Source organism: Streptomyces sp. NPDC041135, assembly GCF_055592085.1.
On sequence record NZ_JBVIYZ010000008.1, the window covers coordinates 280,500 to 330,238 of the forward strand.

49 protein-coding genes, 1 tRNA gene and 1 riboswitch (1 of these 51 only partly in view) are annotated in these 49,739 nt (G+C 73.2%); of the genes, 14 read left to right on the top strand and 36 right to left on the bottom strand.

Annotated features, from left to right (window positions below):
- The 6 genes from ACZ6CZ_RS21180 to ACZ6CZ_RS21205 all read right to left on the bottom strand — a co-directional run.
- Nucleotides 1-29, bottom strand: partial view of a hypothetical protein gene (locus tag ACZ6CZ_RS21180; protein ID WP_469023257.1) — the start only. It extends 715 nt beyond the left edge of the window; the window shows 29 of its 744 coding nt (coding positions 1-29); its start codon is at nt 27-29; the stop codon falls past the left edge of the window.
- Nucleotides 30-76: 47 nt separating this feature from the next.
- Nucleotides 77-1,105, bottom strand: a complete 1,029-nt coding sequence (locus tag ACZ6CZ_RS21185) for a hypothetical protein (RefSeq protein WP_469023259.1) — start codon at nt 1,103-1,105, stop codon at nt 77-79.
- A 10-nt stretch (nt 1,106-1,115) separates the two neighbouring features.
- Nucleotides 1,116-2,594: a phage portal protein gene (locus ACZ6CZ_RS21190; protein WP_469023262.1), complete on the bottom strand. Its 1,479-nt coding sequence runs from the start codon at nt 2,592-2,594 to the stop codon at nt 1,116-1,118.
- A gap of 19 nt (nt 2,595-2,613) precedes the next feature.
- Nucleotides 2,614-4,227 carry a terminase TerL endonuclease subunit gene (locus ACZ6CZ_RS21195; RefSeq protein ID WP_469023264.1) on the bottom strand — a complete coding sequence of 538 codons (1,614 nt, stop codon included), beginning with the start codon at nt 4,225-4,227 and terminating at the stop codon, nt 2,614-2,616.
- Complete coding sequence (locus ACZ6CZ_RS21200; RefSeq protein WP_469023267.1) at nt 4,227-4,673, bottom strand: phage terminase small subunit; 447 nt, start codon at nt 4,671-4,673, stop codon at nt 4,227-4,229. The genes ACZ6CZ_RS21195 and ACZ6CZ_RS21200 overlap by 1 nt, the downstream gene beginning before the upstream one ends.
- A gap of 149 nt (nt 4,674-4,822) precedes the next feature.
- Nucleotides 4,823-5,155: a hypothetical protein gene (locus tag ACZ6CZ_RS21205; RefSeq protein WP_469023268.1), complete on the bottom strand. Its 333-nt coding sequence runs from the start codon at nt 5,153-5,155 to the stop codon at nt 4,823-4,825.
- Between the two features lie 194 nt (nt 5,156-5,349).
- Here ACZ6CZ_RS21205 and ACZ6CZ_RS21210 point away from each other — a divergent pair, with 194 nt between their 5' ends.
- The gene (locus ACZ6CZ_RS21210; protein WP_469023271.1) at nt 5,350-5,805 is read left to right on the top strand and encodes a hypothetical protein; all 456 of its coding nucleotides are present in this window, start codon (nt 5,350-5,352) and stop codon (nt 5,803-5,805) included.
- On the opposite strand, the gene ACZ6CZ_RS21215 is transcribed toward ACZ6CZ_RS21210, so the two are convergent.
- The 23 genes from ACZ6CZ_RS21215 to ACZ6CZ_RS21325 all read right to left on the bottom strand — a co-directional run bounded on the left by ACZ6CZ_RS21215 (nt 5,806) and on the right by ACZ6CZ_RS21325 (nt 20,857).
- The gene (locus tag ACZ6CZ_RS21215) at nt 5,806-5,964 is read right to left on the bottom strand and encodes a hypothetical protein (RefSeq protein ID WP_469023273.1); all 159 of its coding nucleotides are present in this window, start codon (nt 5,962-5,964) and stop codon (nt 5,806-5,808) included.
- Between the two features lie 113 nt (nt 5,965-6,077).
- Nucleotides 6,078-6,278, bottom strand: a complete 201-nt coding sequence (locus tag ACZ6CZ_RS21220) for a hypothetical protein (RefSeq protein WP_469023276.1) — start codon at nt 6,276-6,278, stop codon at nt 6,078-6,080.
- Between the two features lie 187 nt (nt 6,279-6,465).
- Nucleotides 6,466-8,592 carry an FtsK/SpoIIIE domain-containing protein gene (locus tag ACZ6CZ_RS21225; protein ID WP_469023277.1) on the bottom strand — a complete coding sequence of 709 codons (2,127 nt, stop codon included), beginning with the start codon at nt 8,590-8,592 and terminating at the stop codon, nt 6,466-6,468.
- Between the two features lie 96 nt (nt 8,593-8,688).
- Nucleotides 8,689-8,871, bottom strand: coding sequence for a hypothetical protein (locus ACZ6CZ_RS21230; RefSeq protein WP_469023280.1), 183 nt, complete (start codon nt 8,869-8,871; stop codon nt 8,689-8,691).
- A gap of 1 nt (nt 8,872) precedes the next feature.
- The gene (locus ACZ6CZ_RS21235) at nt 8,873-9,082 is read right to left on the bottom strand and encodes a hypothetical protein (protein ID WP_469023282.1); all 210 of its coding nucleotides are present in this window, start codon (nt 9,080-9,082) and stop codon (nt 8,873-8,875) included.
- Nucleotides 9,083-9,109: 27 nt separating this feature from the next.
- On the bottom strand, nt 9,110-9,292 hold the full coding sequence (locus ACZ6CZ_RS21240; RefSeq protein ID WP_469023285.1) for a hypothetical protein: 183 nt from the start codon (nt 9,290-9,292) through the stop codon (nt 9,110-9,112).
- An 84-nt stretch (nt 9,293-9,376) separates the two neighbouring features.
- Nucleotides 9,377-9,679, bottom strand: coding sequence for a hypothetical protein (locus tag ACZ6CZ_RS21245; protein WP_469023288.1), 303 nt, complete (start codon nt 9,677-9,679; stop codon nt 9,377-9,379).
- Nucleotides 9,676-9,849 carry a hypothetical protein gene (locus tag ACZ6CZ_RS21250; RefSeq protein WP_469023291.1) on the bottom strand — a complete coding sequence of 58 codons (174 nt, stop codon included), beginning with the start codon at nt 9,847-9,849 and terminating at the stop codon, nt 9,676-9,678. Before ACZ6CZ_RS21250 ends, ACZ6CZ_RS21245 begins: the two co-directional genes overlap by 4 nt.
- Complete coding sequence (locus tag ACZ6CZ_RS21255; protein WP_469023295.1) at nt 9,849-10,961, bottom strand: hypothetical protein; 1,113 nt, start codon at nt 10,959-10,961, stop codon at nt 9,849-9,851. The genes ACZ6CZ_RS21250 and ACZ6CZ_RS21255 overlap by 1 nt, the downstream gene beginning before the upstream one ends.
- Entirely contained in the window at nt 10,958-11,287 is a 330-nt protein-coding gene (locus ACZ6CZ_RS21260; protein WP_469023298.1) for a hypothetical protein, read from the bottom strand. Before ACZ6CZ_RS21260 ends, ACZ6CZ_RS21255 begins: the two co-directional genes overlap by 4 nt.
- Nucleotides 11,284-11,466, bottom strand: a complete 183-nt coding sequence (locus ACZ6CZ_RS21265; RefSeq protein WP_469023300.1) for a hypothetical protein — start codon at nt 11,464-11,466, stop codon at nt 11,284-11,286. The genes ACZ6CZ_RS21260 and ACZ6CZ_RS21265 overlap by 4 nt, the downstream gene beginning before the upstream one ends.
- A gap of 125 nt (nt 11,467-11,591) precedes the next feature.
- Entirely contained in the window at nt 11,592-11,768 is a 177-nt protein-coding gene (locus tag ACZ6CZ_RS21270; RefSeq protein ID WP_469023303.1) for a hypothetical protein, read from the bottom strand.
- Nucleotides 11,769-11,851: 83 nt separating this feature from the next.
- Nucleotides 11,852-12,469 carry a hypothetical protein gene (locus ACZ6CZ_RS21275; RefSeq protein WP_469023305.1) on the bottom strand — a complete coding sequence of 206 codons (618 nt, stop codon included), beginning with the start codon at nt 12,467-12,469 and terminating at the stop codon, nt 11,852-11,854.
- Nucleotides 12,466-12,867: a hypothetical protein gene (locus ACZ6CZ_RS21280; RefSeq protein WP_469023307.1), complete on the bottom strand. Its 402-nt coding sequence runs from the start codon at nt 12,865-12,867 to the stop codon at nt 12,466-12,468. The genes ACZ6CZ_RS21275 and ACZ6CZ_RS21280 overlap by 4 nt, the downstream gene beginning before the upstream one ends.
- On the bottom strand, nt 12,864-13,124 hold the full coding sequence (locus ACZ6CZ_RS21285) for a hypothetical protein (RefSeq protein WP_469023310.1): 261 nt from the start codon (nt 13,122-13,124) through the stop codon (nt 12,864-12,866). Before ACZ6CZ_RS21285 ends, ACZ6CZ_RS21280 begins: the two co-directional genes overlap by 4 nt.
- 323 nt (nt 13,125-13,447) lie before the next feature.
- Nucleotides 13,448-13,978 (bottom strand): hypothetical protein, encoded by a 531-nt coding sequence (locus ACZ6CZ_RS21290; protein ID WP_469023313.1) that lies wholly within the window; start codon nt 13,976-13,978, stop codon nt 13,448-13,450.
- Entirely contained in the window at nt 13,975-14,679 is a 705-nt protein-coding gene (locus ACZ6CZ_RS21295; RefSeq protein WP_469023315.1) for a hypothetical protein, read from the bottom strand. The genes ACZ6CZ_RS21290 and ACZ6CZ_RS21295 overlap by 4 nt, the downstream gene beginning before the upstream one ends.
- 59 nt (nt 14,680-14,738) lie before the next feature.
- Nucleotides 14,739-16,367, bottom strand: coding sequence for a DEAD/DEAH box helicase (locus ACZ6CZ_RS21300; protein WP_469023318.1), 1,629 nt, complete (start codon nt 16,365-16,367; stop codon nt 14,739-14,741).
- Nucleotides 16,368-16,688: 321 nt separating this feature from the next.
- The gene (locus ACZ6CZ_RS21305) at nt 16,689-19,547 is read right to left on the bottom strand and encodes a DUF927 domain-containing protein (RefSeq protein ID WP_469023321.1); all 2,859 of its coding nucleotides are present in this window, start codon (nt 19,545-19,547) and stop codon (nt 16,689-16,691) included.
- Nucleotides 19,544-19,774 carry a hypothetical protein gene (locus ACZ6CZ_RS21310; protein WP_469023323.1) on the bottom strand — a complete coding sequence of 77 codons (231 nt, stop codon included), beginning with the start codon at nt 19,772-19,774 and terminating at the stop codon, nt 19,544-19,546. Before ACZ6CZ_RS21310 ends, ACZ6CZ_RS21305 begins: the two co-directional genes overlap by 4 nt.
- Nucleotides 19,771-20,250 (bottom strand): hypothetical protein, encoded by a 480-nt coding sequence (locus ACZ6CZ_RS21315; protein ID WP_469023326.1) that lies wholly within the window; start codon nt 20,248-20,250, stop codon nt 19,771-19,773. Before ACZ6CZ_RS21315 ends, ACZ6CZ_RS21310 begins: the two co-directional genes overlap by 4 nt.
- A gap of 14 nt (nt 20,251-20,264) precedes the next feature.
- Nucleotides 20,265-20,588: an integrase gene (locus ACZ6CZ_RS21320; RefSeq protein ID WP_469023328.1), complete on the bottom strand. Its 324-nt coding sequence runs from the start codon at nt 20,586-20,588 to the stop codon at nt 20,265-20,267.
- Nucleotides 20,585-20,857, bottom strand: a complete 273-nt coding sequence (locus tag ACZ6CZ_RS21325; protein WP_469023330.1) for a helix-turn-helix domain-containing protein — start codon at nt 20,855-20,857, stop codon at nt 20,585-20,587. Before ACZ6CZ_RS21325 ends, ACZ6CZ_RS21320 begins: the two co-directional genes overlap by 4 nt.
- Before the next feature lie 298 nt (nt 20,858-21,155).
- On the opposite strand from ACZ6CZ_RS21325, the gene ACZ6CZ_RS21330 reads away from it, so the two are divergent.
- From ACZ6CZ_RS21330 to ACZ6CZ_RS21365, 8 genes are all read left to right on the top strand, one after another.
- Entirely contained in the window at nt 21,156-21,599 is a 444-nt protein-coding gene (locus ACZ6CZ_RS21330) for a helix-turn-helix domain-containing protein (protein WP_469023332.1), read from the top strand.
- Between the two features lie 138 nt (nt 21,600-21,737).
- On the top strand, nt 21,738-21,983 hold the full coding sequence (locus ACZ6CZ_RS21335; protein ID WP_469023334.1) for a hypothetical protein: 246 nt from the start codon (nt 21,738-21,740) through the stop codon (nt 21,981-21,983).
- Nucleotides 21,984-21,988: 5 nt separating this feature from the next.
- Nucleotides 21,989-23,635 (top strand): site-specific integrase, encoded by a 1,647-nt coding sequence (locus ACZ6CZ_RS21340; protein ID WP_469023336.1) that lies wholly within the window; start codon nt 21,989-21,991, stop codon nt 23,633-23,635.
- A gap of 352 nt (nt 23,636-23,987) precedes the next feature.
- Entirely contained in the window at nt 23,988-25,151 is a 1,164-nt protein-coding gene (locus ACZ6CZ_RS21345) for a dihydrofolate reductase family protein (RefSeq protein ID WP_469023339.1), read from the top strand.
- Between the two features lie 100 nt (nt 25,152-25,251).
- A tRNA-Met gene (locus ACZ6CZ_RS21350) sits at nt 25,252-25,325 on the top strand.
- Nucleotides 25,326-25,519: 194 nt separating this feature from the next.
- Nucleotides 25,520-26,704 carry a PP2C family protein-serine/threonine phosphatase gene (locus ACZ6CZ_RS21355; protein ID WP_469023341.1) on the top strand — a complete coding sequence of 395 codons (1,185 nt, stop codon included), beginning with the start codon at nt 25,520-25,522 and terminating at the stop codon, nt 26,702-26,704.
- Nucleotides 26,705-26,953: 249 nt separating this feature from the next.
- A riboswitch (cyclic di-AMP (ydaO/yuaA leader) is annotated at nt 26,954-27,131 on the top strand.
- Between the two features lie 9 nt (nt 27,132-27,140).
- On the top strand, nt 27,141-28,178 hold the full coding sequence (locus ACZ6CZ_RS21360; protein ID WP_469023344.1) for a M23 family metallopeptidase: 1,038 nt from the start codon (nt 27,141-27,143) through the stop codon (nt 28,176-28,178).
- Nucleotides 28,179-28,308: 130 nt separating this feature from the next.
- Nucleotides 28,309-29,253 carry an aldo/keto reductase gene (locus ACZ6CZ_RS21365; RefSeq protein WP_469023348.1) on the top strand — a complete coding sequence of 315 codons (945 nt, stop codon included), beginning with the start codon at nt 28,309-28,311 and terminating at the stop codon, nt 29,251-29,253.
- Nucleotides 29,254-29,275: 22 nt separating this feature from the next.
- On the opposite strand, the gene ACZ6CZ_RS21370 is transcribed toward ACZ6CZ_RS21365, so the two are convergent.
- The 4 genes from ACZ6CZ_RS21370 to ACZ6CZ_RS21385 form a co-directional block, all read right to left on the bottom strand.
- Nucleotides 29,276-30,622 carry a PrsW family intramembrane metalloprotease gene (locus ACZ6CZ_RS21370; protein WP_469023351.1) on the bottom strand — a complete coding sequence of 449 codons (1,347 nt, stop codon included), beginning with the start codon at nt 30,620-30,622 and terminating at the stop codon, nt 29,276-29,278.
- 45 nt (nt 30,623-30,667) lie between these two features.
- On the bottom strand, nt 30,668-31,543 hold the full coding sequence (trmB, locus tag ACZ6CZ_RS21375; protein ID WP_469023353.1) for a tRNA (guanosine(46)-N7)-methyltransferase TrmB: 876 nt from the start codon (nt 31,541-31,543) through the stop codon (nt 30,668-30,670).
- 90 nt (nt 31,544-31,633) lie between these two features.
- Nucleotides 31,634-32,851, bottom strand: a complete 1,218-nt coding sequence (gene lhgO / locus ACZ6CZ_RS21380; RefSeq protein WP_469023409.1) for an L-2-hydroxyglutarate oxidase — start codon at nt 32,849-32,851, stop codon at nt 31,634-31,636.
- 91 nt (nt 32,852-32,942) lie between these two features.
- Nucleotides 32,943-34,367: an MFS transporter gene (locus ACZ6CZ_RS21385; RefSeq protein WP_469023355.1), complete on the bottom strand. Its 1,425-nt coding sequence runs from the start codon at nt 34,365-34,367 to the stop codon at nt 32,943-32,945.
- Nucleotides 34,368-35,069: 702 nt separating this feature from the next.
- Between ACZ6CZ_RS21385 and ACZ6CZ_RS21390 the strand changes: the two genes are divergently transcribed.
- Together ACZ6CZ_RS21390 and ACZ6CZ_RS21395 are read left to right on the top strand one after the other, a co-directional pair.
- Complete coding sequence (locus ACZ6CZ_RS21390) at nt 35,070-37,148, top strand: asparagine synthase-related protein (RefSeq protein ID WP_469023357.1); 2,079 nt, start codon at nt 35,070-35,072, stop codon at nt 37,146-37,148.
- A gap of 113 nt (nt 37,149-37,261) precedes the next feature.
- Entirely contained in the window at nt 37,262-40,672 is a 3,411-nt protein-coding gene (locus ACZ6CZ_RS21395; protein ID WP_469023360.1) for an AfsR/SARP family transcriptional regulator, read from the top strand.
- Here the strand turns inward: ACZ6CZ_RS21395 and ACZ6CZ_RS21400 are convergent.
- Nucleotides 40,659-42,620, bottom strand: coding sequence for a sigma-70 family RNA polymerase sigma factor (locus tag ACZ6CZ_RS21400; protein WP_469023362.1), 1,962 nt, complete (start codon nt 42,618-42,620; stop codon nt 40,659-40,661). The two genes, ACZ6CZ_RS21395 and ACZ6CZ_RS21400, sit on opposite strands and share 14 nt — an antisense overlap.
- A 286-nt stretch (nt 42,621-42,906) precedes the next feature.
- Nucleotides 42,907-43,665 (bottom strand): TetR/AcrR family transcriptional regulator, encoded by a 759-nt coding sequence (locus ACZ6CZ_RS21405; protein ID WP_469023364.1) that lies wholly within the window; start codon nt 43,663-43,665, stop codon nt 42,907-42,909.
- A 383-nt stretch (nt 43,666-44,048) separates the two neighbouring features.
- Here ACZ6CZ_RS21405 and ACZ6CZ_RS21410 point away from each other — a divergent pair, with 383 nt between their 5' ends.
- Both ACZ6CZ_RS21410 and ACZ6CZ_RS21415 read left to right on the top strand, forming a co-directional pair.
- A complete protein-coding gene (locus ACZ6CZ_RS21410) occupies nt 44,049-45,422 on the top strand; it encodes an NAD(P)/FAD-dependent oxidoreductase (protein ID WP_469023366.1) in 1,374 nt (457 codons plus the stop codon).
- A 212-nt stretch (nt 45,423-45,634) separates the two neighbouring features.
- Nucleotides 45,635-47,308: an ATP-binding SpoIIE family protein phosphatase gene (locus ACZ6CZ_RS21415; RefSeq protein WP_469023368.1), complete on the top strand. Its 1,674-nt coding sequence runs from the start codon at nt 45,635-45,637 to the stop codon at nt 47,306-47,308.
- Nucleotides 47,309-47,374: 66 nt separating this feature from the next.
- On the opposite strand, the gene ACZ6CZ_RS21420 is transcribed toward ACZ6CZ_RS21415, so the two are convergent.
- Complete coding sequence (locus tag ACZ6CZ_RS21420; RefSeq protein ID WP_469023411.1) at nt 47,375-48,637, bottom strand: MFS transporter; 1,263 nt, start codon at nt 48,635-48,637, stop codon at nt 47,375-47,377.
- Nucleotides 48,638-48,772: 135 nt separating this feature from the next.
- On the opposite strand from ACZ6CZ_RS21420, the gene ACZ6CZ_RS21425 reads away from it, so the two are divergent.
- Complete coding sequence (locus ACZ6CZ_RS21425; protein ID WP_469023370.1) at nt 48,773-49,333, top strand: MarR family winged helix-turn-helix transcriptional regulator; 561 nt, start codon at nt 48,773-48,775, stop codon at nt 49,331-49,333.
- Nucleotides 49,334-49,739 lie beyond the last annotated feature (406 nt).

Consider the following 49,739-nt stretch of genomic DNA (forward strand, 5'->3'; position numbering starts at 1 on the left):
AGCGTGCGGGTACGGGTGTGAGTGAGCATCGCGCTCTCCAGGGGTCGGTGGGCGGCGTCGCGCCGCCCGTATCCGGTCAGGTCAGGTAGCCGAAGCGGCGCAACATGGCCACCGCCTCGTCCCGGCTCTCGGCGAGCCGGTAGATCTCCTCCGGCATCAGCCGGGGCGTGCGCAGCTCGAAGCGGGGCAGGCCCTGCCGCGCCTCGATGCGGTCCCGGGCGAACCGGGTCCCGGTCCGGGCCTCCGTGCGGGACCGCTCCAGGCGGTAGAAGGCGCCGCGGCGGGTCGCGCCCTCGGTGGTCGCCTGCACGCTGCGGCCGTAGGCGGTCATCGTCGTCATACCGCGTCGTGCGTTGACGACGGCCGCCATGTCCGCGCCCTCGCGGATCGCGCGGGCGCCGGCCTCGCCGAAGACCCGGGACTGCTCGGCCGCCGACAGGCTGTTGAAGTAGTCGCGCGGGTCGGCCCACCCGCGGTGCTGGTTCCTGGCGATCAGCGTCGTCGGCAGGTGGACGCAGTCGCAGCGCGGGTGCCGTTGGAACCCCTTGTTCCAGCCGTATTCGCGCCCGGCCAAGATCACGCACCGGGCACAGGCGGGCGGCTGGACCACCCGCACGTAGCCCTGGATCGTCCGACGGCCCGCCATCGCCGCCCCGGTGGCGCCCCGGCCCGCATCCGCGACCTGAGTGGCCGTGATCCGCAGTGCGCTTGCCAGCGATCCCCGGAACGCGTCGTCCATGCTCTGTCCGGCCAGCATCCGCACTTTCCAGTCGATGACTGGCTGGTACAGCAGGGACAGCAGCGGCCGCCCGTCCGAAGCGATCCCGGCGAACGCGCCCGGGTTGATGCGGCCGGCCGCCGTCGGGTCGGCGTCCTGAGCCTCCACGGCCGCCGCCACGTAGGGGTCGGCCAGCGCCGCGGCCTCGCGCTGCGCCTCGGTGACGGCCGCCACCAGCAGCGGCGCGAGCTGCTGCCACGAGCCGGAGATCCGCCGGTGGTCGATACGCCACCACAGGTCCCGGACCCGGGCCGCGGCGCGCACCGCAGCGGCCTGCTGCTGCGCGTAGTGGGCCAGCGCGAGCGCCCGGACCTCGCCGGTCACCATCGGACGCCCCTCACGCCCCGGCCCCCGCGGGCTCCAGCTCCCCGTCCAGCGCGCCACCGACGCCGTCCAGACCTGCCCCCGCGTCATCCTCCGGCGCCTTGAAGGCGAGCGCACGGGCGGCCCGCTCGGCGTCCTGCTCCAGCATCCGCTCCATGCGGTCGATCTGCGTGGGCGTGTAGCCGGCATCCTCCATCAGCTGCCGCCACGGCACCCCGAGCGCCTTCTTCTTCAGCACCGCGTCGATGTGCTGAGCCTCCGTGCGGTACTCCACGTCCCGCCAGATCGTCTCCGCCAGCGGGTTGGTACCGCGCTTCTCATCGCCCTTGACCAGGAAGGCGAGGCGCATCGCCTCCTCCCAGTCCTCGCCGAAGAACATGGTCTTGTCGCGGCACTTGCTCGCCAGGCCCGCCTCGGCCGCCGTGAGCGCGTCCGCTGAGACGTTCTGCACCTTGCCCATGAAGTACGTGGGCGGGGTGCGGGACAGGGCACTGATGTGCTCGGTCAGCAGGCTGATCCCGGCGACGAAGTTGGACAGGTCGGCCGCCGCGAAGTTCCCGAACTTCGCTGATGGGTTGGACGCACGCAGCATCTTGTTGACCGCCAGGCGCCACAGCTCCGGGTCATCGATCTCCTGGCCCGTGAGCGGGTCCTTCGGCAGGTCGATGCCGGTACCCCAGCGGGCCGGGAACGCACCCGCCTCGCTCGCGGTGAGCATGTCGGCGATCAGCTTGTTCAGAGCGCCCTGAATCGGGATGACCTGCCGGTGCTCGGGCGTCGGATCGTCCGTCAGTCGGGGGCGGTTGCGCAGCTCCACCAGCGGCACCCGGCCCAGCGGATTGTCGATGCGCTGCTCCTCGGGGGCGTCCCCGCGCGGCAGCCACCGCACCAGGCCGAACGAGGACGGCAGAACGAGGCCCGATCGGGACACCGGACGCCGCCACTTCCACAACTCGTCCGGCAGGTAGAGGGTCGCGTACTCGAAGCCGTCCTCTCCGTCGAACCGCTTCAGCGCCGCCTTTCGCCGACGCCGCGAGCCTGGCTCGTAGGCCACGATGCACTGGGTCGCGTCCTCAACCGTGATCTCCGGCTCGACCTCGTCGGCGGCCGGGTCGGCCGCCCACACCAGTACGAACGCGCGCGCCTTCACCGAGGCTTCGGTGTGTGCCACCCGCGACCAGGCGTCCATGTTCGAGGACTGCCAGATGCGCTGAGCGTCCTTGTCGGCAGCCGGCGGGTTGGCTTCGTCACCGGTACCGAAGCGGAAACCAACCGGCGTGAGGCGCTCGGATGGGGCGTCGCACACCACCTCGCACCAGTTGTCCGCGAACCTCTCGAAGAGGCCGCCGAAGGCCTGCCGGAACCGGTCGCTGGCGAAGCCGAGGTTGTGGTCGCCCTTGTAGTAGTTGTTCCACAGGTTGATGGTCGTCTGCCGGCGGTCCAGCTCCTGCTCCAGCATGGCGGTGATCCGGAGAGCCTCCTGCGCGGACACAGGCACGGGGTACCTCCGATCAGTAGGCAGAGAAGGAGTTGCTGGTCGCGGTGGCGGCGAGCTTCAGCACGTCCGCGCGGGCCTCGTAGGCGAGTGCGGCGGTCACCGCGCTGTCGATCTTTCGGTCCTGGCTCGGCTTCGTGATGGCGATGCCTGAAGGCCTGCGTTCAGGCTTGGCGTTGCCGACGTGCTCGGCCATCGTCGCGTTGCCGTCGTTGGTCAGTTCGCCGGACAGCGTGGCCGTCTTCAGCCGGTCCAGGGCCGGACACATGCGGGTGGCGATCCGGGTCTCGAAGATCAGGAACGTCTCCTCCCCGAACTCCTCGGCCCAGGCGTCGCACTCGTCGCGCCAGTCCGGCGGGTCGCCGTAGGCCCGCTCGACCTTGTACGTGGCGAAGACGTGACTCATGCCAGCGCGAACCTCGGCGCGCGGCACCCGCCAGTTGTCCGGGTCGCCGTCGTCCCACTTCGTCCAGATCATCGGCCGGCCGTCCGGGAACGTCGGCGTGAACACGTACCCGTCGCTGAGTCGGCAGCAGGTGATCGCCGTGCAGTCGTCGTGGTCCGAGCCGTCGAAACCGACCGTCACCCGCTCCCCGGGCGCCACCGCTTGCGGCAGCGCGCACCGCTCCCACAGGTGCCGGGACAGCCACGTCTCGCTCAGGCTGACCGGCAGGTTCAGGAAGTACCTGCGGAACTTCGCCCGGTCCTGGGTCGGCTTGTGCGCCAACGTCACCATGCGGTCCAGGTCCATGTGTGCCGCGAACGGCCCGTAGGCCTGCATCAGGCCGCGCTTCAGCTCCGCCGGGTCCTCGTAGGCCTCGTCCTCCAGCAGCCGCGCCGGCGCCTGGACGTGGTCGAAATACAGCCGCGGGGCCTTCTTGGCCTTGAAGTTGCGGTGCGTGCGCTCGGCGATGGAGTCCTCGCCGATCGCGTACATGGTCGACGTCTGCAGGAACCACGGCTCGGCGCCCTTCCGCTTCATCGTGTTCCGTTCGACCGTCTCGTACATGTCCCGCAGCTCGGGTAGCACGTACAGGTGGGTCTCGTCCGCGACCGAGAACGACTCCTTGCCGCCGTCCTTCGACGCGCTGGACGCGGTAGAGGGCCGGATCTCGCCGCCGTCCGGCAGGAACACCCGGGTCGAGGACTGCCAGTCGTTGCCGATGTCCACGCCCGGGTAGTCCTCGGCCAGGCGCTCGCTGTGGCTGATCATGTAGGTGACGTTGGCGTAGGTGTTCCCGGCCTGCGTCTCCTCGGTGGCCAGGCATCGGATGAACGGGTACGTCACCGGTGCACCGACGGGCTCGCCGAGTTCGTACTCGTACCCCCAGTCCGAGACCTCCCCCGGCTCCGCCCAGTGGTCGAACCGCACTGGCGCAAGAGCCTCGGCGACCACCAGGCACCCGGCGATTTCGCTCTTGGCCCGGCCCTTCGCCCGGGACAGCAGCACCTCGTCGAAGCGCCGCCGGCCCTGCCCGTCGATCGCGTAGCAGCAGACGATGAACCGCAGGATCTCGGCATCCAGCTCGATCGCCTGGCCCTGTACGTCGCCCGGGCCGTGCGGCAGGTACCACTCGATCCAGTCGGCCAGGGCGTACCCGAGCGACCGACGGACGCCCGGGGTGCGCACTACTCCTCACCGACCGCCCGGAGCCGGCGCCGCGGGTCGTCGCCGCGGCGCGCTGCCGCCCGCTCGGCGGCCCGGGCCGCGCCCTTGCCGACTTCCGCCTGCCCGAGTGACCAGCGCAGCCGCAGGCGGTCCGCCGCCGTGCCGCCGATCGAGGCCTCATTCAGCCGGATCTCGCTGAGCAGCTCCTTCTTCGGCTCCTGCCAGTACAGCTCGACCAGCTGCGCGAGCATGTGCAGCCGCTGCCAGTCCGTGGCCAGGAACGTGGCGGCCTGCGGGGACGTCCTCCAGGTCTCGTACCAGCCCAGAGTGCGGGTGTCGTAGTCGTGGCCGCCCGGCAGGTCCGGGGACGGCCCGGTGAAGCCGTCCGCCGGCAGCACCGTGCCTGCCACGGGGTCCGCGTTGCGGCGCCGGCGCTCGCCGCTCGGCACCGGTCCTACACCAGCCATGGGGTACCTCCCGGTCGCGCCGTCGCGGCGCCTCAGGCCCGGCCGTCGCGGCATCGGGCACGGTTACAAGCGGTGACCGCCGGGCGCCCGGCGGGGCCTCCCAGACCCGTACACACAGCGAGCCACCTCCCCGGCGGTCCGGCAGATGATCATGGAGGGGGGCTCCCCCCGGGGGTCTGGTCACTCTTGGTCATTGGGCTGGCGTGGTCGAGGTCCGGCAGCGGAACCCGCAGGCGGGTAGCCCGTCGTACTGCCAGCGCCTGGGTGTAGTCGCCTGGCGCGCGCAGGATCTGGCCGTCGGCTCCGCGCTGGTACTGCCGGTACACGATCATGGTGCGGCGGCCGATCTGCTCCACGGTCAGGCCCGGCTCGGCGGCCACGTCGTGCGGCTCGATGCCGTTGGCCCTTGCCCAGTCGCACAGAGCATCGCGGTGCCGTGCCATGTCCGCTGCGCTGATCGTTGCCAGTACGCGGCTGCTCACTGGTTCCATCCTCCTGGCTGGTGGCGTGCGGTCTCGCTGGAGTGGCACGGTCCGCACAGGCCGCGTCCGTTGGCTGGGTCGTCAGGGTCCAGGCCCCGGTCGACCAGCTCGCGTCTGCTCAGTGGCCAGTGGTCGGCGTGCACGCTGGCTCTGACGCAGCGGCCATGGCCTGCACGCGCGCAGCTCGTACACCCGTGGCAGGTGCAGGTGGGATCACGGGTGAGGACGCCGGGCCGGAACCGCTGCTCGTGCTGCTGTCCGTAGCCGCGCTGCCGTGCGCTGCCGCGCTGCTGCTCGGCCTGCTGACGGTGCTGGGGGCAGCGGCCGGCGGGGGTGAGGCGGGGGCAGTCGGGGACGGAGCAGACGGTGAGGGCTCGGCGTCTGGCCACGGTCACCTCCTGATCGGTAGCGTGCGCGGCTTGGGGGTGGTGGGCATGCAGGCGAGCGGAGCGCTCGGTGTGTTCGTGGTGGGCCTGGCCGTGTTCATGGTCGGGGTGGCCCGGGAGTTCGCGGTGGTCTGGCTGGTGGTCGGTGGCCTGCTGATGCTGGGCGCTGTGGCGGCGACCGCCGGGCGCCGGCGGACTGGTCCGGACCCGGAGGTGACGGTGCGTCCGGGTGGTGACGGCCGACCGTGGCGGCGCCGACGGTAGCTACTCGGACGGAGCCGGAGGCAGCACGGGCAGCAGGTTGCACGTGCCCTTGAGGCAGGCGCCCTGGCTCTCGCTGACGATGTGGACGTGCTTGCCCTGCTGGGCGAGCTGATGGGCCGCCTCGACTGCGGTGCGGGGCGCCTCGGTCGTGGCGGGCATGGCGGCCTCCGGGTACGACAAAGGCCCCGCTGGTGGGCGGGGCCTCGGGTGTCTGTGGTGCTGTCTGTGGGCACAGCTGTACGCGGAGATCGTGACAGGTCGCTGACCTGCGGTCAAGCAGCGTTGCGGGTGGCGCGCTTGGCGGCGAGGGCGGCGACGGCGGCGGCGGGGTACCAGGGCTGTCGGGGGGTGCCGCCGGAGCGGTGCAGCTGGCCGCGGCGGACGAGCTGGCGGACGGCGTCCAGGCCGATGCCGAGGGCGTGGGCGGTCTGGTGGGCGGTGAGGTGGCCGGGCCGGATGATCTGCGACTCCATGGCTCCATGATGCCGCCTGAACGGGGTCTGTGCGGCTCTCTCTTGCTCCCCTCTACGGCCACTACTTCGCAGGTCAGCGGCCTCTACACCCCCCTATACGCGGATAGCGGCCCCCCTCTAGATCCACCGGAGTGGATAGAGGGGGGCCGCGGGGTGTTCCGGGCGCCGGTTGTAGAGGGGGCGGGGTCTACCGGGCGTTGAGCAGCTCGGGCGGTACGGCCGCTTCGAGGTCTTCGCGGCGGTAGCCGGCGAGGTTCTTTCCGCCGATGTTGACCTGCTTCGTGGTCCGCTTCACCCCGGCCGCCTCGAGTTCGCGGGCGAGGCGTTCGGCGTCCCAGTCGCCGTAGTCCTCGTCGAGGTTCTCCAGCCGCTGCAGCAGGTCGACGGTGTGCATGCGGGCTGCGTGCCGCATCACGGTGAGGCAGTCGGACAGGACGGGGGCGATGGTGATGCCGGTCTGGTCGGCGGCCGCGGTGACGTCCTGGGCGGCGTCCCCGGTGAGCTGGTCGTGCTTCTGCCGCAGGGCGCGGCCGCGCTGGCACAGCTCGGCGAACGCGGGGCCGTCGAGGAAGTCGGCTCGCACGGTGACGAAGGAGGCGGGGCCGGTCACCAGCACGCCGGTACCGCGGTGGTCCTCGGAGAGGACGGAGGCGTCGGCTCCCTGAGCGGCCTTGCCCTTGCCCAGCACCATGTCCGAGGACGTCTGGTCGACGACCTGTGTGCAGTACCGCAGGGTGATGATCTCCCGCAGCTTCGTCGGCACGCTGTCGGCGTCGGGCCGCTGGGAGGCGAAGTTGCTGATGAACCCAGCGGCCGGCCCGCGGCGGGCGATGCGGCACAGGTCGTTGATGACCTGCTCCCGGTCGTCGCGCTCCATCGCGGTGAAGTACTCCTGGAGTTCGTCGATGGTGACGAAGATGACCGGCAGGTTGTACTTCTCGACGATGCCCGGGGTCAGCTTGCCCTCGGGGCAGACGGAGACGGGCAGGCCGCGCAGCAGCACGAACCGGCGCTCCATCTCCGCGAGCAGTTCCTTCAGCATCGCCTTCAGGGCTTCCACGGCGTCATCCTCGGCGCCCATCACCAGCCGGTGGGCGACCGCCTTCATCGGCATCCAGTCGGCGCCGCCCTTGCCATCGGCGACGTAGTGCCTGACGAAAGGGTCCAGCAGCCCGGCCGCGGTCATCAGCCGCTGCGTGAACGTCTTCCCGCGGCGGGGCAGGCCGCCGAAGAACAGCGACTGCCACATGACGGGCACGGTGATCCGGGTACCGCGGGCGTCCTGCCCGAACGGGATCGGGTCCCACACGGAGAACGTCTCCGCCTTGACCAGCGGCGACGGGTTCGGCAAACCGAGGTAGGGGTCATCGTCGGCCACCCACATGCTGACGCGGCCCGCGTTGCCGCCGGCCGCCGCACGGACCCGGGAGGCGATGACCTGGATCTCGTCCACGCCCAGCTCGGCGGCGATGGCCGTCCGCTTCGCCAGCACGTCGGCCGCGGTCTTCCCGCCACCCTTGGGGAGGTCGAAGATGACGGCCCAGCCGCGCCCGTCACGGACCGGGCCCATGACACAGGTGACCCGGGGTCCTTCGTCGTCGCCGCGCCCGGGCTTGAGCAGGCCTGCGGCCCGCAACGCGTCGTTGAGCTGCTGCGCTGACATGTCGACCCGCAGCGGCGGGGTGGGGTTGTCGAGCAGCTGCACATCCTCGCCGCGTCCGAGGTAGGCCAGCGGCAGCGCGGCGGCCGCGACCATCCCGGCCTGCAGCAGCGGGGGCGCCAGGTACCAGCCAGCCGCCGCGGCGGCGACGGCGACGCCTGCCGCGCTCCAGCGCCAGCGGCGGGCCACCGTCCGCTCTCGGTGCGCCAGGACGAACTGAGCGGCGACCACCACGTCGTCGGGCTTCACTTTCACCTGCGCGCGAAGCGCCTTCACCCCGGCACTGTGCTCCGAGGCGGCCAGCGTGGGCCACAGACCCCGCGCGCCCCGCCACGCGCCCTTGAGGGCCAGCCACGCCATACGGAACGCGTACTTCGGCGTGCGCAGCAGGTGGTACCGGGAGTGCCACAGGCACAGCCTGCCCACAGCCGCGGCGTTCGCCTTCAGCGCGGCCGCGGAGCGCGCCCATACGGGCAGGACCGGCATGTCGGGCACGGTGAGCCAGTCGGCGAGCGGGTTCTCCGGGCGGTCGACAGCCTCGACCACCGGCGCGTCATCCTCGACGACGGCCGGCGGTTCGGGGGCGAACTTGAGCAAGGACACGTTCGGTTCGGCGTGCCCGTTGATTACGGGCCGCGGCAGGGTGTCCGTCATGCTGGTGCCTCCGGATTTCGTTACGCATTGCGTTTCGGGATCGGGCCCGGGGCGGCCGGCTGTCCTTGGCCGGGTGACGGCCGCCCCGGGGTGGAGCTACTTGCGGGCGGCGCGGGCGGCGGCCTCGCGCTTCTCGGCCTTCTCGCGGATGCGGTCGGCCTGCCGCTCGAGGGCCGCTACCGACTTGCCCTTGCCCTGCTTGCGGGCGACGCGGATGCCGAGGGCGATGACCTGGAGGGTCTCGCGCAGGTTGTAGGGGTCGTCGCTGGTCAGCGCCATGTCAGCCCCTCGCCTTCAGGTACTCGTCGCGGACGGCGCGTCGGGCCTCGCGGGCCGTCTCGCGGGCGGCGGCGACCTTGCGGGCGGACGCCGCCAGCTCCGGCGCGGACCGCGCGGCGCGGTACTGCTGCTCGGCGTTGTGCAGGGCGGTCTCCGCGGTCTGGCTGGCGGTGATGGCGGCCTCACGGGCCGGGTCCGGGGTGAACCTCATGTCGGTCCTCTCAGGGGTGGTCGGTGGTCAGCGGCGGCCGAGCGCCCAGGAGATGAGGCCGCTGACCTGGTCGGTGACGTCGGTGACGCGGCCGGCCTCCAGGTCGTCGGCCCGGTCCTCCAGGCGCTGGGCGGCGGCGTCCTTGCCGCGGGCGCGGAGGGTGCGGGCGGCCTCGCGGTTGTCGGCGGCCTGCTTCTTCATGCGGGACATGGGGTTCCTCTCTGTTACGGGCGAGCCGGGCTGTCCGGCCCTACCGCACCCCTGCGGACGAGCCGCAGAGGACGGAAGGGCAGGTCAGCGGCCCTTCTGGAAGTCGCGCCACATGGCGCGCAGGACCAGGGCGAGGATCGCCACGGACACCGCGCCGATCGCGATGGCCACTGCGAACAGGGAGGCCACCAGACCGCCGGCGATCCCGAGGCCGCCGATGGTCAACCACTTCCTGGCGTCGAACTCCTGCCGGGCCGGGGCGGCCGGGGCCGGCGTCTGCTGCTGCAGCTGCTGGGCGGCGAGGAGCGCGGCGACGATCCGGGTGACGTCCGTGTTGGCGGCGGCCTCCTGGGCGGCGGCCTCTGCCTTCTCCAGGGCGTCGCTCATCGCGCCCACCTCCGCAGCTGGGGCAGGTGCGGGCGGACGATGGCGCCCAGGACGAATGCGACGAGCACGGGCTTGCCGAGGAGCCAGGCGGCCACCGTGCCGACGAGGAGCAGGACGGACGGGATGAGGAGGAGGACGCCGAGGAGGGCGCCGAGGAGGAGCCAGCGCATCACGCGTACCCGCCTTCCATCGGCTCGGCCGGGGCCTGCTGCTCGGTCTTCTTGGCGGACCGGGACAGGGCGGTGCGGACGTAGGGCTCGGTAACGATCAGGCGCCGGTGACGCTCGACGTGCTCCACGATGTCCTTGGCCTTGGCGTCCGGGCCGAGGGTGGATGCGGCCTCGACGACGGCGCCCTCCATCGTGACCGGGTCCAGGGCCCTGACCTGCTGATGCGCGAGCGCATCAGGTCGATGCACCTCGTACTGCGGGGGCTGCTGGCCGAGCACCAGGGCGACGGCGACGGCGTCCACGTGCACCCCGTAGGTGGCCAGCACGGTGGCGAGTTCGGCCGGGGGCGCATCCGGGCGCGCATCCGCTGCGAGCCGGATCGCATCCGCCGGGTGCATCTCCGCGAACCGTTGGCGCAGCGCCTCGGTCGCGGTGGCGAGCCGGGGCCGCGCGGTCGGCGGTTCGACGGCGGCCGGGGCGCCGTACATGGCGCCCAGGGCGGCGTCGGCTCCGCCTGTGATGCGACCGCGCTGCACGTCGACCAGGGCGGCGCCCAGGACCTGGTCGCCGACACCGACCCGCTTGGCCAGCTTCCAGGACTTCCGCAGCGCCTCGGCGCGGGTGTCCTCGTCGGGGTGCCGTTCGGCGGCGGCCTGGTGGTAGGCCAGCTGCTGCACGGCGTGGGCGTTGCGGCGCTGCGCTTCGGCGTCCACGCCGGTGCTGTAGATGACGATGCGGCGGGCGATGAGGCCGAGACCTTCGGCGGCGCCGGACATGCCGAGCGGCATGACGCCGTAGACGACGGCCTCGGTGGGGGCATCGGCGAGGGACAGGCCAGTGCCGCAGGCGGCGAGCGGGGCCAGCCACAGGCCGGCACGGACCCAGGCAGGGGCGGACTGACCGAGCAGGGTCAGGCCAACCATGGTCAGCGCGAGGATGAGGGTGAGGCCCTCGCCCGCGGCGACGACGCCGGCGGCGGTGGCCTGGCGGCCGACCTCGGCGAGCGCGTTGCTGTAGGTACCGACGGCGCCGGTCACGCCAACGGCGACCATCACGCCGGCCGCCGTGCCGAGGACAATCCGCTGCCCGCGGGTAAGGGTCCGGGCGTTCACTGGTCCTCCCCGGTGGAGAGGGTGACGGCCTCGGACCAGGGCTTGCCCGCGTCGAGGGCGGCGTGCGCCTGGGTGGCGGTGACGTACCCGGCGACGGGGTGCTCGGCGAGCCGCTTCCGCAGGTACTGGGCGTTCCAGGACGGGCCGAGGTCGGGCCCGTCGTCGAGGACGTTACGCAGGGCGATGCGGGCGTGGAGGGCGCGGGTGGCGAGCAGCCGGTCGTGGACCTCGCTGCCGCCGAAGGTGGCGGGGGCGGGCAGGTCGAGCGCTTCGAGGACGGCCGCGAGCAGGTCGCGGACAGGCTGGGGCAGGTTGGTGCTGCTCATCGGCGGCCACCGCTTTCGGCGGCGTGCGCGCGGGCCAAGGCGAGCTGGTCGCGGGCGGCGCCGGCGGCGGCCGAGCGGGTGCCGGCGGCGCTGGCGTAGTCGGCGCGGCACTGCTGGTGCAGCTCGGCTACGCGGTCGGGGGCGCCCTGAGCGGGGGCGCTAGAGTTCCGCTGGGTCATGACGAGGTCCGATCTCGTTGTGATCAAGTGCCGACGCGTTGCTGCGCGTCGGTGCGTAGAGGGTCGGGCGGCGCGCGCGCCTCCAGGTGTTCCAGCACCCGGAGAGCTGCTGTCCGGCCCTCGTCCTATTCGGTTGTGTACTTCTTGATCGCGTGAGCGATAGCCGTCCAGCTCATGCCTAGATCCTTCGCCAGCGCGTAGACGCTGCCGAGTTCACCGGCGCCTTCCTTCAGGGCTGTCGCTCGTCGTCTGCGGGCGGTCTCTACCTGGGCTTCGAGCTGTTCCAGCAGCTCGTCCTCCACGCGAAGACGCTCCCGCCAAGGGGGTGTTTCCACCTCTGCGAGACTATCACTAACCCCCCTTTGCGCAAGGGGCATAGCGATAGTCATGCCGGTTCCGTCGGCTGATAGTGCTGCAACAGCAGGAGATCCGTCTCCGTTCGGTACTCCGTTCCGCACCAGCTGCACCGCACCAGCTCACCCGGGAGTCGGGTAAGGACCGCCCCGCACACCGTCCCCTGGTCATCTGTCACGGCCACGCAGAGCCCGAGTCGTTGCGGTCGGGGCCTCGGGTCACCGACAACAGAGCGCGCCTGCGTCTCCAGCGCCCACACCTCGCGCGCCAGATCGCCGGCCGCCGGGTAGGCCGTCGCTATCCAGTCCAGCTGGTGGACCAGCCATCCGCAGTCGGCGGCCAGGTCGCCAGCAGGCGGCGCGCCTCGGTGCGGCCAGCGGACGCGGCGGACGTCCAGTCGCCAGGAACGCAGAACCTCGGCCGCGCGACCCCAGTTCACGGTGTCGATGACGTCCTCGTTGACCGGGGACTGGGGGCCGGCTGCGCTCTTGGTGGCGATGATCTCGCCCCAGCTGGCGCGGCGCGGCACAAGGCATTCACCGACCTCGGCGTACAGGTCGGGCAGTTCTCGCAGCCCCCCAGCCAGCTGCTCCCTGTGCCGGGTGCACAGGTAGCCGCTGGCCGAGTTGCCGCACAGTTCACAGGTCACGGGGTGGTGCTCTCCTCGGGCTGCTCGGTGCTGTCCAGGGCGGCGCGCAGCTCGGTGGCCGCGCTGCCGTAGGCGCGGAGGACGACCCACCGGGAGGCCAGGGCGCGCACCCGTTCGATCACGGCCTCGGCCTGCTCGGCGCGCTCCCTGCTCTCCCGAGCACCGCGGTTGACCATGCGGTTGGTGCGCTTCATCCGCTCGATGGTGGCGCGCGCGATGTCGGCCTCACGGATCTCGGCCTCCACCTGCTGGCGCAGCAGGGCGTCCTCGTCGGGGGTGAGGCCGGCGGCGGCCCGGACAAGCAGGATGCGGACGCTGCCGCGGCGGGTGGCGCGGCGGGCGTCCTCGTTGAGCGGCGGGAACGGCTGGTCCGGGTAGCCGCCGGTGGGGTGCGTCATCGGTGGGTGTCCTTCCGGGTGCAGGTAGTCGGGTCGTGGTCGGCGCCGCGCGACTCCCAGCCGGTGAGGCAGCACGCCTCGGCCAGGCGCTGCCAGCCGTCGGCGATCTCCTCGGCGACCTCGGCCGCGCTCGGCTGGCGAGGCCGGGCAGCGCGCTCCGCCTGCGCGCTGGCGGCGCGCTGGCTGGCGATGGCCCAGCGGACGAGGGCGAGGGCGGCGAGGACGTACAGGGCGGCGATGAACTGGGCGAGCCTCACCGGTTCCTCCAGGGTGGGTAGAGCCAGTGCGCGCAGAGCACACCTGAGGTGGTGACGACGAGGAGCACGAAGGCGATGACGGCGGTCACAGGTAATCCCCGGTGACGTGGACGGTGCGGAGGCGGGCTCCCGGGCGGAGGCCTTGGCCCCACAGGTCGGCGTCCCAGCGGACGATGAGGCGCTGGCACAAACAGCTGCCGGCGGCGGGCAGGAAGGGCCTCGGGGGCAGCGCGGGCGGGCGGTGCGGATCTTCACTGGTCCCTCCGTGGTGTGATGGGCGGAAGGCCGCCCCTGATTGGTGCAGGGGCGGCCGTTACGTGTGGTCATCCGGCCTGCGGTCGCGCGGCGCGCCAGGCGTCCAGGACGCGCTTCGGGATCTGGCCGACGCGCGGGCAGTACACGCTGTTGGCGGCGGCCCAGGCGCGGACCTCGCGGGTGTCGTAGTCCCGGACCGCAGCGGCGCGCTTCTTCTTCGGCTTCGCAGGCGCCAGCTCCTGCTCGCGGGCACGGAGTTCGGCCAGGCGCTTCTCCAGCTGCTCGGCCTCGGTGGTGATGGCGGTCAGCTCCTGGTCGGCGGCGTGCCGACGGCGGAGGCCGGTAAGGGCGACGCGGGCGCGGGCGGCCTGGTCCTGAACCTCGGGGTCCGGGTGGTCGTCGCCCCACTTGAGGAGCTGGCCGACGGGTACCGGTGGCGGGTCGGCGGGCGGCAGTTTGAGGGCGGGCAGTCCCGGAATGGGCTGGCTCATCTGGGGCTCCTTCGGGCCGGTGAGCTGGAGGCGGTTCTGGCGTGCGGCTTCCGGGCCGCCCTGCTGGTCGATCTCGTCCAGCAGGGCGCGGAGGGCAGCGACGGTCATCGGCTCTCGGGATCAGTGGCAGATGGGGCAGATGTGGAAGGGGTCCGTCGACTCGTGGCAGTGGTCGACGCACCTGCGACAGCGGCCCGACGCCGGTCGATGGCCTCGATCCAGGCCACGGCCACGGCCGCGACCTGCACCAGCTCGGCGCGCAGCTCGGCCGGGTCAGCCTCGGCGAGTGCCTCGTAGACCTCCTCCAGCAAGATCAGGTCCCAGCCGGTCGCGCTCTCGTGCGCGGCCAGCTGGCAGTTGCGCCGGGCGGCGGTCGCGTGTCGGGCGTACCAGCTGCTGCCGGTGCCGTCGGGGTGGTTCTGCTCGCCCCAGCGCTGGTCCTGGCGGGCCCGCTCGTAGGCCACCTCGGCAAGGACCATGGCGCTCGGCGGGGTCCGGTGCTCAGGGCAGTAGTCGCCGGTCGCGTCGCACTGCCATCCCTCGGCGCGGAGGTGACGGCGGGCCACCTCCAGGCGTTCCGTGCTCGTCTGCTCGGTGGACACCATGTAGTCGCGCGCGATCTCGGTCCCGCACTCGTCACAGAAGACGCCAATCTTCGAGGGGTACAGCGGGCTGTCCGGGTCCCGCAGGATCGCCGAGACGAGAGCCGGCGGGAGCGGGGCGGGCGGGGAGTCGGGGGCGTAAGTGGCCGCTGTCTGCTCGGCAGACGCGTGGCCGAGCTGCTCGGCGGCCTGCTGGTGGTCGTTCATGGGTTCCTCCGTGATGTGATGGGTGGAGGTCCGGGCCTGATAGCGACAGGCCCGGACCGCTACGCGGCGGGAAGGATGAGTTGGCCCAGGACGCGGCCGACGCGGTCCTGGTCGATGAGGTCGGCCACGTCGCCGGCGGTGCTGCCGGGCGGCACCCGGATGCCCAGACGGCGAGCCAGCCCGCATTGCTTGTCCGTGGGCCTGCCCTGACGCCACCGGGCCTGGCGGTCGACGAATGCGCCGGGCGCCAGCACCTTGGCCTGCTGCTCCAGCCACGCCAGGGCCTCGGGCAGCGGCCGCGCAACGTCGTCCCTGGGCGGGTGCGCACCGTCCGCCTGTGTCCACCGGCGCATCCGGTACAGACGGGTGCCGGGGTCGCGGACGAGAAACAGGAACATGGCGGACGTGAGCCTGATGAACCAGGTGCCGTTCTCCGTGCGCAGCCACCGGATCGACGAAGCGCCGAACAGGTTGATCTCCTCGGCCGTCACCTGCGCAGCGAGCGGGCGGCGCTTCTCGGTGGCCGCGTGCTCCTCGGCGATCTGCCGCAGGCTCTTGCCGCTCTCGGGCTGGCCGATCTCGCGCTCGGTCAGGTCGACCATGCTGGCCAGCTTGTGGCGGGACGCCGCGCCCATCACGTCGAGCAGCAGCGCGTCTCCCTTTCCAGGCGCCGGACGCAGGCCGCGGCCGACCATCTGCACGTACAGGCCGGGCGACTTGGTCGGGCGGGCGACCACGATGCAGCTGGTGTGCGGGGCGTCGAATCCCTCCGTCAAGACCATGCAGTTGGTGAGCACCTGGACGTCGCCGGCCTCGTACTGGGCGAGGGTCGCGCGCCGCGCGTCGCGGCCCATGTCGCCCCACACCGGGGCCGCCGTGATGCCGACGGCGCGCAGTGAGGCGGCGGCGGCCTGGGCGGTCGCCACGGTCGGCGTGAAGACGACGCCCGGCCGGTCGGCGGCGTGCTCGACATACGCCTTGGCGATGGCGTCCAGCGCGCCGGAGTCCTCGAGCGCCTTGCCGAGCTGCCCGTCGACCAGGTCGCCGCCGCGGGTGCGCACCTTGTTGAGGTCCAGGGTGTCGACGGTGATGGCCTTGCCGCGTACGTCGCAGAGGTAGCCGTCGCTGATCATGTCGAGGATGTCGAGGCGGAACACCACGTCTTCCCAGACCTCGGCCAGGCCACCGTCCTCACGCGTCATCGTCGCGGTGAAGCCAGCCACGGGCACGCCGTCCCAGGCGCCGAAGTGCCGAAGCACCTCCATGTAGGTGGGGGCGGCGGCGTGGTGGCACTCGTCCACGATGACCAGGCCGACATCCCTGATGGCCTCGCGTCGGCGGGGCACGGCCAGGGTCTGGACGCTGGCCACGATCACGTCGGCGTCTGCGTGGTCGTCCCGTGCGGCCTTGACGATGCCGACCCGCAGCATCGGGTCGACCGCCAGCAGCTTGGACGCGGCCTGCGAGATCAGCTCCTCGCGGTGGGCGATGACGAGCACCCGGCGGCCGCCGAGGTTGTCGAGCATCTGGTGGGCCAGGTGGCTGAAGACGACGGTCTTCCCTGCGCCGGTCGGCAGGACGACGGCCAGGCGGTTCTGGCCGGCGGCCCAGCCCTTGCGGAGCGCCTCGATGGCGTCGAGCTGGTAGGGGCGGGGAGTGAAGGCGGGGGCTTCTGTGGTGATGGACATGGTCACCTCGGATCGGTGGGAGATGGGGGAGCGGTACGCACTGCGTACCGGCTGCGTACCGGCTGCGTACCGGGCTGAAATAGCCTCTGACCTGCTCTTATGTCTCTCTCTACGGAGGGTGGTACGTAGGTACGCAGAAACAGACAGGTGTCGATGTGCGCGCACTCGCGCACAGGCGCGCACGCACGCACACGCCTGAGGGGTGTCTTTTCCGGGCGAGTGCGTACCGCCCCCCGATTGAGGGTCGGGATGCGTCTGACCTGCGCAGACTGGTGGCCCCAGGTGGTACGCACCTCGTGCGTACCACCGTGCTCACGGCTCTCATGACGCCTCGTCCTGGTCGCCGAAGGGCATGCCCTCCGGGGTGAAGGCGAGGCATTTCGCTCGGGCTCCGCCGAAGCGGCGGGGCACCAGGTGCGCGGGCCGCTGGCTCTTGAGGGTCTTCAGGTACTCGGCGTCGACCCAGCTGCCGACCACGGCGTCGAGGGAGTAGCCGGCCTCCGCGAGGATCTTGCGGACGCGCTCAGGCAGCAGGGCCACTTCCGCGACACCCGCCTTGTCGGTCGACAGGACACCCAGCCACCCGGAGTACGGCGGCTTCTCGTTCATCGCCGCACGGGTAGCGGTGAACAGCTCGTGAGCGTGGCCCGCCACGTACTCCCGCAGGACGTCCAGTGCCATGTCGGGGCGGTTGTCGGTGGGGTTGTGGGCGGTGAACAGGCCGCGCCACGTGTCGTGGGGGAGGGGCTCATACGGGAGCAGGCCGCGCTTGCAGGCGAGCGTCTCGGCGAGCACCAGGGCGGCGACCATCGGCGCGCGCCGGTTGGTCATGTCGCCGCCGCCACGGAACTCGTTCACCAGCGCACGGTGCTTCTCCCTCAGCACCTCTCGGCCGTTCGGATGGGCGAGGCCGCTGAGGACGTACTGGATGAACTCGGGCCCGGCGTGGCCGTGGTTGGCGAGCACGCCGTCCCGTGCCGCCGCAGCCGCCGCGCCCCCGCCGTCGCCGAAGGGGGCGATCGTCGTCCCCAAGATGCGGGCAGCGGCGCCCTGGCTGGTCGTAAAGGACAGCGCCGGCCGCTCGCCCGAGGACAGCAGGATGGTCTCCCAGGGCAGCATGTTGCCGAACGCCCCACCCGACCGGGCTTTCCCGTGATTCATCGGGAGCTGGTAGAGCACCTCGTCGATCAGGGTGTCGTCCGTGACGGCCATCGTCTCGTCGAACACCGTGACGATCCCGCGCACCAGGTTCAGCCGCTTCTCGATCGCGTACAGCGTGGTGCGCCAGTTGGACATGGCGGAGGCGTGCTCGGACGGGTCCGCCCACACGCTGAGCGCTACCTGAAGCGCCGTCGTCTTGCCCTTGGTGGACCGGCTGGAGATGTCCAGCGTGAAGCTGTTCAACGCGAGGGGCTTGAGCAGCGGCGCAGCGAGCGCGGCCGCGATGGCGACGCGCGGCACAGGGAAGCCGGCCAGCTGCGCAACGGTCTCCTGCCAGCCCTCGAGCGTCCCTTTCCTGGCATGTGCGCGGGCCGGGCCTCGCTGCTCCTCGAACGGCACATCGACCTTGATGCCGTCCTCGGGTGAGGAGACGAACGTGCCGTCGTCCTGCCAGCCCAGCCAGCGGGCCAGCTGCTCGCTGGGGATGCGGCCGAAGTTGCGCGACTCGAACTCGGCCAGCCACTTTTCGACGGCCCGGGCATCGCCCTCGACGGCGGGCAGCCCGGCGCTGCCGAGCGTCTCGATCAATTTTCGCCCGCGCTTCGCTGTCTCGCGGCTGACGATGCGGGAGATGCGGCGGGGTCGGCCGAGGCTACGGTCGATCCAGGACAGCTCGACGTACTGGTCGCCTTCGGGGTCCTCGAACGTCGCGGTCACCACCAGGGGGGCGAACGTGACGCGCTGCCAGTTCTCGCCGCTGGTGCTGAGGACCTCGACGCCGCGGCCGGTGAGCCGGTAGTCGTAGGGCGTACGCACGGAGGACGGCAGGCCGAAGGTGCCGGCGTAGTCGAAGCCTTCCGGGTCGTCCGACACGCCATCCGGCGCCGGCTGCTCGTCCTGCTCCTGCTCGTCCTCGGCAACGGCTTCGTCCGGAGCAGGCGCCGCGGGTGCCGGGATGGACGGGCGGCTGCCAACGGACGCGAGGTGGCGGCTGCCGTAGCCGAGGCGCGCCAGTTCCCGGGCGGCTGCCTTGTGGTCGCCGCCGTGATTCAGTAGCGCGTAGGCACCGAACTTCGAGTAGGGCACCTCGCTCTCGAACTCGCTGCCGGTGGCGAAGACGAACAGGCGGTCGTGCTCGTCGCGGCCGGTGGTCGCCTTCACCCCGCCGACGCCGTCCGCCCACCCCCAGAACGTCTCGCTCCCGCGGGTGTTCAACGGGCGGAAGGTTCCTCGAAGGATGTCCTCCCAGGAGGCGCGCGCCTCGAAGTCGTCGCCAGGCCGCAGAGTGCCGTCCGGTCGTGGCGGGGACGGGCGCGGGGCCGTCCTCACCGGTTCGGGCTTGGGCATCTGGTCGAACAGGTGACAGACCGCCCGGATCGCGTCCATGGTTTCCCCGTCGATCACGGGGATGTTGGCGGGTGACCCTGCGATGCGGGTGTACGGGCGACCCGAAGCGTGCACGGTGCCGCTGGACGGTTCGACTAGGCCATACCCGCCTTCGCCGCGAGTCTCGATCAGAGGACGCACGATCTTCGTGCCCGGCTTCTCGGCGACTCGCTGCCGCTCAGAGGCGTCCCACTCATCCTCGCGCGCCAGCCGCTGCGCCAATTTGCGGTTCGGCGGGACGGCGGCGCCGTCGAGGCGGGCGCGGTAGTGGATGCCGCCGCTGGGCGACTGAGTGACCCAGCCGCTCTGAATGGCGGCCCACACTTCGCCGAGCCCGTGATCGGCCATGGACGCGGTGACCTGCTCAAGCAGACCCTCGCGGATGGCGAGGCCCTCGAACTCGACCAGCTCCACGGCACCGGAGACGGCACCGTAGACCACAGCGATGCCACGCGGTCGGTCGCCGTCGAACCAGTCGTCGTGCTGCTCAGGTGTGGTCCGGGTGATCTTGTACTCAAGCCAGGGGACCACTGGCTTCTTCGTCCCGTCGGCCTTGATGGGCAGGACGCACAGGCCAGCGTCGTGCAGCTCGCGGGCTGCTGCCCGGAGGTCGGTGGTCTGCGAGTCGGTCAACGGTTCTCTCCGTGGTACTGGCTGAGGTGCCGGGCCTTGATCCCGCTGATGAACGGACCGATGGCGCTGGGCCGGATCGGCACTTCGCGGGGCTTCGGGCACCCCGGGCGGTAGCACTCGTAGCGAGCACGGACGTTCTCGGCGTCGATGACCAGCAGGCCGTCGACTCGTTGGGAGGTGGCCGTGCGGCCCGGGGTGTCCCGGGCGCGCACGGCAGCTGCAGTCACGGGGTCGCCCGGGAGGTACGGGCGTGCCAGGCGTCGATGTCCTCCACGTGGCCGGCCGCGACGGTCTCCTGGAAGTCGGCGGCGCGGTGGTCGTCTTCCTGGCGCTGCGCGACCTCATGGCGCAGATGGAGGAGGGTGCGGGCCGGATGCTGTCCGGCCGGGGCGACGGCCATACCGCCGCCGTCGGCGGTCCAGATGACGGCCGTCCGGAACGACTCCACCTCATCGGCACGCGACACGTGCACCGTGATGCGGTGCTGCGCGGCGTAGGCGCGCAGCTGCTCGCGGGCGAGGGCGTCGGAGGCCCAGGCGATGCTGGAGCTGGGGGCTCCGTTGATCCGGATGAGATCGCCGAGGGCGTCCAGGCACTGGGCCAGGTCGTCGCCGACGACTAGTTTCGCGGCCTCGATCTGGACCAGGACGCGGGCGAGGTCGGGCGTGGTGGTCGGCTGGGCGGACGTGGGAAGCTCATGCACGAGCGGACCCCGATCTACTTGCTGGCGTGAGTGGGTGCGGGCTGCTTGGACGGCGCTTCCGGCTGGACCCCGGGGGCGCCGTCGTCGTGGCTGGCTGCTGTCGGCTGGACCCCGACGGCAGGGAGTGGGGAGAGGCCGAGGAATCTGAGGAGGTCGACCTTTCGCACGCGCTTAGCTCGGCCGAACTCGATCACCTCGATGGGGAACTCGCCCCCTCGAATGAGGGCGTAGCCCGTGCCCTCGGACACGTTCATCGCGGCGAACGCCTGCTTCACAGCGGGCATGGCGGGCAGGGCGAGGACCTGTTCGGGCGTCAGCGCCTGAGCCGGGGAGGTCATATGGCCTCCCTGTCGGACTGGGCCGGGACGAAGGCACGGCCGGCGCGCTCCATCGGAATCCACAGGACGAGCAGACGGACGCCGAGGGCGGCCGATATCGCCTTGGCCTTGTCCTCGGGGACCAGGCGCTGCCTGCCGGACATGAGGGCGCCGATGGTCCCGTGGGCCACGCCAGCGGTGGCAGCCAGTTCGCGGCTGGTGATTGCCTCACCGGTGCCGGTGCGCTCCATGAGCGTCTTGAGTCGGTCGCTGCTGGCGACTGCGTACATCTGGGGTGGGTCTTCGCTCACGTTCACCTCGCTGGACAACTTGTCCCACTGGTGGGACAGCGGTGAACGGAGCATCACACACGCTGAACGGTTTGTCCAGCGAGTGTGACAGGTAATGAGAGCGCACGTAATCGGTCAATGACTCAGTGCGACCTGGCGCGATCGTCCAACGTGCTGAACAATCCGTTCAGCAAGTGAGATGAACGCCCCAACTGACCTGCCCGTACGTCTCAATGAACGGTGCAGACCCTGAACGGACGTACGGAACCTCTGACCAAGGAATGGCAGGATGCTTGACATGGCTCCGAACGAATCGCAGCCGCGCGAATCCCGGCGCAGGCCTGAACAACGCACCCAGTTCGCCGACCTGATCCGCAAGCGTCGTGCCGAACTCAATGTGGGCTTGAAAGCGTTCGCCGACAAAGCTGTGGACCCGAGGTCGGGGACCAGCGTCACGCGCGGGTGGGTGTACCGGCTGGAGCAGGGTGAGCCCGTCACGCCGCCGGTCTATGAGGAGCTGGTGGCCCTCGCGGCGGCCTGTGAGCTACCGGTGGAGGTGCTCCAGGATGCGGCCGGCTCCCAGTTCCACGGTGTGGACCCGCTCACCAGTGGCTCATCCGAGGCGAAGGCGTACGTCCACAAGCTGGACCAGCTGCCAGCCGATCAGCGGGACCGACTCCTTCGCCTCATCGACACGCTGGTGCCGCCAGACGAGACCCCGGGAAGCACCCCCTCCCCTTAGCGTTACCCAGCGTCACGGGTCTATGCGGACTGTAGAAAGTTGAGGTCCGTGGTGCGATCATGTCCCAACGCCTTTAGGGGAAAGGTGCTGGTCCACCGTGAATTTCGAACGTGTGAGCGGCAGATCGGGGAGGGATGCATGGCGTCACCGCACGAACCGCGAGTACCGCGAGTCTGGTACTTCTTCAGTGACGACCTGGCCGACGGCGAGCTGATCATGCCGATCAGAACCAAGTACGGCTTGGCGTTCGCAATACGCCCGAACGCTGGGATGGAACAGGAGATGCTCGACCAGCTCAACAAGACGGCAGAATTTGTGCTGGGCGTGGGGCTTGCGCACCTGGACGGTTGGGACGACGTCGAGCCCCCTGAACGAGAGGAGTAGACCCCATGCCGTCAGCACGCCGGGCAGGCAGCATCTACCGACGCTGCGAATGCCGCGGTGCCGACGGCAAACTGCTGGGCAACGCCTGCCCGCAGCTGAAGAAGAAGGCCCACGGATCTGTCGGTCTCCGCCAGGAGCTGCCGCCGGACGCCGATGGGAAGCGCCGGATTTTCCGGCGTACCGGGTACAAGTCAGTCGCGGACGCCCAGGGCGACCTCTCCCGCCTTCAGGGCATCCTCGACCTTCCCGGTGACGATCCGGCTGAGCAGCAGCGCGTGGGGGATCTACTCGCCGACATCTCCCGGCGACGCGCCGACATCCCCCAGGCTGACGAGGTCAAGCGACGCCTCGGCGTAGGTGTGCCGCTCGACGGCATGATGACTGTAGCCGAGTGGCTCGACCGCTGGATGGCCGGCAAGAAGACGCGGACGACAACGAACGCGGGGTACCGCTCGCACATCAAGATTCACCTGAAGCCCCACATCGGGCACTACCGCCTCGACCGGCTGAACGTCGGCCACGTCCAGTCCATGTTCGAGGCCATCGCTGACCAGGCCGACGTCATCCGCGCGGAGAACGAGGCCCGCCAGGAGCAGGAGCAGCGAGCGAGGTGGCACCGCCCGGGGCGGCCGCCGGCGAAGGAGCGCGAGCGCCTGGCCGCCGAGCGCGAGCGCCTGGCCGCGATGAAGCCGTACCGGAAGCTGGCGGGTCCGGCGACGCGGCAGGCTATCCGCCGCACCCTGCGCACTGCGCTGAACGCGGCCATCGGCCAGCAGCTCATCACCTTCAATGCGGCGAAGCACGTCGAGCTGGGCAGCAGCTCGCGGCCTAAAGGTCTGCTGTGGACGACCGAGCGCGTCACTCGCTGGCGCGAGACGGGTGCAGTGCCCAGCCCGGTCATGGTCTGGACGCCCGAGCAGCTGGGCGCCTTCTTGGACGCGGCCGAGGATCATCGGCTGTACGCCTTCTACCACCTGGTCGCCCACCACGGCCTGCGCCGCGGTGAAGGCGTAGGCGCGGACTGGGCGCACGTCCACCTGGATGCCAGCCCGCCCCACATCGACGTCCTGACGGAGATTGTGGTGGACGGCTGGACACCGATCGAGACGGCGCCGAAGACCGACAGCAGCATGGCAGCCGTGACGCTCGACCGGGAGACGGTGACCGTGCTGCGGGAGCACCGCGCCCGCCAGGACGCCGAGCGCGCTGAGCGCCTGGCCGCGGGGAAGGCCTGGACGGACACCGGCAAGGTGTTCACGGCGGAGGACGGCAGCTGGCTGCACCCCGACGTCGTCAGCCGCGAGTTCAAACGGATCGTGGAGGCGGCCGGCCTGCCCCCGATCAACTTGCGCGACCTCCGGCACGGCGCGGCCGCGCTGGTGAAAGCGGGCGGTGGAGACATCGACGACGCCAGCAAGAAGCTCAGGCACAGCACGATCGTGCTGACCGCTGACACCTACATGAGCCTGTTCCAGGAGTACGAGCAAGACCTGACGGAGCGCGCGGCGGCCGCGGTGCCGCGCGCGCGGCGCGGGCGTGGAGCGACCCCTGCTCCGGGCGCTGTACCGAGGCAGGGGTCGGGCTCAGCGACGCAGCCAGCAGACGCTGATGTGGATACCTCGACGGTACGGGCCAGCGCTGACAACGGGTAGTCCCCGGCGTAGAATCGAAGGACAGACAAAGGGCCTCCGACCTGCGGGTTGGGGGCCCTTCGTGCTGGCCCCGTGCTGGCCCGAACGCCGCCTAACAGCGTGATACACGGTGGGGTGAGACGGGGTGAAGGGTGCGCCACGCGCGGACACCGAGTTCCACTGGCCTGCGCTTCTTGGGGCGCAGTAGGGTGGCATGAACGCGCCGGGGTGAGGCGGGTTGGCCAGTCAGCAGACTTTTAATCCATTGGTTGTGGGTTCGAGTCCCACAGGGCCTACCGCATCGCCCCCAGCTCAGAGCTACTTGGAGCTGGGGGCGCGTCCATTCGGGCCCCAACTCCACGAGAGCGCGACCGTGTCCCAGCCGTCCCAGCCGTCCCCGCCGACGCACCCCCTGCCGTACGTCCTGCTGTCCGCCGCCGTCTCCCTCGACGGCTACCTGGACGACACCGGCCCGGAGCGCCTGCTCCTGTCCGGCCCCGCCGACTTCGACCGGGTCGACGAGGTACGGGCCTCGGTCGACGCCATCCTGATCGGCGCCGGCACCATCCGCGCCGACAACCCCAGGCTGCTGGTCAACTCGCCCGCCCGACGCGCCGCCCGCCGCGCCGAGGGCCGGCCGGAGTACCCCCTCAAGGTCACCGTCACGGCCTCCGGCGACCTGGACCCGGACGCCCATTTCTGGCACACCGGCGGCGACAAGCTGATCTGCACCACCGACCGGGGCGCCCGGCGGGCCGCCGCCCTCGGCCTGGCCGCCGACGTGGTCGCGCTCGGCCCGAGCCTGGACTGGCGCGCCCTGCTCCACCACCTGGCCACGGCACGCGGGGTGCGGCGGCTGATGGTCGAGGGCGGCGGCACCGTCCATACCCAGCTGCTCCAGCAGGGCCTCGCCGACGAACTCCAGCTCGTGCTCGCCCCGCTGTTCGTCGGCGACCCGGCCGCGCCCCGGCTGTTCGGCCCGGGGGCGTACCAGGGCGGCCGGCTGCGGCTGCTGGAGAGCCGCCGGATCGAGGACGTCGTCCTCATGCGCTACGAACCCACCGCACCCGGGGCCGGTGACCTGGCGGCCGCGGCCGACCGCCACTGGCTGGGCACCGCCTGCGACCTGGCCGCCCTCTGCCCGCCCTCGGACACCGCGTTCAGCGTCGGGGCCGTGGTGGTCGCCGCCGACGGCACCGAGCTGGCCCGCGGCCACTCCCGGGAGGGCGGCGACCCGGTCGTGCACGCGGAGGAGGCGGCGCTGGCCAAGATCGCGCCCGGTGATCCGCGGCTGGCCGCCGCCACCGTCTACAGCAGCCTCGAACCCTGCGCCCGCCGCGCCTCCCGCCCCGCCCCCTGTGCCGACCTCATCCTGCGGGCCGGCGTCCGCCGGGTGGTGACGGCCTGGCGCGAGCCCGGCACGTTCGTGGCGGAGGCCGACGGCACGGGGGTGCTGGCGCGGGCGGGCGCCCGGGTGCTGGTGCTGCCCGGGTTCGAGGACCGGGCGAAGGCCCCGAACGCCCACCTGCCGGGCTGACCGGCGACCCGCCGGCCACCTCCGCGGGCGCCCCGCGGACCGGCCCTGATCAAACCGGTGTGCTCGTGGCCCTGAACATGGCGTACAGTGGAGTCATCGCCGCGGGGTGGAGCAGCTCGGTAGCTCGCTGGGCTCATAACCCAGAGGTCGCAGGTTCAAATCCTGTCCCCGCTACTGATACTCAGGGCCGGAATCCAGTACATGGATTCCGGCCCTGAGTCTTTCCCGCCCCGGCCGCCTCCCGGCCCGCCGCGGGGAGCGTGGTGCGTGTCACACCCGAACGTGGTCATCCGGTCGGCCCACAGCGCTCGCCGCCCCTCGCCGCGCCCACAAACCTGGACGTACGTCGGACACGTGGGAGATCAGCGGTGCGCCCTGGTGAGGTGGAGCAGTACGACCCGTACGCCAGGGCCGGTGACCGGTGCCCCGCAGCCGTCGTTCCCGGCCCCGACCCGGGCCCCGCATCCGTACCGGCGGTCCCGGGGCGCCGCTCGCCGGTCCGGAGGCTGCTGCGGGTCCTGCCCGCCCTGCTGATCGCCGCCGGGGTCCTCTACGACCTGCGGACACCGCAGGGCTTCACCGCCGTCCCCTTCTTCACGGCCGCGCCGCTGGCCGCGGCGCCCCTGTTCTCGCCGCGCCGCACCCTCCTCACCGGGCTCGCCGCGCTCGCCGCCTCCTGCGCGGTGCACGCCGGCCACCGCGCCGGCCCGGACGTCACCACCGTCACCGACGCCGTCACGGTGGCCACGGTCGCCGTCCTGGCCGCCGTCATCAACCGGGTGGTGCGCCGGGGCGACCGGCGGCTGGCGTCCGCCCGCGAGATCGCCGAGGCCGCCCAGCGGGCCGTCCTGCCCGAGCCGGCCGTCCGGATCGGCGGTTTCGACATCGCCGCCTGCTACGAGGCGGCCCAGGCGGACGCGTTCATCGGCGGCGACCTGTACGCGGTGCAGGACACCCCGCACGGCGTCCGGCTGGTGGTGGGGGACGTGCGCGGCAAGGGGATGGGCGCGGTCGCGGCCGTGGCCGTGCTCATCGGGGCGTTCCGGGAGGCCGCCGAGCAGGAGGCCGGCCTGGAGGCGGTGGCGCGGCGGCTGGACCGGGCGCTGGCCCGCGAGGGCGCCCGGCGGGAGGGCGTCGACGCCTTCGAGGGGTTCACCACGGCCGTCCTCGCCGAACTCCCGCACGACGACGCGGTGGTCCGGATCGTCAACCGCGGCCATCCTCCGCCGCTCCTGCTGCACGCCGACGGCCGGCTGCACACCCTGCTCGCCCGTGAACCGGCGCTGCCGCTGGGCCTGGGCGACCTGGGCGCGCCGCCCGACCATGCGACGGAGGCCGCCTTCCCCGCCGGCGCCACGCTGCTGCTCTACACCGACGGCCTGTCCGAGGCCCGCGACGCCCACGGCCGGTTCTACGATCCCGAGCGGCGGCTCGCCGGGCGCACCTTCTCCGGCCCGGCCGCGCTGCTGCACCGCCTCGCGGCGGAGGTCCGGCGGCACTCCGGGGGCGGAACGGCGGACGACATGGCCCTGCTGGCCGTACGGCGGCCGTGACACCCGCGCGGGAACCCGATATCACGTTCGGTGATCCGGTGAGCGCCCTGCGCATCACATCTGAGTCACCATCAACCGGCCTGTGAAACATGAACATCGGGCAACTCGCCCGGTTTTCACCGTTCATGACGGGTAAGTCCGGCCCGGAGAAGCGTAATGATCAAGTCGAACGGCTTGGAATCTGACGGGTGGGTCTATTAACGTTCGATAACGCAGCGCGGTCGTCCCAGCCGTCACAGAAGGCGGCTCCGTGCGCACGCGCCGAATCCCGCAAGGGAACCGGGGAACCACCATTTGGGGTGAATCACGCGGAAGCCGCCGTCGGCCGGTGAGGAGAACTCACCGGGTGGGGGCCGGTATACGCGCGTAGGAGACCTTCCTGCTCCGAACCCGTCAGCTAACCCGGTAGGCGACGGAAGGAAAGGAGCACGCCCGAGTGGCGTCCAACCGGCCTGCCCCGGCAGACCCGTTCGTGCCGAGCCGGCACGACAGCGAGACCTTCGGTTACGGCACCTACCGCACCGACGAGGGCCCGTGGGAGGAGTGGAACCCCACCGAGGAATCCCTCCGCCCGGTGCGCGGCCGGCACCGCGTCGGCAAGCAGCGCGGCGGCGGACTCGCCCGCAGCTCCACGGTCCTGGGCGTCGGTGTCATCGCCGCCGTCGGCGCGGGCGGCATGGCCAGCGCCAACACCGGCAAGCCGCCGGTCTCCATCTCCCTGCCCGACCTGCCCTCCTCCGTCGACTCCCTGCTCGGCGAGGGCCACGGCACCGCCGAGGCCACCACCGCCACGCTCAGCACCGTGGGCACGGCCTCCGCCGACACCGACCCGGGCACCGCGGACGCCGGTGAGGCGCTGCGCAACCGCATCATGGCCCAGGCCGAGCAGCAGCAGGTCCAGGTCGACACCAAGGCCACCGCGGCCGCCGTCGCCGCCGCCGGGAAGCAGGCCGCCACCGCCGCAGCCAAGGCCGAGAAGGAGGCCGCAGCCGCGGCCGCCGACGCCAAGGCCGAGGCGGAGGCCGCCGCCAAGAAGAAGGCCGAGGCCGAGCGCCTGGCGAAGCTGGCCAAGCAGTACACGCTGCCGACGTCGTCGTACACGATCACGTCGACCTTCGGCGAGGCCGGCTCCATGTGGTCCTCCGGCTACCACACCGGCCTGGACTTCGCCGCGCCCACCGGCACCCTCATCAAGGCCATCCACAGCGGCACGGTCACCGAGGCGGGCTGGGCCGGCGCCTACGGCTACCGCACCATCCTCACCCTGGACGACGGCACCGAGCTGTGGTTCTGCCACCAGTCCTCGATCAACGTCAGCGCCGGGCAGAAGGTCGCCACCGGCGAGGTCATCGGCCGGGTCGGCGCCACCGGCAACGTCACCGGCCCGCACCTGCACCTGGAGGTCCACCCCGGCGGCGCCGCCACCGGCATCGACCCGATGGCCTGGCTGCACGGCAAGGGCCTCACCCCCTGAGCCTCCCCCGCCCGGCCTCCGGCCCGACGCTTCCCCGAAGCTCCGGCGGTCCTGACGACAACCCCCCGACGTCAGGGCTGCCGGCCGGCCGCCGGAATGCGACCACCCGCTCCGGGCGTTGACATAAGGCATGACTTCTCTGCGCAAGCTCGGCACGTCCGACCTCGAGGTTTTCCCGCTCGCGCTCGGCGGCAACGTCTTCGGCTGGACCGCCGACGAGACGGCCTCCTTCGCCGTCCTGGACGCCTACACGGCCGCCGGCGGCAACTTCGTCGACACCGCCGACTCCTACTCGGCCTGGGCCGAGGGCAACCGGGGCGGCGAGTCCGAGACCATCATCGGCAAGTGGGTCAAGGCCCGCGGCAACCGCTCCGACGTCGTCATCGCCACCAAGGTCAGCCAGCACCCCGACTTCCAGGGCCTGTCCGCGGCCACCATCAAGGCCGCCGCCGACGCCTCCCTGCGCCGCCTGGACACCGACTACATCGACCTCTACTACACGCACTTCGACAAGCCCGAGGTCCCGGTCGAGGAGATCATCGGCGCGCTGGACGAGCTGGTGAAGGCGGGCAAGGTGCGGCACATCGCCGCCTCCAACATCAGCCCCGAGCGCCTCACCGAGTCCCTGGAGTTCTCCGACCGCGAGGGCCTGGCCCGCTACGTCGCCCTCCAGCCCCACTACAACCTGGTCTCCCGCGACACCTACGAGGGCGCCCTGCGGGACCTGGCCGCCCGCACCGGCCTCGCCGCCGTCCCGTACTTCTCCCTGGCCTCGGGCTTCCTCACCGGCAAGTACCGCCCCGGCACCACCGTCGACAGCGCCCGGGCGGAGGGGGCCGCCAAGCACCTCGGCACCGAGCGCGGGCAGCGGGTCCTCGCCGCCCTGGACGAGATCGCAGCCGCCCGTGACACCGAGGTCGCGACGGTCGCCCTGGCCTGGCTCGCCGCCCAGCCCACGGTGGCGGCGCCGATCGCCTCGGCCCGGACGACCGGCCAGCTCCCGGCGCTGCTCGCGGTGGCGGAGCTGAACCTGACGGACGACGAGATCGGCCGCCTCACCGAGGCATCGGCCTAGGCGAAGCCCGGCCCCGGCCCGGTCACGGGCGGTACGGCTGATACGCCGGGTACGGCTGGTACGCGGGGTACGGCACCGGCAGCGCCGGGCTGCCGTACCCGCCGCGGTACCCGGGGGAGCCGTACCCGTAGCCATGGCCGTACTCGGGGAACCCGTATCCGGGCACCGGGGGACGGGCGGTGAGACCGGCCGCGTACTCCAGGGCGGGCCGCGCGGTCTGCCGGCGCTTCCACAGCTCGGCCAGCAGCTCCCGCTCCCGTACGGCGAAGTGGGACCCGGCCCGCCCCCGCCGTCCCCGGTGCCGCAGGAACGCCAGCGAGGTCGCGTACGCCTCGTACTCCGCCACCGCCCGCCCGGCCGGCCGGCCGCCGTGGTGCCTGGCGTAGTCCCGGGCCAGCCGCCGGGCCTCCATCGACGCCAGCACGAACGGCTCGGCCGGCCGCAGCCAGCCGGCCAGGACGTAGACCGGCAGCTCGGTGCGCACGGTGCGCAGCTCGCGCTGCCGGGTCCCTATGGCGAGCCAGGCCAGCAGGCCGAAAGCGGGCATCATGAAGGCCCCGTAGACGGCGAAGAAGCCGTACTCGCCGAAGGTCGAGGAGCTGTTCCAGAAGGCGTGCAGGCTCACCGCGAGCAGCAGTCCGCCGAGCGGCGGCAGCACGCGCCGGGCGGTGCCGCTCTCCGGGGCGCAGGCCGCGGCGGCGCCGAAGCCGATGCCGGTCAGGACGGTGAACAGCGGGTGCGCGAAGGGGGACATGACGACGCGCACGAAGAAGGTGGCGGCGGTGACGGAGGCGATGCCGTGGCCGCCGGTGAGCTGGTCGGTGCCGAAGGCCGTGCCCAGGTAGAGGATGTTCTCGGTGAACGCGAAGCCGGTCGCGGTGACCCCGGCCACCACGACGCCGTCGACGAGGCCCGTGAAGTCGCGGCGGCGGAAGAGGTAGACCAGCAGGACGGCGGAGGCCTTGGCCGACTCCTCGACGACCGGCGCTATGACGGTCGCGCCGAGGGTGTCGGCGCCGATGGGGTCGGCGGTCGCGCCCGCTATCCACCGGGTCGCGAAGCTGTTGGCGACGATGGCGATCAGCGCCGCCGCGCAGGCGCCCCAGGCGAAGGCGAACAGCATGTTCCGCCAGGGGCCGGGCTCGACCCGGTCCAGCCAGCGGAAGGCGGCGAGGAGCAGCGGCACGGGCAGCACGGCCAGCCCCAGCCCGACCAGGAACCCCTCGGTGCCGGTCTGCCGGCGCACCAGGCCGAGGATGACGAGCCCGCAGAGGGCGAGCAGGGCGGTCAGCGCCCCGTGACGGACTCCCGCGCGCTGCCACCAGTGCGGGCGCGCCGGACGGGTCGGGTACGGGGAACAGACGGCCACGGCATCGGCTCCAGCGAGGAGAGTCCGGTCACTGCTGTCCGCGTGTCAGCCCTGCCGCGTCGGGTGCGGCAGGCGGCGGAAGAGCAGGTCGTTCACCACATGTCCCTTGTCCAGTCCCTGACCCTCGAAACGGGTCAGCGGCCGGTAGTCCGGACGCGGCGCGAAACCGCCGTCCGGCCGGGTGTTGTCGAAGTCCGGGTGCGCGCTCAGCACCTCGAGCATCTGCTCGGCGTACGGCTCCCAGTCCGTCGCGCAGTGCAGGGTGGCGCCCGGCCGCAGCCGGGCGGCGGCCAGCGTGAGGAACTCGGGCTGGATCAGCCGCCGCTTGTGGTGCCGCTTCTTCGGCCAGGGGTCGGGGAAGTACACGCGCAGCCCGGCCAGCGAGTCGGGCGCGAGCATCTCCCGCAGCAGGATGATCGCGTCGCCGTTGCCGACCCGTACGTTGGTCAGTCCGGCGCGCTCGGCGAGGTTCAGCAGGTTGCCCTGGCCGGGGGTGTGCACGTCGACGGCGAGGATGTTGGTGCCGGGGTCCCCGGCCGCCATCCGCGCGGTGGCCTCGCCCATGCCGAAGCCGATCTCCAGCACGACGGGCGCGTCGTTGCCGAACAGCTCGGTGAGGTCGATGACCCGCCGGCCGTCGATGTCCAGCCCCCACTGGGGCCACAGCCGCTGGAGCGCGTCCGCCTGGCCGGCCGTGACCCGGCTGCGCCGGGGCTGGAAGCTGCGGATGCGCCGTTCGAAGTGCGACCCGGCGGGGTCGGCCTTCGGCCCGTCCGGGAACCGCGGCTCGCCCTTGGCCCGGCCGTGCCGGAGGGACGTCCCGGGGTCGGCGGACACCCCGCGCTCGTGCGTCCGCCGCGGCCCGCCGCGGGCGGACTGGACGGAACCGGGGATCTCGGGGGTGTTCGGCGCATCAGACACAGTAGGACGATTTTACGGTGCCCGCCCGGCCTGCCCGCCAGCCTTGCTTGCCCGGTCTGCCTGCCCGCCCGGTCTGCCCGCCCGGCCCTGTCACGGCGAGCCCAGCACGGCCAGTGCCCGGCGTCCCACCTCCCTGCCGATCGGCAGCGCGGCGGTGGCCGCGGGGGAGGGCGCGTTCAGCACGTGCACCGCCCGCGGGCCCTCCCGGATCAGGAAGTCGTCGACCAGCGTCCCGTCCCGCAGCACCGCCTGCGCCCGCACTCCCGCGGGCGCCCGCACCAGGTCCTGCTCCCGCACCGCGGGCAGCAGTCTGCGCACCGCCTCGAGGAAGGCACCCTTCGACACGGATCTGCGCAGCTCACCGGCCCCGTACCGCCAGTGCCGCCGGGCCAGCACCCAGGAGCCCGGCCAGGCCGCCGTCCCGGCCGCCTCCCGGGGCCGTACGACGCCCCAGCCGTATCCCTCGCGGGCCAGCGCCGGCACCGCGTTGGGCCCGATGTGCACGCCTCCGTCGATCCCGCGCGTGAGGTGCACCCCGAGGAACGGGAACGCCGGGTCCGGCACCGGATAGACCAGCCCCCGCACCAGCTCGGGCCGCGCCAGCTCGTAGTACTCGCCCCGGAACGGCACGATCCGCATCCCGGGCTCGTCCCCGGTCAGCCGGGCCACCTCGTCGCAGTACAGCCCGGCGCAGTTCACCAGCACCCGGCCCCGCACGACGTCGCCGCCCGCCGTCAGCACGGCCACGCCACGCTCCGGGCGCCGGTCCACGCGCACGACGCGCGCACCGTAGCGGATGTCCGCACCGGAGGCCGCCGCGAGCTGCCGGGCCACGCCCACGTAGTCGCACACCCCGGTCGTGCCGACGTGTATCGCGGCCAGTCCGCGCACCTCCGGTTCGTACTCGGCGATCTGCGCGGCGCCCAGCTCGCGCACCGGGATGCCGTTCTCCCGGCCGCGCTGCACCAGGGCGTGCAACCGGGGCAGCTCGGGGCGCTCGGTGGCGACGATCAGCTTGCCGGTGACGGCGTGGGCGATGCCGTACTCGGCGCAGAACTTGACCATCTCGGCCGCGCCCCGCACCGCGTACCGCGCCTTGAGCGAGCCGGGGCGGTAGTAGACGCCGCTGTGGATGACCCCGCTGTTGCGGCCGGTCTGGTGCCGGGCCGGTCCGGCCTCCTTCTCCAGCACGGTCACCCGGGTGCCCGGCGCGGCCCGCGTGATCGCGTACGCCGCCGACAGGCCGACGATCCCGCCGCCGATCACCAGCACATCGCAGTCGTACGCACCCTCGCGCACCCGCACCACCTCCCACTCCCGATAGTGCACTGCGCCACTGACAGCGCCTTCAAACACGGGCGGGGCGCGGGCCGGGCCGCGCGCGGGGGCCGGGCGGGGGTCAGGCGGGGGTCATGAGGAGCGGCCGGGCCCGCTCCCGCAGCTCCACCACCCGCGGCTCGTCGCCGTACGGCTCCAGCCGGTGCAGCAGGTCCTTCACGTACTCGGTGGTCCGCGCCGACGAGATGCGCCCGGCCACCTCCACCGCCCGCACCCCCTGCTCGCAGGCCGCGTCCAGGTTGCCCGACTCCAGCTCGGCGACCGCCGAGACCACCAGCCGCAGCCCGTGCGAGCGCACGAACTCCTCCGTCGGCTTCGACAGCGCCTGCTCGGTGAACCGGCGGACCTGGCGCGGTGCCTTCAGGTCGCGGTAGCACTCGGCGGCGTCGGCGGCGAACCGGTCGTAGCCGTAGAAGCCGAGCCAGGTGGGGTCGCTGTCGCCGTCCCGGGACCGCTCCAGCCAGCCCTCCGCCGCCTTCAGCGCGGTGCCGGCCGCCGGCGCGTCCCCCGCGCGCGCGTGCGCCCGTGCCTCGACCAGCCGGAAGAAGCTCATCGTGCGGGCCGTGGCCAGTCCCCGGTTGCGCTCCAGGGCGGCCTGCGCGAGGTCCACGCCCTCGTCGCCGAAGCCCCGGTACGTCGCCTGCAACGACATGGAGGCCAGCACGTAACCCCCGAGGGGGACGTCGGCGGCCGCGCGCGCGAGCCGCAGCGCCTGGATGTAGTACCGCTGGGCGGCCTCCTGCTGGCCGGTGTCGAACGCCATCCAGCCCGCGAGGCGGGTGAGTTCGGCGGTGGCGCCGAACAGGGCGCGGCCCACGTCGTCCGCGTACGAGCCGAGCAGCAACGGCGCCGCCTCCACCCGTAAGCACTCGGGGACCATCGAAGAACGCCAGTCGCCGCCTCCGTACTTGGAGTCCCAGCGCCTGGCGTCCTCGGCGGCCTCCCGCAGTTTCTGCACATCACTGTGGCCGACTTTGATCGGTGCGGCGGACGTCTCCGAAGGGTTCACGTCCCGCGCGACCGAGCTGTCGGCGGGGGTTATCAGCCATCGCGAGGCGGGCGTTGCGTATGCGCTCACTGCGAAGGAGCCGGCCAGTGACTGCCAGATGCCTCCGGCGCCGGCCCGGCGCCCGGCGAGGTCGAGCCGGTACAGCTCGGTCGCCGACCTGACCGCCTGCCCCACGTCCCGGGGGAAGGCGAGGCCGACCTCGGGGGCGGGGTCGGCGTCGGCCAGGCCGATCTCGTGGAGCGGCACCGGGCGGCCGAGCTTCTGGCCGATGGCGGCCGCGATGAGGTGCGGCGCCGCGCCCTGCGGCACCATCCCCTTCGACACCCAGCGCGCCACCGAGGTCTTGTCGTACCGAAGCGTCAACCCGCGCTGGGCGCCGAGGTCGTTGACGCGTCGCGCGAGTCCTGCGTTGCTGATTCCCGCGAGGGCGAGAACGGCGCCGAGTTTTTCGTTCGGCCCGCGTTGCTCCCTGGACATGCGCCACCCCTCGACACAGACGGCTGCCACGCCTGGCATAACCACGCGGCATTCGTAAACCCAGCGTAGTTCGCCGCATCCCAAGCGTTAAGGGGCATTGTTCCGGATGGCGGGATTGTGGTCCGTACGGCAGTGCGGTCCGGCACGCACCGTGCACGGGCCGGCCCGACGTGCCCCCGCCGTGTCGGTGTGCGCCCGTGCGTGCGCTCTACTCCGGCCATCCGGGGAGCGGTTCCATGGCTGTGCGTGGGTCGGCCCGCTGTACTGGATCCAGTGGGCTGGGGGACACCGCCGCCTACATCCCCGCGGGTGGCGGACCGGTCCGGGAGGCGATGCCCGCCTCCCGGACTGTGCGCGTCGCGGCGCGCCGGACCGGCCGCGCGGAATCAGCACGGAGCGTGCTCACCTCCGGCGCGTCGCCGCCGAATTGGCCGAAAATCGACGCACCCTCGTGTGGGTGAACAGCTCTCTCACCACGGGAGTTGAGGGCGCGAACGGCGTTTTCGGGGAGCGTAGCGGGGGCGCATTCGTATCGCACCCCCCTTGTCCCGCACGCGGGTTCGCCTTTTCATGGGCACACGCGCACAGGCGCACGACCTCCATCGAACGCGGCGCCGCCGCATCTCGGGGGCGCGTTCTTCATGGCAGCATGGTGAACCGTTCGTGCGGTGCACTGGTTGTCCACAGCCTGTGGAGGCGTCGATGCGGTGGTTGGTCGGATGGAGCAGCGCCGCCACCGGCGCGGCCGCGATCGGCTCCGCCGGCGCCACCGGGTACGACGGCGAGACGGTCCAGCCCATCGGCTCCCAGCTTCTGTGGGGCGACCCCGATCCGCTGTGGGCCGTCGGCGACTGGCGCCCGGACGAGGTGCGCGTCGTCCGGGCCGACGCCCAGACCCGCATCGCCGTGCTCGGCACCTGCGGCGCCTCCGACGAGGAACTGCGGACCGGCCTGTTCACCGCGCGCGGGGGCGCGCTGCGGCATCTGACGACCTGGTCCGGCAGCTACACGGCCGTCGTCCAAGCGGGCCGCCGCATCACCGTCTGCGGCGACCTCGCGGGCGCCCGGCCGGTGTTCCACACCCCGTGGGCCGGCGGCACGGCCTACGCCACCGCCGCGCTGCCGCTGGCCGACCTCATCGAGGCCAACCTCGACTTCGGCCACCTGGCGGCCCTGCTGGCCGCCCCGGACGTACCGGCCGCGCTGCACGACTCCACCCCGTACGACGGCGTACGGCGCGTGCCGCCCGGGCACGCGCTGATCCTGCGCGCCGGGTCCCGGGAGATCGCCGGGTACGACCCGGTCACCTCCCTGGCGGTGGCGGCGCCCTCGGCGGACCCCGGCAGGGCGGTGGACGCCGTCCGCGACGCCCTCGTGGAGGCCGTGCGCGCCCGCCTGTCCGCGCCCCGGCACGTCCCCGACATCGACCCCGGCCCGGTGCCCGGCATGGGCCCGGCCGAGCGGCGGGCGGCCCGCGGGATGCCCATGCCCGGCATCGGCGCCGACCTCTCCGGCGGCCCGGCCTCCGGCACGCTGGCGCTGCTGGCCGCCGGGCTGCCCGGCATGCCCGGCACGCTCCTCGGCCACGGCACCGGCGCCGGTGAGCGCCTGCTCGCCGTCACCTTCAACGACCTGGCCGTCGGCGGCCGCGAGGCCGAGCTGGAGCGCGCCGGGACGCTCGCCGCCAACCCGCGCCTGCACCACGTGGTGGTCACCGGCGGCGAGGAGACCCTGCCCTACGCCGACCTGGACGGCCCCCTGACGGACGAGCCGGGCCCCTCGCTGATCTGGGCCGCCCGCCACCGCGCGCGGCTCGCGGCCGGCAGCGCCGACCACTTCACCGGCTACGGCGCGCGCGAGGTGCTGGACGCCCACCCCGCCCGGCTGGCGGACCTCCTGATGGACCGCAAGCGCCGCCACCTGGTCCGGCCGGTCGCCGCCCTCGCCAAGGCCGACGGTTCGGTGATGGTCCCCGCGCGCGTGTACAGCGCGGCCCGGCGGCTGGCCCGCACGCCGTACCGCACGGGGGTGGAGGCACTCGCCGAACGGCTGCTGCGGCGCCGCTTCGACGAACCCGGGGGCGCGGTCGGCGCGTCCCTCGCCGCGCTCACCTGGGCCAGACCCGGACCGGCCGCGCGCTGGCTGACGGGGGAGGCACTGGCCGAAGTATCGGTTCTGCTGCAACGGGCGGCGAACCGCTCCGGAGTGGGCCCCGGCCAGCTCCCCGGCGACTACCGCGCGCGTGCCGCACTGGCCCGCCACGCGGCCGACCTGCGCGTGCTGGAGCAGGCCGCCGAGATCCGCTCCCAGCGCCTGCACGCCCCCTTCCTGGACAACCAGGTCGTCCGCGCCTGCCGCGCCCTCCCGGAGGCCCTGCGCGTCCAGCCCGGCGCCCGCGCGGCCATCCTGCGTACGGTCCTGGAGGGCGCCGGCGTCACCGACCTGCCGCCCGGCTGGGGCGCCCCCTCGCAGGCCTCCTCCTCCGCCGCGGTCCGCACCGGCCTGCGGGTGGCCGCCGACGCGGTCGTCGACCTCTTCGCCACCCCGCTGCTGGCGGAGGCGGGCCTGGTGGAGGCCCGCGTGGTCCGCAAGGCCGTCCGCGCCGCCGCGGAGGGCGACCCGCTGCCCCTGGACGGCCTCGCCGACCTCGTCTCCCTCGAACTCTGGCTGCGCCGCCTCCTCTCCCGCCGGGGCACCTGCTGGACCGGAACCCCGGCACGCGCGCGTGCGGTCCCGGCCGGCATCCAGCCGCGGCGCGGAGCACTGGCGCCGGGCGGCTGAGGGGCGGGGGCGGGCACGGGCGCGGGTGCGTGGACCCGGGCGCGGGTGAGTGGGCCCGGGAGGCGGGCGGCAAACCCGTCGCCCCACCGCGGGACCCCGGCGACAATGAGCCGGTGCAGTACAACATCCTGGGCGTGACCCACGTCACCGACGAGCGGGGCGCCCCCGTCGCCGTGGGCGGCCCGCGCCTGCGCGCCCTGCTGACCGCCCTCGCCCTCCGCCCGGGCCGCACCGCCACCGCCGACACCCTCGTCGACGAGGTCTGGGCCGGCGACCCGCCCTTGGACGCCACCGCCGCCCTCCAGGCCCTGGTCGGCCGCCTGCGCCGCGCCCTCGGCCGGTCCGCGATTCGCTCCGTCCCCGGCGGCTACCGCCTGGAGGCGACCGAGGACCAGGTGGACCTGCACGTCTTCACCCGGCTCGTGCGCACCGGCACCGCCGCCCTGCGGCAGTCCGACCCCGCCACCGCGGCCGGCGCCCTCACCGACGCCCTCGCCCTCTGGCACGGCCCCGCCCTGGCCGACCTGCCCGACCGCACGGCGGCCGCCCGACCGCAGGCGCTGCGCCTGGAGGCCCTGCGCACCCGCGCCGAAGCGTTTCTGCGGCTGGGCCGCGCCCAGGACGTCGTACCGGAGCTGACCGAGCTGACCGCGGCCCATCCCTACGACGAGCCCCTGCACGCCCTGCTCGTCCGCGCCCTGCGCGACACCGGCCGCACCGCCGACGCCCTCGCCGCGTACGAGAGCGCCCGCCGCACCCTCGCCGACGGCCTGGGCACCGACCCCGGCCCCGCACTGCGCGCCCTGCACGCGGACCTGCTCGCAGGCAGCCCACCGCGGACCACGGCGACGACAGCGACCACGGCGACCACGGCGCCCGAACCGACGGCACCCGCTTCCCCGGCCCCCGCGGCTCCCCCGCGGGTGGCGGCGGACGATCCGCCGTCCACGCTCGCCCGGCCGCCGCGCCGCACCGGCAACCTGCGGCCCCGTCTGACGTCCTTCGTCGGCCGGGAACCCGAGATCGAGGCCGTCCGTGCGGAACTGCGCCGGGCCCGCCTGGTCACCCTCACCGGACCGGGCGGCTCGGGGAAGACCCGCCTGGCCGAGGAGGCCGCCGCCGGGCTGCCGCACGCGTGGCTCGTCGAGCTGGCCCCGCTCGACCGGCCCGAGGCGGTGCCCGGCGCGGTGGTCAGCGCGCTCGGACTGCGCGAGACCGTGCTGCTGGGCAACGACCTGGCGAGCCCGCGGGCCGACCCGGTGACCGCGCTGATCGAGTACTGCGCCCCGCGCGAGCGGCTGCTGATCCTGGACAACTGCGAACACGTCATCGGCGCGGCCGCCGACCTCGCCGAGACACTCCTCACCCACTGCCCCGGCCTCACGGTCCTCGCCACCAGCCGGGAACCCCTGGGCGTGCCCGGTGAGTCGGTCCGCCCGGTCGAACCCCTCGTCCCGGAGCAGGCGCTCCGGCTGTTCGGCGAACGCGCGGCGGCCGCCCGCCCGGACGCCGCCGCCGTACTGGACGGCGACCCCGGGGCCGTGGCGGAGATCTGCCGCCGCCTGGACGGACTGCCGCTGGCCATCGAGCTGGCCGCGGCGCGGCTGCGGCTGCTGACGCCCCGGCAGATCGCCGACCGCCTCGACGACCGCTTCCGCCTCCTCACCTCCGGCAGCCGCACGGTCCTGCCCCGCCAGCAGACCCTGCGGGCCGTCGTCGACTGGTCCTGGGACCTGCTCGACGAGCGGGAGCGGACCCTGCTGCGCGAGGTGTCGGTGTTCGCCGGCGGCTGGGACCTCGCGGCGGCGGAGGCCGTGTGCACCGGCCCGGTGGCGGACCTGATCGGCGCGCTCGTCGACAAGTCCCTCGTCGTCGCGGCCCCGGCGGCCCCGGCCGGCCCGGACGACCCCGGCGGCATGCGCTACCGGATGCTGGAGACCATCCACGAGTACGCCGCCGAGCGCGCGGCCGAGGTTTCCGAGTCGCGGGCGGCGGCCGAGCGGCGCCACCGCGCGTGGGTGCGGGCGCTGGCCGAGGAGGCCGAGCCCCGGCTGCGCTCCGGGGCCCAGCTGCCCTGGATCTCCCGCCTGGAGAGGGAACTCGACAACGTCCGGGCCGCCCTCGACCGCGCGGTCCGCGACGGCGACGAGGCCGGGGCGGGCGCGATCGTGCTCGCCATGGGCTGGTTCTGGTGGTTGCGCAACTACCGCCAGGAGGCGCTGGACTGGGCCTGGCTGGTGCTCCGCCTGGGCACCGCCCTGGACGCCCTCCCGGCGGACGCGCCCGCCGGTGCCCTGCCCCGGCTCGTCGAGAGCGCCGACCCGGTGGGCGCCCTCCTCGGCGCCCCCGACGCGGGCGCCGGGCATCCGCTGCACCCCCTGCGCATGGACCTGCGGATGCTGCGCCTGTTCCTGATGTCGGGGGCCAGCTCCCCGCAGCCGGCCCAGGCGGAGTGGGCGCCGGACTACCTCGCGCGCATGCGGGCCGCCTACGAGGGCGGCGGACCGCGGGCCGCCCGGATGCCGGGCATCGTCTGGCCGCTGGCCGCCTACCACCTGGGCACCCGGGTCGACCTGCGGCCCGTGATGGACGCGACGGTGGCCAACTGCCGGGAGTACGGCGACGACTGGGCGGTCGGTGTCAGCCTGATGTTCCGCACCCACATGGTCGTCGACTCGCCCGGCAACCTCAGCGGCGTGGACGACGACCTCGCCGAGCTGCGGGAGCTGTGCCGCCGCGTGGGGGACCGCTGGACGCGGGCGCAGGTGTGCAGCGCGGCCGGTGAGGCGGCCATGGCACGCGGGCGCTTCGACGAGGCGCGCGGCGAGTACGAGGAGGCGCTGCGGCTCGCCTACGAGGTGGGCGCGTACGCCGAGGCGCCGTTCCTCATGGCGCGGCTCGCCGAGATCGCCTACCGCCGCGGTGAGCGCTCGCCCGCCCTGGCCGCCCTGGACGAGGCGAGCACCGCGGCCGACCGGTACGGGGTGACGGAGTCCGAGGCCTTCGTACGGCTGCTGCGGGCGCACATCGCCCATGACGACGGGGACATCGCCGTCGCCCGCGAACTGGTCGAGGAGGTCCGCGTGGAGATGCTCAGGGGCACCCCGCCGCCGCAGTTCACGGCGGCGCTGCACGGGATCGACGCGCTCGTCACGGCCGCCGAGTCGGGCCCGGGGCAGGGGCTGCCGATCGTGGCGGACGCGCTGCGCGAGGCCGTGGAGCTGCGGTGCGCCGAGACGGTCACCGGGGCGCTCGTGGACGTCGCGGCCCAGCTGCTGGCCCGGCGCGGCGAACCGGCGGCCGCGGTGCGGCTGCTGGCCGCGGCGGACCGGTGGCGGGACGGCCACCCGCGCCCCGAGCCCGAGCACACCCGGTGCGCCGAGGTCGCCGCCGCCGCCCGCGCCGCCCTGTCCCCCGGCCGCTACGCCGCCGAGCGCGCCCGTGGAGCGTCCCTGTCCGTGGACGGCGTACTGCGGGAGCTGGCGCGGGCCGGTGACCCGGCCCGGACGCCTACGCGCAGCTGAACCGTGACCCCGCCCAGTCCGCGAGCGCCGCGGCGCCGAACGGGTCCTGGTACGGCCGGACCACCAGCCGTACCGTCCTGCGCCCGGTGAGGTCCACATGGACGGGTACGGCGGCGTCCCCTCCCCCTACCGTCCCGGACCGCCACAGCCGGACCCCGTCGGCGTAGACCTCGAAGCGGACCGCGCCGAGGCCGAGGGTCAGGTCGTCGACGCCGGCCAGCGCGTCGTAGGCGGTGCACCGGCGGTTGAGGTCCACGGTGACGGAGGAGTCGCCGTGGACGCTCACCCCGTCCGGGTAGCGCGTGCCGCCGGCGGACAGGCCCTGGCGCTGCCACACCCAGCTGCTCCCGGCGAGCCGCATCTCGGGCCCGGTGCCGTCACCGGTGACGTCGTAGCGCAGCTCGCTCCACCGGTAGACGACCGGGGCGGGCGGGGGAGCGGGCGCCGGGGGCGTGGGCGTGGGCGTGGGCGTGGGCGTGGGCGTGGCGGGTGGCGGAGTCGGCGTGGGGCTGGGGGTGGGGGTGGGCGTCGGCCGGGGTGTGGGCACCGGTTCCGGGGCCGGGGCCGGTGCGGCGCCCGGCGGGGCGGTGGGCGTGGGCGGCCGCGTCGGTGCCGGGGAGTCGGCCGGCCGCCCGGCGGGCGCGGGCACGGCGGCCACCGGTACCGGGGCGTGCCCGGCCGGCGGGACGGGAGCCGGCGACCGCGGCTGCACCGCGGGCGGTGACGGCGCCGGCCCGGCCTCCTCCCTGGCCGGCCGGCTGTCGTTCATCAGGGCGAGCGCCACCGCGGCGGCGGCCACCGCGACCACCCCGGCCGCGACACCGGCCTTCACCGGCGCCCCCAGCCCCTCCGAGGCCGCCGCACCGCCGACCGCGCCGCCGGACGAGCCGCCGGCCGCGGCCGCGGCGCCCGCGCCCGCTGAGGCACCCCCGGCGACGATCCCGAGCGCCTTGGCGTACCCGGCGGCCCCGAACCAGCCGACGACCGCGACCGGCACGACCGCCGGGATGCCGCCCGCGACCTCCTCGATCTGCGCGGCCGCCAGCCGGCACCGGGCGCACTCCGCCAGGTGTTTGCGCAGCCCGCGTTCGGCGCGGACGCGCAGTTTGCGGCGGGCGTAGGTGCCGAGCTGGTCGGCGTAGCGGGCGCACTCCTCGTCGCCGGCCAGGGCGTCGCTGACGTGGGCCTGGAGGTAGGCCTGGCGCAGGCCCTCACGGGCGCGGCTGGCGAGCACCCGGGTGCCGTTGGCGTCCAGCCCGAACAGCACCGCCACCTCGCTCGGCGACTCGTCCTCCACCTCGGTGTGCCACAGCACCGCCTGCCAGCGCTCCGGCAGCGAGCGGAAGGCGCGCATCGCCATCGACTGCTCGGCCTCGTGCAGCGCGCGCACCTCGGCGCCCATCTCGAGGGTGCCGTCGCGGGGCACCTCCGAGGCGCGGGCGGCCTGCGCGGCGAACACCGCGAAGTCGTCGACGAGTTGCTCGCGCCGGGCCGACTTCGTCCAGTGCGCGGCGACCCGGCGCACGGAGGTGAGCAGATAGGCGCGTACGGCGTGTTCGGGCCCCGAGCCGCCGCGCACCGCCTGGAGCATGCGAGCGAACACCTCGGCGGTCAGGTCGTCCGCCGTGTGGCCGTCCCGGCAGCAGGTGCGGGCGTAGCGGCGCACCGCGTCCGCGTGCCGGCGGTACAGCTCCGCGTAGGCGGAGTCGTCCCCGGCGCGCATCCGTTCGATCAGCGCGCCGTCGGCCGACGGGGTCGCCCGGGGCGTCGGCAGCACGCTGCCCCCGCGCTGGGCGGGCACTCCGCCCTCGGCCGGTCCGGCGGACGCGGGCACCCGGGCCCGGCTCGCCTGGCCCGGCACCTGGGGCGGGTCCGGCGGCTGGGGCGGGACCGGCCCGGCCGCCGTGTCGCCGTCACCGCGTGACTCGTCCCACCCGTCAACGCCCATCGCGGAAAGCCCCCGACGCCAGCCCAGCCCGACCCGACCCCATCACCGCGTCAGCGTGCCACACGGGCCGCCGTCCGGGGCCCGGAGCCGGCGCACTCCACTCGTCCGAGCGCACTTCCCGCCGCCCGGCACTGCCCTCACCCGGACGGGGACGACGCCCCGGCCCGCGACGGACCACCCGCGGGACCCGCCGGGCCCGCCGCGCACACGGCGCGGCAGGCAGGGCAGGCACGGCAGGGCAGCGGCTCCGAGCCACCGGCACGGGCGGCGCCGGGGCGTGTCACCGTCACGCCGGCCGGGAGCGCAGGCCCTCCAGGAGGATGTCCAGCAACCGCGACGACGCCGCCGCCTGCTGCGCCGCGTCCGGCAGCGAGGGCGCCGCCGTGGCGATCACCAGCAGCACGTCGGCGACCGACACGTCCGTCCGCAGCTCGCCCGCCTCCCGGGCCCGCTCCACCAGCCGGCCGACCACGTCGAGCAGCGCCGCCGCCCCCGCGTCGTCGGCGACCGCGTCCGCTTCCCGCGTCACCAGGCGCAGTTCACCACCGCCCGGCTGCGACCGCTGCTGCGGCACCCTGGCCGGCTCACCGCCGCCCTCGTCCTCGTCGGCGACCCCGACCCGCAGCACCTGCGGCGGCAGCAGGCGTCCCGCGCCCGACGCCACCGACGTGCGCAGGAAGCGCGACAGCGCCGACCACGGCTCGTCCTCCTGGCCGAGCGCCGCCCGTGCCTGGTCGGTCAGCCGGGAGGTCTCCTCCTCGGCTATCCGCCGGACCAGGACGTCCTTGCTCGGAAAGCGCCGGTACACCGTGCCGACGCCGACCCGCGCCCGCCGCGCCACGTCCTCCATCGGCGCGCCGTAGCCCAGCTCGCCGAAGACCTCGCGCGCCGCACGCAGCACATGCTCGAGATTGCGCTGTGCGTCCACCCGCAGCGGTGTCGTACGCGGCCCGTCACCGCGTCCGTTGCCCACCGCCGCGCTCACGACGCCGCCACCGGGTGCGATGGCGGACGCCGACGACCAATGCGTGTCCTGAATGTGCATGAGTGTTTCCCCCGGTTAATGACGTCTCCCCCCGGAGACTCTCCCCGCCACTGATTCCGGAGTGCGCGGAACGGGTTCGGTCCTGACCGGGACCGCCCGTCGCGGACCCGTTCGACCACATCCCCTACACCCCGTCGACACACGAACATAGTTGAGAGGGGGTCAATTCAGAAGGGGCAGGTTCCGCACGGAGCGCCCCTCGATCGGAGTACGAGGCGGGTACGTCCCGGTTCCGCACCCCCACGACCGCCCGCCCGCACCCGCTGACCTGCCCCTTCTCCGTCGGATCCGGCACCGCGGGCGGCCTCGCGCACACCTGGACGCCAGTCACACAAATTGTCGGGGCTGTGGACAAACAACGGAGTCGGGTGCGTCATGGGACGGTGAAGGAACGTGCGCGCATTCTCGTTGTCGGCGGCGGCTACGTCGGGATGTACACGGCCCTGCGGCTGCAACGGAATCTGAGACAGGAGCTGAGGCGCGGGACGGCCGAGGTCACGGTCGTCGCTCCCGACCCCTACATGACCTATCAGCCGTTCCTCCCCGAGGCGGCCGCCGGCTCCATCTCCCCACGTCACGTCGTCGTCCCGCTGCGCCGCGTGCTGCACCGCTGCCACGTCGTCGTCGGCGAGGTGACGGCCGTCGACCACGCGCGGCGCACCGCCACCTTCTCCACGCTCGCCACCGAGGCGGGCGGCCCCGCCGAACAGCTGGCCTACGACGAACTCGTCCTCGCCCCCGGCTCGGTCTCCCGCACCCTGCCCGTCCCCGGCCTCGCCGAGTACGGCATCGGCTTCAAGACGGTCGAGGAGGCCATCGGACTGCGCAACCACGTCATCGAGCAGATGGACATCGCCTCCTCCACCCGCGACCCCGCCGTCCGCGACGCCGCCCTGACGTTCGTCTTCGTCGGCGGCGGCTACGCCGGGGTCGAGGCGCTCGGCGAACTCGAGGACATGGCCCGCTACGCCGCCCGCTACTACCACAACATCCGTCCCGCGGACCTGAAGTGGATCCTCGTGGAGGCCTCCGACCGCATCCTGCCCGAGGTCGGCGCGGAGCTGGGCCGCTACACCGTCACCGAGCTGCGCCGCCGCAACGTCCAGGTGCTGCTGAACACCCGCCTGGAGTCCTGCGCCGACCGCGTCGCCGTGCTCAGTGACGGCCAGCGCTTCCCCACCCGCACGCTCGTGTGGACCGCCGGCGTCAGACCCCACCCGCTGCTCGCCGCCACCGGCCTGCCGCTCACCGGACGCGGCCGCCTCAAATGCACCGCCCAGCTGAGCGTCGACGGCGTCGACCACGCGTGGGCCGCGGGCGACGCCGCCGCCGTTCCCGACGTCACCGCCGAGCGGCCCGGCACCGAGACCGCCCCCAACGCCCAGCACGCGGTCCGCCAGGCCAAGGTCCTCGGTGACAACGTCGTCCACGCCCTGCGCGGCGAGCCCCTGGAGACGTACGCGCACGCGTACGCCGGTTCCGTCGCCTCCCTCGGACTGCACAAGGGCGTCGCCCAGGTCTACGGGCGCAAGCTGAAGGGCTACCCTGCCTGGTTCATGCACCGCGTCTACCACCTCAGCAGGGTGCCCACCTTCAACCGCAAGGCCCGCGTGCTCGCCGAATGGACCCTCGCCGGACTCTTCAAGCGGGAGATCGTCTCCCTCGGCTCACTCGAGCACCCCAGGGCGGAATTCGAACTCGCGGCCGGTGGGCGACCTCCGCACAACCCCTCGGACAACCCGAACGGGTCGTCCTGAGGGGAGGCGGGAACTCGGCGCACCGCCCCGGCGTCCGACAGATGTCGCCACGGCCCGCCACCCTGCCAGACTGCCCCACGACCCCGGACGGGCACCCGCCCGCCCGCCGGCCCCACGACGCTCCTTCCCGAGCACCGCACCACCCGGGGCACGACCCCGGACCCCGGCCGGTTCCGGAGCCGGCCGGCGACGACGACACGAGGCAAGGATCCGTGAACTTTACGCGCTGGAGCGCCCGGCTCCCCGGAACGCAGCGCCGCGCCACAGCGCGGACCGAGCACGCGGTCCCCGCGGACCGGCGGGGGGACGGCTCCGTACCCGCGGCCCGCGCCGAGCAGCGCACCGACGGCGCCGCGCCCGTGCCCGCCGTCGACGAACTCCCCGCGCGCGGCGTCCTCGACCGCGTCCCGGCCCTCGTCGCCCTCCTGCACGGCCCCGACCACCGCCTCACCTACGTCAACGACGCCTACACCGCCGCCTTCGGCGCCCGCTCCCCTGGCGCGCCCGCCCGCGAGGCCCTGCCCGAACTCGCCGAACTGGGCCTGCTCCCGCTCCTGGACCAGGTGCTGCGCAGCGGCAGGTCCCGCACCCTCAAGTCCCGCAAGGCCCTCGACGGCCGCTCCTACACCTTCACCTGCACCCCGGTCGCCGGCAACGGCACGGGCGCCGACGGCACCGGCGGCGCCGGCGGCGCCGTCCTGGTGTTCGCCACCGACGTCACCGACCACGCCGAGGCCGCCGAGCGGCTGCGCGCCAGCGAGCGCCGCCAGCGCGAGACCGCCGTCACCCTCCAGCGCTCCCTGCTCCCCCAGGAGCTGGAGGAACCCGACGACCTGCGCATCGCCGCCACCTACCAGCCCGGCGGCACCGAGGCGGCCGTCGGCGGCGACTGGTACGACGTCATCACCCTCGGCGGCGGCCGCACCGCCCTGGTCATCGGCGACGTCATGGGCCGGGGCGTGCGGGCCGCGGCCGTCATGGGCCAGCTGCGCACCGCCGTCCGCGCGTACGCCCGCCTCGACCTGCCCCCGCACGAGGTGCTCCAGCTCCTCGACGGCCTCGCCACCGAGATCGACGCCAACCAGATCGCCACCTGCGCGTACGCCGTCCACGACCCCAACGAGGGCCGCCTGGTGTACGCCTCGGCGGGCCACCTGCCCATCCTGGTCCGCGACGAGAGCGGCGCGGTCCTGCGCGCCGACGAACCCACCGGCCCCCCGCTCGGCACCGGCGGCTGGATCCACTCCTCCGGCTCCGTCCCGCTCGGCCCCGGCTCCACCGCCGTGCTCTACACCGACGGTCTGGTCGAGCGGCGCGACGAGGACCTCGACGAGGGCATCGCCGCCCTGGAACGCGCCCTGGCCGGCGCCACCGGCACCCCCCAGGTCGTCTGCGACCGCCTGGTCCGCTCCGCCGGCGTCACCGCCGACCACGACGACGACGTCGCCGTCCTCGTCCTCCAGCACCCCTCCCGCACAGGACCCGACGGCGACCTCTTCCGCAACGCCGCCCTCGAACTCCTCGGCGGCGTCGAAGCGGCCCCCCGCGCGCGTGCCTTCGCCTCCGGCGTCCTCACCAGCTGGCGTTTCCCCACCGACCTGCACGACCTCGGCGTCCTCGCCACCAGCGAGCTGGTCGCCAACTCCCTCCAGCACGGCACCCCGCCCATGCGCCTGCGGCTGCGCCGCACCGACCGCCGCCTCATCGTCGAGGTCACCGACGGCGACGACCACCTGCCCCGGCGCCGCCGCGCCGAGCCGGGCGACGAGTCCGGCCGGGGCATCGCCATCGTCGCCACGATCGCCTCCAACTGGGGATCCCGCAGAACCCCGGGCGGCGGCAAAGCGGTGTGGTGCGAGTTCGTCCTGCCCCGCGCCAGACCCTGACCGCACCCGCCCGGAACACGACGAAGCGGCCGCCACCCGAAGGTGACGGCCGCCCCGGACCCCGGCTCACGCCTGCGCGGCCACCTGCTCCGCGGCCGCCCCGCCCCGCGTGACCACCCGGCTGCGCCCCAGCGACGGCTGGTCCTGGACGGCGGTCAGGTGCCGCCCCAGCCGCAGCGCCAGGCCGCTGATCCCCAGCGAGAACAGCAGGAACGTCACGACGTACGGCCCGGGCAGCGAGGCGCCCAGCGGCCCGCCCACCGCCGGCCCGACGGCCAGCGCCAACTGTTTGACCAGCGCGAACGCTGAGTTGTACTGCCCGGCCATGCCCTCCGGCGCCAGATCGGCGACCAGCGGTGCCAGCGTCGGCGACAGCATCGCCTCACCCAGCCCGAACAGCGCGTACGTCGACACGAACGCGGCCGTCGCCATCTCCCGGCTGCCGTGGCCCAGCCCGGCGTACCCCGCCACCACCCAGGACACGGCCCAGATCAGCCCGACCGCGGCGATCACCCGGGAGCGCCGGCGCCGCTCGACGAACTTCAGCACGGCGAACTGCGCCACCACGATCATCAGCGTGTTCGCGGCCAGCGCGGTACCGAGCGCCGAGGTGGAGATCCCCGCCGCCTCGACGCCGTACGCGCTCAGACCCGACTCGAACTGCCCGTAGCAGGCGAAGAACAGCACGAAGCCCAGCACGCACAGCTGCACCATCGCCCGATTCGACAGCAGCCGCCGCCAGCTGCCCCGGCCCGTGCCGGCCGGCGCCTCCTCGATGCGCGGCGAGTGCGGCATCCGCACCGTCGACATCAGCACGACCAGCAGCAGGAACATCGCCGCCTCGATCGCGAACAGCAGCGTGAAGGAGGAGACCCGGGTGACGTCGACCAGATGACCGCCGATGAGCCCGCCGGCCCCGAGACCGAGGTTCTGCAGGAAGAACTGCGTCGCGAACGCCCGCGACCGCGTCTCCGCCGACGAGCAGTCCACGATCATCGTCGCCAGCGCCGGCTGCATCACGGCCTGCCCGGCCCCCAGCGCCGCCGCCGACGCCAGGACGGCGGCCGCGCCCCCCGCGAGTCCCAGGCTCAGCGCCCCCAGCGCGGCCAGGACCAGGGCGGCGAGCAGCACCGGCAGCGGGCCGCGGCGCACGATCGCCCGGCCGGCGAACGGCAGCACGATCAGCGCGGCCACCGCGAAGACGGCGAGGACCGTCCCCGCCGTCATGGCTCCCAGACCCCGCACCTGCGCCACGTAGACGTACAGGTAGGGGACCGTGAAGCCGAGCCCGAACGCGCTGAGTGCGTTGCCCACGTGGATCCGGCGCATCGCTGCGCCCATCGCCCTGGTCACGTTCACCTCTTCCACTAGTTAGTTCTGAACACTTCGAACCTAAACTTCGAAGCTAAAGAGTACACATAGAAGGACTTCAACGCCAAGCGGCCCCGTGCGATACTGGCGTCCATGGGCGACACCCCGGTCGGCACCGGCAGCGGCAGCGAGCCGACACTCGAAGAGCAGATCGCCGCCTACCAGCGCGAGTTCCAGGACCTCGACCCCCAGGTCGAGAAGATCGTCTCGGCGCTCTCCCGCCTGAACCGCCGGATGAACGTCGCCTACGGCCGCCAGACCGCTGCCCTCGGCATCAGCAGCGCGGACTGGGAGGTCCTCAAGGCCCTCGTCCTCTCCGGCGCCCCCTACCGGATGGGCCCCGGCGAACTCGCCAAGCGCCTCGGCCTCACGCCGGCCGCGATGACCCACCGGATCGACCGCATGGTCACCGAAGGGCTGGTCACCCGGGAGCGCGACGAGTCCAACCGCGTCCGGGTGATCGTGGAGCTGACCTCCGAGGGCCGCGAGAAGTGGCTGGAGGCGATGCGCCTGGCCACCGTCTTCGAGGACGACCTCCTCCAGGACCTCACCCAGGACGAGCGCAGCGCCCTCGGCGAGGTGCTGACCAGACTGCTGCGCCGGGTGGAGCACGCCCAGCCGGACGCGGGCGGCCGGCTCTCCGACCTGGACTGACGTGCGCCATCAAAGATCTTGACAGGGGGTGGTTGACACGCCCTGTCCCGATCCGTAGAGTTCTTCGGGTTGCCGCGGGGCCGTAACGGTTCTGCGACAGCACCTCGGCCGCACGAGCGGCACCAAACCACCAGCATGATCCCCTTCGCAGGGTTCTATTTCGGCGCGCCCGAATGGAATTCGAATGGGCGACCGGCGGCCCGATTGGGAATCGCCGGACGGATCGGCTAAGGTTTGAGACGTCGGAACGGCCCAACGGCCGGGAAGACAAAGCCCGCTGACTGGGAGTCAGGCCCGAAAGGATCTGATAGAGTCGGAACCGCCGGAAAGGGAAACGCGAGAGCGGAAACCTGGAAAGCGCCGAGGAAATCGGGTCGAGAAAAGATCTGATAGAGTCGGAAACGCA

Excerpts from the sequence above, each read along its gene's own strand:
- ACZ6CZ_RS21185 (WP_469023259.1), bottom strand. The coding sequence starts at position 1,105 with ATGGTGACCGGCGAGGTCCGGGCGCTCGCGCTGGCCCACTACGCGCAG.
- ACZ6CZ_RS21200 (WP_469023267.1), bottom strand. The coding sequence starts at position 4,673 with ATGGCTGGTGTAGGACCGGTGCCGAGCGGCGAGCGCCGGCGCCGCAAC.
- ACZ6CZ_RS21215 (WP_469023273.1), bottom strand. The coding sequence starts at position 5,964 with ATGCCCGCCACGACCGAGGCGCCCCGCACCGCAGTCGAGGCGGCCCAT.
- ACZ6CZ_RS21220 (WP_469023276.1), bottom strand. The coding sequence starts at position 6,278 with ATGGAGTCGCAGATCATCCGGCCCGGCCACCTCACCGCCCACCAGACC.
- ACZ6CZ_RS21225 (WP_469023277.1), bottom strand. The coding sequence starts at position 8,592 with ATGACGGACACCCTGCCGCGGCCCGTAATCAACGGGCACGCCGAACCG.
- ACZ6CZ_RS21230 (WP_469023280.1), bottom strand. The coding sequence starts at position 8,871 with ATGGCGCTGACCAGCGACGACCCCTACAACCTGCGCGAGACCCTCCAG.
- ACZ6CZ_RS21235 (WP_469023282.1), bottom strand. The coding sequence starts at position 9,082 with ATGAGGTTCACCCCGGACCCGGCCCGTGAGGCCGCCATCACCGCCAGC.
- ACZ6CZ_RS21240 (WP_469023285.1), bottom strand. The coding sequence starts at position 9,292 with ATGTCCCGCATGAAGAAGCAGGCCGCCGACAACCGCGAGGCCGCCCGC.
- ACZ6CZ_RS21245 (WP_469023288.1), bottom strand. The coding sequence starts at position 9,679 with ATGAGCGACGCCCTGGAGAAGGCAGAGGCCGCCGCCCAGGAGGCCGCC.
- ACZ6CZ_RS21250 (WP_469023291.1), bottom strand. The coding sequence starts at position 9,849 with ATGCGCTGGCTCCTCCTCGGCGCCCTCCTCGGCGTCCTCCTCCTCATC.
- ACZ6CZ_RS21260 (WP_469023298.1), bottom strand. The coding sequence starts at position 11,287 with ATGAGCAGCACCAACCTGCCCCAGCCTGTCCGCGACCTGCTCGCGGCC.
- ACZ6CZ_RS21265 (WP_469023300.1), bottom strand. The coding sequence starts at position 11,466 with ATGACCCAGCGGAACTCTAGCGCCCCCGCTCAGGGCGCCCCCGACCGC.
- ACZ6CZ_RS21280 (WP_469023307.1), bottom strand. The coding sequence starts at position 12,867 with ATGACGCACCCCACCGGCGGCTACCCGGACCAGCCGTTCCCGCCGCTC.
- ACZ6CZ_RS21290 (WP_469023313.1), bottom strand. The coding sequence starts at position 13,978 with ATGACCGTCGCTGCCCTCCGCGCCCTGCTGGACGAGATCGACCAGCAG.
- ACZ6CZ_RS21295 (WP_469023315.1), bottom strand. The coding sequence starts at position 14,679 with ATGAACGACCACCAGCAGGCCGCCGAGCAGCTCGGCCACGCGTCTGCC.
- ACZ6CZ_RS21300 (WP_469023318.1), bottom strand. The coding sequence starts at position 16,367 with ATGTCCATCACCACAGAAGCCCCCGCCTTCACTCCCCGCCCCTACCAG.
- ACZ6CZ_RS21320 (WP_469023328.1), bottom strand. The coding sequence starts at position 20,588 with ATGACCTCCCCGGCTCAGGCGCTGACGCCCGAACAGGTCCTCGCCCTG.
- ACZ6CZ_RS21325 (WP_469023330.1), bottom strand. The coding sequence starts at position 20,857 with ATGTACGCAGTCGCCAGCAGCGACCGACTCAAGACGCTCATGGAGCGC.
- ACZ6CZ_RS21330 (WP_469023332.1), top strand. The coding sequence starts at position 21,156 with ATGGCTCCGAACGAATCGCAGCCGCGCGAATCCCGGCGCAGGCCTGAA.
- ACZ6CZ_RS21335 (WP_469023334.1), top strand. The coding sequence starts at position 21,738 with ATGGCGTCACCGCACGAACCGCGAGTACCGCGAGTCTGGTACTTCTTC.
- ACZ6CZ_RS21340 (WP_469023336.1), top strand. The coding sequence starts at position 21,989 with ATGCCGTCAGCACGCCGGGCAGGCAGCATCTACCGACGCTGCGAATGC.
- ACZ6CZ_RS21365 (WP_469023348.1), top strand. The coding sequence starts at position 28,309 with ATGACTTCTCTGCGCAAGCTCGGCACGTCCGACCTCGAGGTTTTCCCG.
- ACZ6CZ_RS21385 (WP_469023355.1), bottom strand. The coding sequence starts at position 34,367 with ATGTCCAGGGAGCAACGCGGGCCGAACGAAAAACTCGGCGCCGTTCTC.
- ACZ6CZ_RS21390 (WP_469023357.1), top strand. The coding sequence starts at position 35,070 with ATGCGGTGGTTGGTCGGATGGAGCAGCGCCGCCACCGGCGCGGCCGCG.
- ACZ6CZ_RS21400 (WP_469023362.1), bottom strand. The coding sequence starts at position 42,620 with ATGGGCGTTGACGGGTGGGACGAGTCACGCGGTGACGGCGACACGGCG.
- ACZ6CZ_RS21405 (WP_469023364.1), bottom strand. The coding sequence starts at position 43,665 with ATGCACATTCAGGACACGCATTGGTCGTCGGCGTCCGCCATCGCACCC.
- ACZ6CZ_RS21420 (WP_469023411.1), bottom strand. The coding sequence starts at position 48,637 with ATGCGCCGGATCCACGTGGGCAACGCACTCAGCGCGTTCGGGCTCGGC.
- ACZ6CZ_RS21425 (WP_469023370.1), top strand. The coding sequence starts at position 48,773 with ATGGGCGACACCCCGGTCGGCACCGGCAGCGGCAGCGAGCCGACACTC.